This is a genomic window from Olleya sp. Ti.3.14 (assembly GCF_038154885.1).
GTDB lineage: Bacteria > Bacteroidota > Bacteroidia > Flavobacteriales > Flavobacteriaceae > Olleya.
Window position 1 is genome coordinate 230,687 of record NZ_JBAKAO010000002.1, and the last position, 57,671, is coordinate 288,357.

The 57,671-nt window shown below is 32.4% G+C and carries 46 protein-coding genes and 1 tRNA gene (2 of these 47 running past the window's edge); 22 read left to right on the forward strand and 25 right to left on the reverse strand.

What is annotated here, in order from left to right; all coding sequences use genetic code 11:
• Nucleotides 1-249 carry the 3' portion of a hypothetical protein gene (locus V6251_RS05235; protein WP_341587317.1) on the forward strand. 102 nt of this gene lie to the left of the window's left edge, so 249 of the gene's 351 nt are visible here — the last part of the coding sequence; the start codon falls outside the window, past its left edge; it ends in the stop codon at nt 247-249.
• A gap of 25 nt (nt 250-274) precedes the next feature.
• On the opposite strand, the gene V6251_RS05240 is transcribed toward V6251_RS05235, so the two are convergent.
• Together V6251_RS05240 and V6251_RS05245 are read right to left on the reverse strand one after the other, a co-directional pair.
• Entirely contained in the window at nt 275-766 is a 492-nt protein-coding gene (locus V6251_RS05240) for a c-type cytochrome (RefSeq protein WP_292943540.1), read from the reverse strand.
• Between the two features lie 97 nt (nt 767-863).
• Entirely contained in the window at nt 864-1,409 is a 546-nt protein-coding gene (locus tag V6251_RS05245; protein ID WP_341587318.1) for an alpha-ketoglutarate decarboxylase, read from the reverse strand.
• 116 nt (nt 1,410-1,525) lie between these two features.
• Between V6251_RS05245 and V6251_RS05250 the strand changes: the two genes are divergently transcribed.
• From V6251_RS05250 to odhB, 3 genes are read left to right on the forward strand one after another with little or no spacing between them, the layout of a single operon-like run.
• Nucleotides 1,526-4,282 carry a 2-oxoglutarate dehydrogenase E1 component gene (locus tag V6251_RS05250; RefSeq protein WP_341587319.1) on the forward strand — a complete coding sequence of 919 codons (2,757 nt, stop codon included), beginning with the start codon at nt 1,526-1,528 and terminating at the stop codon, nt 4,280-4,282.
• Nucleotides 4,283-4,299: 17 nt separating this feature from the next.
• Nucleotides 4,300-4,668, forward strand: coding sequence for a DUF3887 domain-containing protein (locus V6251_RS05255; protein WP_341587320.1), 369 nt, complete (start codon nt 4,300-4,302; stop codon nt 4,666-4,668).
• A gap of 31 nt (nt 4,669-4,699) precedes the next feature.
• Nucleotides 4,700-5,950, forward strand: coding sequence for a 2-oxoglutarate dehydrogenase complex dihydrolipoyllysine-residue succinyltransferase (gene odhB / locus V6251_RS05260; RefSeq protein ID WP_341587321.1), 1,251 nt, complete (start codon nt 4,700-4,702; stop codon nt 5,948-5,950).
• Between the two features lie 863 nt (nt 5,951-6,813).
• On the opposite strand, the gene V6251_RS05265 is transcribed toward odhB, so the two are convergent.
• The 6 genes from V6251_RS05265 to V6251_RS05290 form a co-directional block, all read right to left on the reverse strand.
• Nucleotides 6,814-7,455 carry a response regulator gene (locus V6251_RS05265; RefSeq protein WP_292943554.1) on the reverse strand — a complete coding sequence of 214 codons (642 nt, stop codon included), beginning with the start codon at nt 7,453-7,455 and terminating at the stop codon, nt 6,814-6,816.
• A 60-nt stretch (nt 7,456-7,515) separates the two neighbouring features.
• Nucleotides 7,516-7,968: a retropepsin-like aspartic protease gene (locus V6251_RS05270; protein ID WP_145005951.1), complete on the reverse strand. Its 453-nt coding sequence runs from the start codon at nt 7,966-7,968 to the stop codon at nt 7,516-7,518.
• Nucleotides 7,952-10,525, reverse strand: a complete 2,574-nt coding sequence (locus tag V6251_RS05275; RefSeq protein WP_341587322.1) for a CHAT domain-containing protein — start codon at nt 10,523-10,525, stop codon at nt 7,952-7,954. Before V6251_RS05275 ends, V6251_RS05270 begins: the two co-directional genes overlap by 17 nt.
• A gap of 30 nt (nt 10,526-10,555) precedes the next feature.
• The gene (locus V6251_RS05280; protein ID WP_341587323.1) at nt 10,556-12,508 is read right to left on the reverse strand and encodes a PKD domain-containing protein; all 1,953 of its coding nucleotides are present in this window, start codon (nt 12,506-12,508) and stop codon (nt 10,556-10,558) included.
• Between the two features lie 169 nt (nt 12,509-12,677).
• Nucleotides 12,678-13,661, reverse strand: a complete 984-nt coding sequence (locus tag V6251_RS05285) for a hypothetical protein (protein ID WP_341587324.1) — start codon at nt 13,659-13,661, stop codon at nt 12,678-12,680.
• A gap of 61 nt (nt 13,662-13,722) precedes the next feature.
• Entirely contained in the window at nt 13,723-14,052 is a 330-nt protein-coding gene (locus V6251_RS05290; RefSeq protein ID WP_341587325.1) for a hypothetical protein, read from the reverse strand.
• A gap of 312 nt (nt 14,053-14,364) precedes the next feature.
• Between V6251_RS05290 and V6251_RS05295 the strand changes: the two genes are divergently transcribed.
• From V6251_RS05295 to V6251_RS05340, 10 genes are all read left to right on the forward strand, one after another.
• Nucleotides 14,365-14,946, forward strand: a complete 582-nt coding sequence (locus V6251_RS05295; protein ID WP_341587326.1) for an RNA polymerase sigma factor — start codon at nt 14,365-14,367, stop codon at nt 14,944-14,946.
• A gap of 4 nt (nt 14,947-14,950) precedes the next feature.
• A complete protein-coding gene (locus V6251_RS05300) occupies nt 14,951-15,706 on the forward strand; it encodes a tetratricopeptide repeat protein (RefSeq protein WP_341587327.1) in 756 nt (251 codons plus the stop codon).
• Between the two features lie 78 nt (nt 15,707-15,784).
• Nucleotides 15,785-16,552, forward strand: coding sequence for a TatD family hydrolase (locus V6251_RS05305; RefSeq protein ID WP_341587328.1), 768 nt, complete (start codon nt 15,785-15,787; stop codon nt 16,550-16,552).
• A gap of 8 nt (nt 16,553-16,560) precedes the next feature.
• Nucleotides 16,561-17,592 (forward strand): asparaginase, encoded by a 1,032-nt coding sequence (locus V6251_RS05310; protein ID WP_341587329.1) that lies wholly within the window; start codon nt 16,561-16,563, stop codon nt 17,590-17,592.
• A 70-nt stretch (nt 17,593-17,662) separates the two neighbouring features.
• Nucleotides 17,663-17,750, forward strand: a tRNA-Ser gene (locus V6251_RS05315).
• A 144-nt stretch (nt 17,751-17,894) separates the two neighbouring features.
• Complete coding sequence (locus V6251_RS05320; RefSeq protein ID WP_028284231.1) at nt 17,895-18,674, forward strand: MotA/TolQ/ExbB proton channel family protein; 780 nt, start codon at nt 17,895-17,897, stop codon at nt 18,672-18,674.
• A gap of 34 nt (nt 18,675-18,708) precedes the next feature.
• On the forward strand, nt 18,709-19,152 hold the full coding sequence (locus V6251_RS05325) for a hypothetical protein (protein WP_292946751.1): 444 nt from the start codon (nt 18,709-18,711) through the stop codon (nt 19,150-19,152).
• A gap of 2 nt (nt 19,153-19,154) precedes the next feature.
• Nucleotides 19,155-19,763 (forward strand): ExbD/TolR family protein, encoded by a 609-nt coding sequence (locus V6251_RS05330; RefSeq protein ID WP_028284233.1) that lies wholly within the window; start codon nt 19,155-19,157, stop codon nt 19,761-19,763.
• Nucleotides 19,764-19,773: 10 nt separating this feature from the next.
• Nucleotides 19,774-20,244: an ExbD/TolR family protein gene (locus V6251_RS05335; protein ID WP_292946756.1), complete on the forward strand. Its 471-nt coding sequence runs from the start codon at nt 19,774-19,776 to the stop codon at nt 20,242-20,244.
• A 132-nt stretch (nt 20,245-20,376) separates the two neighbouring features.
• Nucleotides 20,377-21,069 carry a porin family protein gene (locus V6251_RS05340; RefSeq protein WP_341587330.1) on the forward strand — a complete coding sequence of 231 codons (693 nt, stop codon included), beginning with the start codon at nt 20,377-20,379 and terminating at the stop codon, nt 21,067-21,069.
• On the opposite strand, the gene V6251_RS05345 is transcribed toward V6251_RS05340, so the two are convergent.
• From V6251_RS05345 to V6251_RS05425, 17 genes are all read right to left on the reverse strand, one after another.
• The gene (locus V6251_RS05345; RefSeq protein ID WP_292946763.1) at nt 21,064-21,669 is read right to left on the reverse strand and encodes a hypothetical protein; all 606 of its coding nucleotides are present in this window, start codon (nt 21,667-21,669) and stop codon (nt 21,064-21,066) included. The two genes, V6251_RS05340 and V6251_RS05345, sit on opposite strands and share 6 nt — an antisense overlap.
• Before the next feature lie 84 nt (nt 21,670-21,753).
• Nucleotides 21,754-23,214: an RNA polymerase factor sigma-54 gene (gene rpoN, locus V6251_RS05350; RefSeq protein ID WP_145005993.1), complete on the reverse strand. Its 1,461-nt coding sequence runs from the start codon at nt 23,212-23,214 to the stop codon at nt 21,754-21,756.
• A gap of 123 nt (nt 23,215-23,337) precedes the next feature.
• Complete coding sequence (gene asnS, locus V6251_RS05355) at nt 23,338-24,768, reverse strand: asparagine--tRNA ligase (RefSeq protein WP_339807989.1); 1,431 nt, start codon at nt 24,766-24,768, stop codon at nt 23,338-23,340.
• 36 nt (nt 24,769-24,804) lie between these two features.
• Nucleotides 24,805-27,222 carry an efflux RND transporter permease subunit gene (locus V6251_RS05360; RefSeq protein ID WP_341587331.1) on the reverse strand — a complete coding sequence of 806 codons (2,418 nt, stop codon included), beginning with the start codon at nt 27,220-27,222 and terminating at the stop codon, nt 24,805-24,807.
• 62 nt (nt 27,223-27,284) lie between these two features.
• Nucleotides 27,285-28,571: a DUF5686 family protein gene (locus V6251_RS05365; RefSeq protein WP_341587332.1), complete on the reverse strand. Its 1,287-nt coding sequence runs from the start codon at nt 28,569-28,571 to the stop codon at nt 27,285-27,287.
• Nucleotides 28,558-29,292, reverse strand: coding sequence for a peroxiredoxin family protein (locus V6251_RS05370; RefSeq protein ID WP_341587333.1), 735 nt, complete (start codon nt 29,290-29,292; stop codon nt 28,558-28,560). The genes V6251_RS05365 and V6251_RS05370 overlap by 14 nt, the downstream gene beginning before the upstream one ends.
• Before the next feature lie 81 nt (nt 29,293-29,373).
• Nucleotides 29,374-29,931, reverse strand: a complete 558-nt coding sequence (frr, locus tag V6251_RS05375) for a ribosome recycling factor (RefSeq protein WP_145006003.1) — start codon at nt 29,929-29,931, stop codon at nt 29,374-29,376.
• Nucleotides 29,932-30,002: 71 nt separating this feature from the next.
• Nucleotides 30,003-30,710: a UMP kinase gene (pyrH, locus tag V6251_RS05380; protein ID WP_145006006.1), complete on the reverse strand. Its 708-nt coding sequence runs from the start codon at nt 30,708-30,710 to the stop codon at nt 30,003-30,005.
• A 412-nt stretch (nt 30,711-31,122) separates the two neighbouring features.
• Complete coding sequence (locus V6251_RS05385) at nt 31,123-31,554, reverse strand: DUF6705 family protein (protein ID WP_341587334.1); 432 nt, start codon at nt 31,552-31,554, stop codon at nt 31,123-31,125.
• A 116-nt stretch (nt 31,555-31,670) separates the two neighbouring features.
• Nucleotides 31,671-32,630, reverse strand: a complete 960-nt coding sequence (tsf, locus tag V6251_RS05390; protein ID WP_341587335.1) for a translation elongation factor Ts — start codon at nt 32,628-32,630, stop codon at nt 31,671-31,673.
• Nucleotides 32,631-32,717: 87 nt separating this feature from the next.
• A complete protein-coding gene (gene rpsB, locus V6251_RS05395) occupies nt 32,718-33,488 on the reverse strand; it encodes a 30S ribosomal protein S2 (protein ID WP_292946791.1) in 771 nt (256 codons plus the stop codon).
• Nucleotides 33,489-33,668: 180 nt separating this feature from the next.
• A complete protein-coding gene (gene rpsI / locus V6251_RS05400) occupies nt 33,669-34,055 on the reverse strand; it encodes a 30S ribosomal protein S9 (RefSeq protein WP_028289143.1) in 387 nt (128 codons plus the stop codon).
• Nucleotides 34,055-34,510, reverse strand: a complete 456-nt coding sequence (rplM, locus tag V6251_RS05405) for a 50S ribosomal protein L13 (protein WP_145006015.1) — start codon at nt 34,508-34,510, stop codon at nt 34,055-34,057. The genes rpsI and rplM overlap by 1 nt, the downstream gene beginning before the upstream one ends.
• Before the next feature lie 192 nt (nt 34,511-34,702).
• Nucleotides 34,703-37,621 (reverse strand): alpha-amylase family glycosyl hydrolase, encoded by a 2,919-nt coding sequence (locus V6251_RS05410; RefSeq protein WP_341587336.1) that lies wholly within the window; start codon nt 37,619-37,621, stop codon nt 34,703-34,705.
• Between the two features lie 75 nt (nt 37,622-37,696).
• Nucleotides 37,697-39,073, reverse strand: coding sequence for a SusE domain-containing protein (locus V6251_RS05415; RefSeq protein WP_341587337.1), 1,377 nt, complete (start codon nt 39,071-39,073; stop codon nt 37,697-37,699).
• Nucleotides 39,074-39,088: 15 nt separating this feature from the next.
• Nucleotides 39,089-40,630: a RagB/SusD family nutrient uptake outer membrane protein gene (locus V6251_RS05420; RefSeq protein WP_341587338.1), complete on the reverse strand. Its 1,542-nt coding sequence runs from the start codon at nt 40,628-40,630 to the stop codon at nt 39,089-39,091.
• A 12-nt stretch (nt 40,631-40,642) separates the two neighbouring features.
• Nucleotides 40,643-43,765, reverse strand: coding sequence for a SusC/RagA family TonB-linked outer membrane protein (locus V6251_RS05425; RefSeq protein ID WP_341587339.1), 3,123 nt, complete (start codon nt 43,763-43,765; stop codon nt 40,643-40,645).
• A 268-nt stretch (nt 43,766-44,033) separates the two neighbouring features.
• Between V6251_RS05425 and V6251_RS05430 the strand changes: the two genes are divergently transcribed.
• The 8 genes from V6251_RS05430 to V6251_RS05465 form a co-directional block, all read left to right on the forward strand.
• Nucleotides 44,034-45,074: a LacI family DNA-binding transcriptional regulator gene (locus tag V6251_RS05430; RefSeq protein ID WP_341587340.1), complete on the forward strand. Its 1,041-nt coding sequence runs from the start codon at nt 44,034-44,036 to the stop codon at nt 45,072-45,074.
• Between the two features lie 131 nt (nt 45,075-45,205).
• A complete protein-coding gene (locus tag V6251_RS05435) occupies nt 45,206-46,579 on the forward strand; it encodes an MFS transporter (protein WP_292946822.1) in 1,374 nt (457 codons plus the stop codon).
• A gap of 3 nt (nt 46,580-46,582) precedes the next feature.
• Nucleotides 46,583-47,239, forward strand: coding sequence for a beta-phosphoglucomutase (pgmB, locus tag V6251_RS05440; RefSeq protein ID WP_341587341.1), 657 nt, complete (start codon nt 46,583-46,585; stop codon nt 47,237-47,239).
• Between the two features lie 60 nt (nt 47,240-47,299).
• On the forward strand, nt 47,300-49,606 hold the full coding sequence (locus V6251_RS05445) for a glycoside hydrolase family 65 protein (protein ID WP_341587342.1): 2,307 nt from the start codon (nt 47,300-47,302) through the stop codon (nt 49,604-49,606).
• Nucleotides 49,607-49,626: 20 nt separating this feature from the next.
• Complete coding sequence (locus V6251_RS05450; protein WP_341587343.1) at nt 49,627-51,546, forward strand: glycoside hydrolase family 13 protein; 1,920 nt, start codon at nt 49,627-49,629, stop codon at nt 51,544-51,546.
• A 49-nt stretch (nt 51,547-51,595) separates the two neighbouring features.
• On the forward strand, nt 51,596-55,072 hold the full coding sequence (locus V6251_RS05455; protein ID WP_341587344.1) for a TIM-barrel domain-containing protein: 3,477 nt from the start codon (nt 51,596-51,598) through the stop codon (nt 55,070-55,072).
• A 7-nt stretch (nt 55,073-55,079) separates the two neighbouring features.
• A complete protein-coding gene (locus V6251_RS05460) occupies nt 55,080-56,753 on the forward strand; it encodes an alpha-amylase family glycosyl hydrolase (protein WP_341587345.1) in 1,674 nt (557 codons plus the stop codon).
• 8 nt (nt 56,754-56,761) lie between these two features.
• On the forward strand, nt 56,762-57,671 hold the 5' portion of the coding sequence (locus V6251_RS05465; RefSeq protein WP_341587346.1) for an alpha-amylase family glycosyl hydrolase. 512 nt of this gene lie beyond the right edge of the window; 910 of the gene's 1,422 nt are visible here — the first part of the coding sequence; the start codon lies at nt 56,762-56,764; its stop codon lies beyond the right edge, outside the window.

Here is a 57,671-nt window from a genome sequence, read left to right on the forward strand (position 1 = left end):
AATATTGATTTGGATTTTGATGAAGGCATCCTGCCAACAAGTTTAAAGCTAATTTTACATGAAACAGTATATAAGCTGATTCAAGAAAAATTTGCCGAATATTTAAATCTACTTTATATAATTGACGTGTCAGAAGACGCTATCAAAAAATTAGATGGTAGTGATACGTTGCAATTGTCGGACGAGGTTACTTTTTTAATCTTAAAAAGAGAATGGCAAAAAGTATGGTTTAGACATAAATATTCATAAAAGTTTAAACCATACTTTAATGTGTTTAAAGTGTTCTAAAGTATTCCAAAACAGCGCGTGCGTCAGCTTCTGTAAGTCCTTGATTAATCATAGGCGTATTGTTATATTCTTTTAATAAATCTTTAGCAATTGGATCGTTTTTTAGCATCTCTTCAGGATTTAAAATCATATTCATAACCCATTCTGGAGTACGTCTTTTTAAAATGTCTTTTGGTGCTGGACCAATAAATTTTTTATCAGATCTATGACATGCTGTGCACATTTTGTCGTAGACTTCTTTTCCTAGAGAAACCATTTTAGTATCTATTTGATCAGGTAAGGTTAGTGTTTTTATTGGACCTATTCCTTTGTTAGTTAGGTCTACAGTGCTTGATGCTGTGTTTTGTTCAGGATTTGATTCTACTTTAGACGAAGGTGGACGCTTATAGCTAAAATTGTCTTTAGCTTTTTTCTCATTGCCACCACAGCTTATTAACACAAAACCTAATACTACAATAATTAAATTTAATTTTGACATGACTTTATATGTTTAAATTTTATCAAAAATAAAATTTAATTAAAGCCTAAAAGGTGACTTAAGTCACCTTAAAATATAAAATAAATTGTATTTAAGTTTAAAAGAAGACTCTTACAAATGGAACAAAAGCATTTGCATAAACACTATCGTTTTCGTCATAAAGTAAATCATATCTTACTCCAAAAGTAACATTGTTAGTTCTATAACCAGCACCAACAAATAGAGCAGGTACCCAATAGTTCCGATCTGCATTGCTTGCAAAAACCCCTTCAAATTTTTGATTAACGTTAAGCTGTTCAAACTCGGCAGATAATTGGATTTCCTGTATTGGATTAAAAAGTCCCATAATACTTCCTCCTAAAATTGTTGATTTGTAAACGTTTTTATTCCTATTATAGGTTCCGTTTAATCCTACACCTAAAGCAAAAGTATTGTCAAATTGATAAATAGCACTAGGCGCTAAAGTTGCACTAAAAAAATTATTTCCAGTACTTAAACCTAAGCCTCCTCCAAAACGTACGTTTTTCCAAAATTCACTTTTTTGTTGTGGTAAATTATCCTGTGCATTACTAAAAGTGAGGAAAAAACATGAAAAGATTGATAAAACAATAATTTTATGTCGATTTAGAGTGCTGAATTTCATAATTGTTAATTTAGATTTTTTAGAATGTTATAAATATAATAAAAGCATCTTTATATTTAGTAAAAGTTGTATTTTTGATAAAATTTTGTTGAAGCGAACACGTCTTAAAGAAAATAATGGATAAATACTCCTTTTTAAACGCAGCACATACAGCATACTTTGCTGATTTATACGAACAATATACAATAAACCCTGACTCTGTTGAGCCTAGTTGGAGAGCCTTTTTTCAAGGTTACGACTTTGGATCTGAAAATTATGGACTTGAAGGCGAAATTGTGGAAGGTGTTTCTAGTCAAATACCAGAACATGTTCAAAAAGAATTTCAGGTCGTAAAATTAATAGATGGTTATCGTAACAGAGGGCATTTATTTACCAAAACCAATCCTGTTAGGGATCGTCGTAGATACGAGCCTACACTGGATTTGGAGAATTTTGGATTGTCTCAAACCGATTTAGACACCAAATTTAATGCTGGTGATATTTTAGGTATTGGAGCGCAAACGCTAAGAGAAATATTAAAACATTTAAACAGTATCTATTGTGATGCTATTGGTGTTGAATATATGTACATTAGAAAACCTGACGAAATTCAGTGGATTCAAAATAAATTAAATATCAACGATAATCAGCCTAATTTTTCTGGAGAGCAAAAAAAGCATATCCTTAAAAAATTAAATGAAGCGGTATCGTTTGAAAGCTTTTTGCATACTAAATATGTTGGACAAAAACGTTTTTCTCTAGAAGGAGGAGAGTCTTTAATTCCTGGTTTAGATGCTGTAATTGAAAAAGCTGCTGAGCTTGGTGTTCAAGAATTTGTAATGGGAATGGCACATAGAGGTCGTTTAAGTACATTAACAAATATATTTGGAAAATCTGCAAAAGATATCTTTAGTGAGTTTGATGGTAAAGATTACGAGCAGGAAGTATTTGATGGAGATGTTAAGTACCATTTAGGTTGGACAAGTAACCGTCAAACAGATAACGGTAAAAAAATAAATTTAAGTATTGCGCCTAACCCTTCACATTTAGAAACTGTCGGAGCAGTAGTAGAAGGTATTGTTAGAGCAAAACAAGACACATTATATAGTGACAACTTTAGTAAAGTACTACCAATAGTAGTCCATGGTGATGCAGCAATAGCAGGTCAAGGTTTAGTTTACGAAGTTGTGCAAATGGCACAATTAGATGGTTACAAAACTAACGGAACCATTCATGTTGTTGTAAATAATCAAGTTGGATTTACAACCAATTATCTAGATGCAAGATCAAGTACTTATTGTACAGATATTGGTAAAGTAACTTTGTCACCAGTATTACACGTTAATGCAGATGATGCTGAAGCAGTAGTGCACGCAATGTTGTTTGCATTAGATTTTAGAATGAATTTTAAAAGAGATGTCTTTATAGATTTATTAGGATATAGAAAATATGGTCATAATGAAGGTGATGAGCCTAGATTTACACAACCAAAATTATATAAAGCAATTGCTAAGCATGCTAATCCAAGAGACATTTATGCAGACAAATTAATTGCGCAAGGTATTATTGATAAGGATCACGTTAAACAATTAGAAAACGATTACAAATCTAGTTTAGAAGAAAAACTAGAGGATTCCCGTAAGGAAGACAAAACTATAATTACGCCTTTTATGGAGGAGCAATGGAAAGATTTTACTCAGGTAGATGAAACCATTATGATGCAATCTGTGGATACTACAACATCTTCAGATAAGTTAGCAGCAATTACTAAAGTAATCTCTAACTTACCAAAGGATAAAAAGTTTATCAGAAAAATAGAACGTTTAATTAATGATCGCCAAACTATGTTTGACGAAAACAGATTAGATTGGGCTATGGCAGAGCATTTAGCCTACGGAACATTATTAGACGAAGGTTACAGTGTGCGTATGTCTGGTCAGGATGTAGAGCGTGGAACATTCTCTCATAGACATGCTGTTGTCAAAGTAGAAGATAGCGAAGAAGAAATTTTATTATTAAACCAAGTAAGTGACAAACAAGGTCAATTTCATATTTTTAATTCATTATTATCAGAATATGGCGTTGTAGGTTTTGATTATGGATATGCTATGGCAAGTCCTAATACATTAACAATTTGGGAAGCACAATTTGGAGATTTTAGTAATGGTGCACAAATAATGCTGGATCAATATATATCTGCAGGAGAGGATAAATGGAAAACTCAAAACGGGTTAGTCATGTTATTACCTCATGGGTATGAAGGACAAGGTGCAGAGCACTCTTCAGCACGCATGGAGCGTTACCTACAGTTATGTGCTAAGGATAATATGTTTGTTGCAGATTGTACAACACCAGCAAACTTTTTTCACTTGCTAAGACGTCAAATGAAAACTAATTACCGTAAACCATTAATTGTATTTACACCAAAAAGTTTACTACGTCATCCAAAATGTGTTAGTACTGTAGACGAGTTTGCAAACGGAACATTCCAAACACTAATTGATGATACAGCTGTTCAGGCAGATAAAGTAAAAACATTAGTGTTATTAACTGGTAAATTCTATTACGATTTAGATGAGGAGCGTGAAAATTTAAAAAGAGAAGACGTTGCTTTAATTAGAATAGAGCAGCTATTTCCTTTACCAACAACACAAATTAGAGAAGTATTAGCCAAATACAAAAATGCAGAAGACATTGTTTGGGCACAAGAAGAACCAAGAAATATGGGAGCTTATGCGCATATGTTAATGCATCTAGACGAAGCTAAAACATTTAGATTAGCTTCAAGACGTCCTTATGGTGCACCAGCAGCAGGTAGTTCTGTACGTTCTAAAAAACGTCATAAAGAAGTTATAGATTTTGTATTTGATAAAACTAAAAATAATCAGCGATAAACTATAAATTTATAAACATGAAAAAGTTACTTTTAATACTAGCACTCTTGGTATCCTGTTTAGGAATAGCTCAAGAAAAAGATAACTATAAAAATGCAGTAACTAGTTTTCAAAACCATTATAACAATGGAGATGTTACTAGTATTTTTAACATGTTTGATAAAAATTTTAAACAAGTTTTAACCCTAGAAAAAACAAAAGCGTACTTTACAAAAGAGGTAAATATGGAAGCTTTAGGGAAAATTAAATCAATTGAATATAAAGACACAGTTCGTTCAGGAAACAATTATACAATTACTTTTGATAAAGGTGTTTATAATGGGTATTTCCTATTAGGAACGGATAATAAGTTTGAATTTATTCAATTAGATTTAGCAAAAAAATAAAAATAACACAACAATATAAAGTTACATTACGATGATTTTAGAAATGAAAGTGCCTTCTCCAGGCGAATCTATCACAGAGGTTGAAATAGCAGAATGGTTAGTTCAAGATGGTGATTATGTAGAAAAAGACCAAGCAATTGCTGAAGTAGATAGTGATAAAGCAACTTTAGAGTTGCCTGCAGAAGCAAGCGGAATTATTACGCTTAAAGCTGAAGAAGGAGATGCTGTCGCAGTTGGTCAAGTTGTATGTTTAATTGACACAAGTGCAGAAGCACCAGCAAGTAGCACTTTTGAAGGTGGTGATGAAGGCGGAAACACAAACGCTGAAAAAGATTTAGCTAAAGATCAAAAAGCAACACCTAATACTGATGCAGCTAAGGCTCCTAATCCAGCAACAAAAACGTATGCTTCTGGTACAGCAAGTCCAGCAGCTAAGAAAATATTAGCTGAAAAGGATTTGGATGCATCATCCATAGCTGGAACAGGAAAAGATGGACGTATCACTAAAGAAGATGCAGTTAAAGCTGTACCATCTATGGGAACTCCAACTGGAGGAGATCGTAGCTCGACTAACACTAAAATGTCAATGTTACGTCGTAAAGTGGCAGAGCGTTTAGTTGAAGCAAAAAATACAACAGCCATGTTAACTACGTTTAACGAAGTAAACATGTCTCCAATTTTTGCATTAAGAAACGAGTATAAAGAAACTTTTAAAGCTAAGCATGGTGTTGGCTTAGGATTTATGTCCTTTTTCTCATTAGCAGTTGTGCGTGCATTACAGATGTATCCTGCAGTTAACTCTATGATTGATGAAAAAGAAATGAAAACTTTTAACTTTGTAGATATAAGTATAGCTGTTTCTGGACCTAAAGGATTAATGGTTCCAGTAATTAGAAATGCCGAAAATTTATCTTTCAGAGGTGTTGAGTCTGAAGTTAAACGTTTAGCACTTAGAGCTAGAGATGGTCAAATTACTGTAGATGAAATGACAGGTGGAACGTTTACTATTACAAATGGAGGTGTATTTGGAAGTATGTTATCTACTCCTATAATTAACCCACCACAAAGTGGTATTTTAGGAATGCACAATATTATTGAGCGTCCTATAGCTGTTGATGGTAAAGTAGAAATACATCCTATGATGTACGTTGCTTTATCTTACGACCACAGAATAATTGATGGTAAAGAAAGTGTAGGTTTTTTAGTAGCTGTTAAAGAAGCATTAGAAAATCCAACAGAATTACTAATGAACAATGATGTTAAAAAAGCTTTAGAGCTTTAGTAAACATAATAGTTTTATAAAAAAAAAGGGAATAACTAAATGTTGTTCCTTTTTTTTTTACATCTATTTTTTTAAAAAAATAAAAATATTAAAAGCAATTATAATGACTGCTAGTATAATAATACAAGCAGCGATTATACGGTTTTGCTCTTGTGTTCTCTTTTCTAAATCCATAATTTTAATTAATTAAAAACTCTGCACCATTACAGCGCAGAGTTTTCTTTAAATAATTCTCCCTAAGAACTAATTAATAGCATTGTAAAGGTATAATGTACAAAGGACATATGAAATACGTAGAACTACGTATTTTTATTAAGGTCTAGCGTAAAAAAAAGCTCCAAAACAAAACATTGCTTTAGAGCTTTCTCAATTTCCCTAAAAATTGATTTAATAGCACTGCTAAGATAAAAGATATTAATAACGTGTGAAATACGTAGAACTACGTATTTTTATTTGAGTGAATTCCAAAAAAAAACTCCAAAACAAATTAATGTTTTAGAGCTTTCTCAGTTCTTCATAAATTGATTAATAGCAGTGCTAAGATATAAGTAATAATTGAGGTGTGAAATACGTAGAACTACGTATTTTTAATTAAGTAGATTGCATAAAAAAAGCTCTAAAACAATTAGTCGTTTTAGAGCTTCTACCAATTTTCCCTAAAAATTGATTTAATAGCACTGCTAAGATATAAGTAATAAATGACCTGTGAAATACGTAGAACTACGTATTTTTTTCAGACTTTATTATATTAAAAAAGCTTTAATTGAGATATCAATTAAAGCTGTAATTGTCCGTGTTTGTTATGAAAATTACTTGTTTTTAAAATAAAATGAAGTAAGCTAACAATTATTTTACGTAAAAGTCTATGTGTTTTTAATAAGGTCTTTATTCATATTAGCCCATAACATAAGCTCGTTATGCGATTTTTTTAAGTCTAATTTTTTTACAATATTACTTCTGTGCTTTTCAATGGTTCTAGTAGAGCTGGCTAATTCTTTTGAGATCTCGGCTGAGGTTAATTTATCAGACAGTAACTTAACCACCTTTAATTCGGTAGGTGTTAATATTTCTAATAAATTAGAACTAGAAAAACTAACTTTTGAATTTAAGTATGAGGCAATCTCTTCGCTAAAATAAGCTTCATTTTTTAATACATGCTTAATACAGGTTTCTATTTCTTCAACCGCAAATTCTTTTAATATATAACCATAAACATTACAAGCTCTAGCTCTATCAAATAAATGTTCTTCGTTATCAAATGTAATTAGAATAATTTTGGTATTTAATTCGTTTTTAAAGCAAGCTTCAGCTACTTCTAAACCTGTCATTTTTGGCATCCTAATGTCAAGTAAGGCTAAATCTGGTTTTAGTTTTACTATTAAGTTGTAGGCAGTTTGTCCATCTTCGGCACTTCCAATTATTTTAAATCCTCTAGAGGTAATAAAATCAGATAATCCTCTAAGCATTAAAGGATGGTCATCTGCTATTACTATTGATGCTTTCATATTATGTGAGGTCTTTTAAAGGTTGGATTTTGGTAATTAAAATTATAAAAAAATAAGCTGTTAGACTAATTTTTTTAAGTACAAATATTTTTTTTCGTAATCAATTATTCCTTTTACTTTTTTTAATACATCTGCTCCAATGATACCATCAACTGGTTGTGCGTTATGATTTATTAATGCTGTATTAACGTGACTTAAATCAAATAATACTAAAGCAGACTTTGCTATTTTAAGTCTTCCAATCTTGATGGTATTATTTTTAGATACTTGAGTAACCATACCTATTGCGCCAGCTCCTGCAGCTAAAATTTCAGAATCTTTAACCTTTTTTAAGCTAAATTTTTTAGCTGCCTCAAAACCAACACAGCTATTTGATGCACCAGTATCTAAAATAAATAAGCCTTTATAGCCATTTATGGACGCTTTAATTTCAAAATGATTAGTTTTTGTTAGTTTTAATTTGACTCTTATATAGTCTTTGGCAAATAAAAAATCTTTAAGCGTTTGGTCCATTTTTGCGTTTACGTATTATAATCCATAAAAGTAAAGCAATCCCTAAACCAATAAAAGCAAAAATGATATATTTTGAATTTACCGATGGTCTTTCTGGTGTCAAATGACCATAATAGATAAAGGTACTCCAGTAATAAGGTGATTTTTTTATGTTAGAAATGGATTGATCTTTTAAATAATCTAATTTAGCTAAACGATTAGCTATAAATGGAGAGTTTGATTGACTATAATTTTTGTAAAACGAAGCCATTAGTTGTGAGGTTGATAAATCATTGATTTTCCATAATGAAAACAATAAATTTTCAACACCTGCATATTGGAAACCTCTTGCTAAGTTCATGCTGCCTTCTCCTTTTTGTAATTTTCCAATACCAGTTTCGCAAGCACTAAGGACTACTAATTGATTTTTAAGATTAAGACTGTATAAGTCGTTTAAAAATAATTTTTGATCTATAAAATCTATGTTTGCAGGGATGGTAAATGTTCCGCTACTTGCGTGTGTAGATAAGTGTAATACGCCATAATTTTTAGCTTGTAGCATCGCATTGCTTTTAGTGGCATCTTGGTACATTAAAAACTTTGCATTTGTTTGTTTGTCAATACTTTTAGCTTCGTCTAAAGAGTAGGTTAGCTTTGCATCACTATTATCAAATACAGGAAACACACCCAAGACTTTATCGTCATATTTAAAATCTGATGCGTTTAAATAAAACAAAGCACTAGTATTGTACGCTAATACTTGGTTGTTGACAACAAATGGCATTTTAGAATAGTTTTTGCTGTCTGTGGATTGGGTTAGTAAACTTTCAAAAGGAATAAAATTTAAAAAGCCATCCGTAATTATTACTACATTTTTAAAAGCTAGAGTTTTGTCAAAATGTAATGCTTTGTATAGTTTAAAAGCAGCATTGGAAAATTGTGGAATGTTATTATTTATAACAGATGAGTTATCAAAATAATGGATATAGTCACTTATAGCTGTATTAAAAACAGCATCTCTTGTAATGTTATTTAAGCTTATGGCTGTTGCCGAAATTATAAACTGAAAAATATGATTTTCGCCATAAAAATACTCGACCAACACAGCATGATCTGTTTTTAATTTGTGTTGTAGTTTTGAGATTGAAATATCTACATCGTTAGGTTCAGGATACTTAGCATTAATTTTAGCTTTTAATTTTTTTAACGCAATACTAACTGATGTTAACTCTTGACTTAATTTATTAATCTGTTTTACATCTTGTTGATATTGGGCCTTAATTAAGGTATTTGTTAAAAGCTCTTGTTGTTGTAATAATGTTAACTCTTTTATTAATAAGGTGTCTGTTGGATGACGTTCTAACAGTGTTTTTTTTCCAATTATTTCTTTTAAAATCGAAGCTTTATTTTTTTCAGCGTATGCAAAAGCTTGTGTAACTAGGGTTGTGTCTTTAGTGTTTTGATAGGCCTTATAAAGTGCACTTATTATAGATTCACTGCGTTTACGATTGGCATGTAGATGGATGAGTTTAGACTCTTGTGAGGTTAAGTTATTAGTCAATAATGTTGAAACGTAAAAGCTTAAGTCATAACAGGCTAAAGTATTGTCAAGATTGGATTGTAGTAAAGCCAATAAATCAAAGATATCAATAAATGTGTTTTCAGGATAAAGAGTTTCTTTTTTTGGTAAGTTTTCTAGATTATAATTTGGTAATAACGCTTGTAAAGCCAGTTTTAGTTTTACCGAAGTGTTTTTAAAATCGTTTAATTTATAGTGTAATTGTGCCTCTTCAAAATTTAATTTTGCTATAGTTCTTGCGGTTAGTGTCCCCTTATTTATGTGTAAATATTTAGTTTCAAAATAGAATAATGCAGTTTTATAATCTTTGTTTTTTAGCGCTAAATGGTATTTACTATCGTTATCATACTTGTTTTTCAACGCCAATACATTAGGGTTCTTTTTTAATTCAGAATTATTTTGAATAGCACTTTTATTAATTACCTGTTGTAATGCTTGCTTTTGTATAGCTGAAGCTCCTTTTATATCTAAGCCATTTTTAGCTATATTAAGTGCTGCATTAAATTTGCCAAGAGTATAATAAAGATTAGCTAGGTTTATGGCACCACTAATTCTGTGTGGATTGTTTTTTTGTTTTTCAGCAAGAAAAATATAGTGTTTAATTGTGTTTTCTGCATTAGTATAATCACCAATTTTATGATAAAGTATACCTAAAGGTTTTAAGCAATACTCTGTAATATCATACACAAAGGTTTTATTTAATAGTTGTGTGTTGTAAACGTCCAATGCAGCCTCATAAGCAGTAATAGCTTGGGGTTGTTGGTTACTTTGATATAAATAATCTGCTTTATTGACTAACAAAAATAGATAGGCAAAATAATGGTCTTTTGTTTTTAATTTTGAAGAGAATTCAGCTTCGTTTTTAAGTAAATCGGAAAAGGTTTGAGTAGTTCTATTTTTGTTAAATGTTTCAGTAGCAACATAAATACTTTCTTCTAAATCTTGTGAAAAACTACTTCCGAAGACTAAAAATAGTAATATGACAAGGCTATATTTCATTATTAAAAGTATAAATCAAATTAATTCTATCTAAAATTTCCAGATAGCGTAAAACTGCATGTAATTATAATTTGTTTTAAAATTGAATAGATATCGTGCACCAATACTTGGACCAATTCTGGCAAATCCAGCAGTTGCTTCTACTAAAAAACCGGTTCTGAAGTTTGTAAATGTCTCTGTGTTCTGGGTAGCGGTTTGTGATGAATCTAGTAAAAATGGTGGTTGTATGTTTGTGTTTTCAAACTCTTCTATTAAAATGTTTTCTGTACTTTTTTGGCTAATGGATAGTGCGCCTTGTAAACCTGCTCCAAGACCAATGTAATTATTAATGTTATATCTTGCTAATACAGGGATTTCCCAATCTATGTTGTCATAGAATTTGGTGGTTGTTGTGCGCTGTATCCTGTCGTCTATTCCAGGTTCGCCAATAATGGTTTGAGTGACCAATCTATCACTATCAAAGCTATGAAAACTGTTTAAAAGCTCTACTTGCCAATACCATTTGTAGGATTTGTAAGGCGATACTGTGGCGCCAACAAAGTAACTTTTAGAATTATCTAAATCCGAGAATAGGTTGTAACCAGCTTTTGCACCAATAGATATACCTGGTAAAAAACGTGTTGTAGAATAGTTAGTTATTATTGGGGCGTTTTTGTCAAAAATTATAGCAGTACGTGATTTGGTTTTTTGCTTATGAAAATCCTTACCAAACTTAATGCGGTATTGTACAAAACCTTTTGTGGAGTCATAAACCTTTACGTTTTTTTGCTGGCTTCCTGGTAAATAAATGTTTTTAAAAGTAAATATGGCTTGCTTTTGTGTATAGCTTGTATCTAGGCAACTATATTGGACCTCGTATTTAGGACAAATTTTTACTTTTGGGTACATGTCCAAAACTTCAATAGTGGTTTTGTCAAACATATCTGGTATGTCTGTTTCTAGTCTAATTGTGGTTGCAGGACCTTCGCCATTATTTTGAAATCTAATTTTAAATTTAGGTTTTTTGTAACGTACTAATCTGTAGTTTAAAAAAGTAGCGTTTGAGGACATTTTGTTAGGATCATGAGAGGTTACAATTTCCATTTCCATGTCTTTTACATTATGGTCGTCATAATTATTATCTGGAATATAAACACCTCTAACCGAAATTATTGCGCTTGTATCCTTTAGCATTTCTGGTGTTGTTTTTAGGGTGTAAAATATATTACGCTCTTCATTTGGTTGCATGTTGCTAAAGCTTAACTGGCTTGAGTTTTTATAGTTGGCTTTAGCTTCGGCAAGTGTTAATGGTAGATTTTGTCTTTCAGTAGAATCTTGTGGGTTAAATGTTTTACGCAAGCTTTGAATTTCTGCGGAAGCGTAATAGGTTTTGTTTTCTGGTTTAGAGGTGTAAACTAGGTTGTCGTTATCTTGTGCAATCTCGCCATGATACGTTCTAGTATCTGTGATTTTAAAATTGTCGTCTCCATATTTTGCTTCGTTATAAAACAAATAGATTTTACCGTTTGTAGTGTAGTCTTTTGTGTTTTTGTATTTGTAAATTACTACTATTTCTTCTTCTGGAATAGGCTCACTGTTGCGTTGTAAATCTATTGCATCTTCCATTGACGCTTGCTCTGGGTAGGTGTCATCTGCAGTGTTAACTCTTATTTTTTTAGGTCTAGTGGTTGGTGGTTTGCCTGTGTCGTAATTATTGGTAGCCCAAAGTCTTACCTCATAGTCTCCTGATTTTTTGTAAACTTTAGTAGGATTATTTTCTTTGCTGTAAGTACCATCTCCAAACTCCCAATAATTTGTGTAAAACGCTTTAGGCGCACCAGCTATTTGATTTAGTTGTGGTGCATTTGGAGAGAATTGTACTTGTTTGCCTTCTATTTTATAATCTATGGTTGCAGTACGTCTAGTCGTATCTATTACTTTGTCTTGACTAAAAGTGATATTGGTTAGACTTAGGGTGAAAATAATAGCGATTATAGTTTTCATTTGTGGTGTGGTTTAGAGATTAAATTTAGTAATAAAAATATTGATATTAGCTTTTCAATCTATGAGTGGAGGTTTTAAGTAAAGCAACGGTATCTAACAATAGATGTTTAAACATAAAAAAAGTCAGAAAAATTAATTTCTGACTTTTAAGTTTAAGTAGGCTAATGGTTTATGGTAAACCATTTATTAAAGCTGTTAAGGTTGCTTCTGTTCCTGTTGTTGTGTCATCCATAGTAAACGTTATAATATCATTTGCTACAATTGTCACTGGTTTGATTGCATATCTCCAAACACCATTGTCTTCTGTTACAAAAATAACGTGACACTCTAAACCAATTGGTATTTGTCCATAATGTTCGCTAAATAAATTTAATGTTCCGTCGTAGGTATCTAAAGCAGCAAGTCCAGAATCTTCACCATCATAAGATAAATATACAGCGCTATTAGTAAAGTTGTAACCTATTGGAGCTTGTACCTGGATTAATGTTTTTGGTCTTGGGTCGCTATAAAAACGATCAACATTAGACCATCCAAAACCTTGTAACAATCCATAATACTCGCTACCCTCTACAAAAACACCACCTTGACCTGTTGCATTATCTACCTCGTCCCAAGTTAAATTATCTTCTGCATCAATCTCGCCTTCCCAAAGTGACATTAATGGATCTGCTCCACCTGTTAAGCTAGCAGGTATAATAAGTTGCAAACCACAGGTTGTGTCTAATGCGCTACCATTTTGTGTGGCTTCTATAAAAAATTCGCCTCCAGAAATTAATAAGGTTTTATCACCATTAGGTAGTGTTCCCATAGTAGGTTTGTTTGTAGTAAGCATATTTCCTTTTTCAAACAACTCTACATATTCTAGTTGTACTTGTCCAGTTACTGGATTACCACTTAAGGTTAGACAATTACCGTTAATATTAATTTGTACTCCATTGGCAGAGGTTAAAGTAATGTTTCCGTCGTCTGCATTAAAGGTGAAATTTTGAGTTAGATTAGCTAAGGCTGTATCTTTAATATTTTTAAATTCCTGAGCTGTTGCAATGTCAATAGCATTGTCAAAGTCATTGTCTCCATCATCTTTAGTCTCGCAACTAGTTAGTAATGTTAAGGTCATTAATACTGTTCCAAAAATTGTTTTTAAATTTTTCATGATTTTATAATTTAAAGGTTTATATAGTTATATAAATAGTGTGCCTATTTTGTTACCCTATTTAGTGTTCTTTTTTATTTCCGCTAGCAATTATTTTATGAGAAATTATATCTCCTTCTGCTACTAGACGTATCATTTGTTTTGCAGATGCTTCTGAGGTAGCATAACCTTTAGCGTATCCTTTTTGGCTTTTTACTTCCCAAAAGTATAGGCGACTTTCTGTTTTAAGCAGGTCACTTTTTAATACATAATAATTGGTAATTTTTCTTTCTAAAACAACTTCGTTTTGCCCAACTAAGTTTGATCGCTTTTTGGCTTCAAATAATGTTGTAGCAGTTCCAGAATATGTGCCATTAGTAGTTACAACTGTCCAGTCGTAAACTGTAATCAATTCATCTTTTAAAAGCTCAATGGATGTATTACTATTAAGTGGTTTATTTTGGTTAGTTGCATTTAGGTTAAAAAGCCTAACACTACGGTTGCTATAATTAAAATTGCTTTTTTACTCACGTTAATTTTGATGTTGCTAACGTGTTCCGGATTGTTTTGTAGTACGTTCATAATTTCTAAGTTTTAAATTGTTGTTTTTTAAGTTTGTGTGTGCTGTCTAATTTTGACTGTTACACCCTTATATCAAAACCATTTAAAATTTGTTACCCTTGTTTTGCTAAGTTTTTTTAAATTCGTTGGAAACAAAGGGTTTATGAGTCAAAAAAAAATACACGAAGACCAGAAGTATGTGGATGGATTGGTAAACAATAACTCCTTTATTATTCAGGCCATATATGATAAGTTTGCGCCTAAAGTGATTAATTATATCAAACAAAACAGTGGTGATGCAGATAGTGCTCAAGACATTATCCAAGACACCATACTAACTATATATAATCAAGGCAGTCAAAAAAACTTACAATTAACCTGTCCTTTTGATGCTTACTTTTTTTTATTATGTAAACGCAAATGGCTTAATGTTTTGAAAAAAAGAGATAATAAGGAGGTAACAATAAATGAGGAAGTGCTATCTAAAGATGACGACGCTTATCAGTTATCTTTTGAAACCTCTGTTTTTGAAAACAAACAGATATTATTTAATCAGATGTTTCAAAAATTAGGAGATGCCTGCAAGGATTTGCTAAAAGCTACATTTAAAATAAAATCTATGGAAGAAGTAGCCTTAAGTCTTAATGTAAGTTATGCTTACGCAAGAAAGAAAAAATCCTTATGTATAGGACAATTAACCAAGTTAGTTAAAGAGTCGCCAACGTTTAATCAACTTAATTATTAATGCTATGGAAGAACAAGATTATATCCTTTTTGAAAACTATTTGGCTGGCGACTTATCTGATCAACAATCCTTAGATTTTGAAAATAGATTAAATACCGATCAAGAGTTTAAGCAAGCCTTTACAATTTACAAACAATTGTCTGCTAATTTGGAACATGAGATTGGTAATAAAGACCAAATTGCAGATTTTAAAGCCAATTTAGATACTATTTCTCATAGGTATTTTGTCAAACAAGAGAATAAAGAAAATCCAATAGAGCGTAAAAGGACTTTTAATTTTTATAAACTAGCAATTGCAGCAAGTATAGCATTAGTAATGGGCTTTTTTGCGTACAATCAGTTCTCTGGAGGTGCCAATTACTCTGATTTTAACACACATGACACTGTAGATTTTGCTGTAAGAAGTACAGAAGGGAATGTGGGTTTATTAATAAAAACAACAAAAGCATTTAATAACAAAGACTATAAAAAAGCTAAAGTGTATTTGGAAGAATTATTGCAAGACAATCCTGATAACGTTGAGTACAATTTTTATTACGCTATTACAAATATAGAATTAGATAATTTTGCTAAAGCAGAAACAATATTAGGTGATATCTCACAAGGAAGCTCTGCCTATAACAATAAAGCAAAATGGTACTTAGCCTTAAGTAAATTGAAACAACAAAAAGAAGCAGAATGTATTAAGATATTAAAAACAATACCAGAAGATGCAGATGACTATGATCAAGCACATAAATTATTAAATAAAATAGAATAAAAACAGTCTTAAATATAAGGTCTTAAAATACTTAACTAAAAGTCATCATATCCATGATGACTTTTTTATTTTTGCGATATGATAATTACAGATACACATACACATTTATATAGCGAAGCTTTTGACAACGATAGGGCAGATATGATGCAACGTACCTTGGAAGCTGGCGTTTCTAGATTGTTTATTCCAGCAATTGATAGTACCTACACGACAAGTATGTTGCAACTAGAAAAAGACTATCCAGAACATGTCTTTTTAATGATGGGTTTACATCCAACGCATGTTAAAGATAATTATCTAGAAGAGTTGGCGCATGTATCAGAGATGTTAGATACACATAAATTTTACGCAGTAGGAGAGATTGGTATAGATTTATATTGGGATAAAAACACCTTAGCCATTCAGCAAGATGCTTTTAGAAAACAAATCGCATTAGCAAAACAACACAAACTACCCATTGTTATCCATTGTCGCGAAGCATTTGATGAGATTTTTGAAATTTTAGAAGACGAAAAATCAGACGATTTATTTGGGATTTTTCATTGTTTTACAGGAACATTACAGCAAGCACATCAAGCCATTTCTTATAACATGAAACTTGGTATTGGAGGCGTAGCAACTTTTAAAAACGGAAAGATCGATCAGTTTTTAAATCAAATAGATTTAAAACATATTGTATTAGAAACAGATTCACCTTATTTAGCTCCAAAACCATTTAGAGGTAAACGTAATGAAAGTAGCTACATAATAAAGGTCATTGAAAAGTTATCTGATATATATGAAGTGTCCGAACAAAAAATTGCTCAAATTACAACAGAGAACTCTAAAGCAGTTTTCGGTAGCTAAAAAAACTTATGACTAAAACTATTCCTAACATACTTCTTATTTACACAGGTGGAACCATTGGTATGATAAAAGATCCAGAAACAGGAGCATTACGTGCTTTTGATTTTGCTAACTTATTAGACCGTATTCCAGAGTTAAAATTACTAGAGTGTACCATAGAAACTTATTCCTTTGAAGAGCCAATAGACTCCAGTAATATGGAACCTAAATATTGGGTGCAAATAGCTGAGGTTATCCAGCAAAACTATCAGCTATTTGATGGATTTGTAGTACTACATGGTAGCGACACCATGAGTTATACTGCATCAGCCTTAAGTTTTATGTTGGAGCATCTTGCAAAACCAGTTATTTTTACAGGATCCCAATTGCCAATCGGTGATTTGCGCACAGATGCAAAAGAAAACCTAATAACATCAATTCAAATCGCTTCCTTACAATATTATAATAAACCTGTAATTAAAGAAGTAGGATTGTATTTTGAATATAAATTGTACAGAGCCAATCGTACCACTAAAATAAATGCAGAACACTTTGAGGCTTTTGCAAGTCTAAATTATCCGGATTTGGCAGAAAGTGGTGTGCACCTAAAAGTTAATAACGAGTATTTATTTAAACCTAACACTAGAAAAGATCTAGTGGTACATAAGGATTTAGACTCAAATATTGCATTAGTAAAACTGTTTCCAGGAATTTCAAGAAACCTTTTAGAAAGTATTTTTAAAACCGAAGGACTAAAAGGAGTGATATTGGAAACCTATGGCGCAGGAAACTGTACAACAAAAGACTGGTTTTTACAGTTATTAAAGGAGACCATAAATAAAGGTGTACCAATTATAAATGTAACGCAATGTTCCGGAGGAAGTGTCTTAATGGGACAATATGAAACTAGTGAAAAGTTAAAGCGAATAGGTTTAATTTCAGGAAAAGATATCACTACAGAAGCAGCATTGTGTAAATTAATGTATTTATTAGGAGAAAATATATCTCCTAACTTATTCAAAACCATATATGAAACGTCTTTACGTGGAGAAATGTCTTAAAATTAACCCTCAAAATTTTAACCTTAGGATATTTTTTTGTTATTTGCCCACCGTAATTAGTAATAATTACAGAGAGGTGGCCGAGTGGCTTAAGGCGCACGCTTGGAAAGCGTGTATGCGTTAATAGCGTATCGAGGGTTCGAATCCCTTCCTCTCTGCAAGATATTTAACTGTCTTGATAAATTATAGAGGAAGAAAAGTAGAATTGTATGATTTTACTTATCTCTTTTTGTAATTTTTATTTTTAATTACATTTTTTTTATATCTTTAACACTTTAACTAATAAAATTAAGAACAACAAAATGAAAAGATTATTTTCTATCCTAGCCATAGCGTGTATCATGGCATTCGGAACTGCAAATGCAACTACTAACGCAGCAATGACGACTGCAACTACTGTAGTACTTACACAAGATGAACCAGATGCTGCTGCTGCAACTGCAGACGAAAACTTAACGTTCCACCAAGAACTTAAAAAACGTTTTATTGAAGGTGGACCAGGATTCATGGGGATTGTATTATTATGTTTAATTCTTGGATTAGCAATTGCTATCGAGAGAATTATCTTTTTAAATTTATCTACAACTAACTCTAAAAAGTTAACACAAGATGTAGAAGATGCACTTCAATCAGGTGGATTAGAAGCTGCTAAAGAAGTTTGTCGTAACACAAAAGGACCTGTTGCCTCTATCTTTTACCAAGGTTTAGACAGAGCAGATGGAGACTTAGAGTCTGCTGAAAAAGCAGTTGTTGCTTACGGTGGAGTACAAATGGGACAATTAGAGAAAAACGTATCTTGGATTTCTTTATTTATCGCTTTAGCACCAATGTTAGGGTTCATGGGAACTGTAATTGGTATGATTCAAGCATTTGATAAAATTGAAGCTGCAGGAGATATGCAACCATCATTAGTAGCAGGAGGTATTAAAGTTGCCTTATTAACTACTGTATTTGGTCTTATTGTAGCAATTATATTACAAATTTTTTACAATTACATTATCGCTAAGATAGACAGTATTGTTAACGATATGGAAGACTCTTCTATTAACTTAATGGATATGTTATCTAAGTACAAAAAATAATTTACTCAATTACTAACTTTAAAAATTAAAGATTATGCACAAGATTTTAAAAATAGTTGCTTTAGTATTGAGTTTGGCTGGAATTGGTATATTAGTTAACATTATTGCAAAAGGAGATGAAGCGATTAAAGCTGCAGCTCTTGATGGAGATACTTCAATAGTTGACCCTATGGCAATTGTTGCTTATATCATTCTAGGATTAGTATTAGCTTTTGTAGTGTTTTTTGTATTTAAAAATTTATTTACAGGAGGAAAATCTCTTAAAAATACATTAATAGGATTGGGAGCATTCTTATTAGTATTGGTTATTGCTTATGCAGTATCTGGTGGAGATGTTAAAGAGTACTTCTATAATGGGATTGTAGCTACAGAAGGAGAATCTAAAATGGTAGGAGCAGGATTAGTAGCTTTTTATATACTAATTTTAGCAGCTGCTGGAGCAATGTTATTCTCAGGTATTAAAAAACTAATAAAATAATTATGGCAAAAAGATCAGCACCAGAAGTTAATGCAGGCTCTATGGCTGACATTGCCTTCTTATTATTAATATTCTTCTTAGTTACTACAACTATAGAAGTGGACTCTGGTATTAGTTCTAAACTACCACCAGATATTCCACCACCTGAAGTTAAAATTAAACAGAAAAACATTTTTACTGTTGAATTGAACAAAGACAACCAAATGTTGGTTGAAGAAGAATTAATGAAAATTAAAGACCTTAAAGCTGCAGCTATCAAGTTTATTGATAATGGAGCAGGAGAGGGAACTGAGGGAACTAAGTGTGATTACTGTAACGGAGCAAAGGATCCAGCCTCGTCTGATCATCCATCAAAAGCTATCGTTTCTATAACACATTCTAGAGCTACAGATTATGAAACATTTATCGTGGTTTATGATCAGTTAGTAAGTGCTTACACGGAGTTAAGAGAGCGTTTAGCACAAAGACTATATAACCGTTCTTTTAAAGAAATGGAAGCTAGTTATGATGACTCTAATTCACCTCAATTTAAAAGTGAAAAGCTTAAAGAGAAGATTGATAATATTAAGAATAAATATCCTAGAATTATCTCGAAAGCAGAACCTAAATAATTATTAAACTATGTCAAAATTTAAAAAAGGAGGCAGCAAAGAGTTGCCAGCTATATCTACAGCATCTTTACCAGATATTGTATTCATGCTATTATTCTTTTTTATGGTAGCAACCGTAATGAGAGACAACAGTTTGAAAATTAAAAACAATTTACCATCTGCTGCAGAGACTGAAAAATTAGGTCAAAAAAACTTAATAATGTTTATCTACGCTGGAAAGCCTAGTGATAGTTATAAAAATATGGGTGATGAAGCTAAGATCCAGTTAAACGATAAGTTTGCTGAACTTAAAGACATTGCACCTTTTATAGCTGCTGAAAGAGCTTCCAAGCGTGAAGCTGAAGTACCACAATTAATCGCTGCTTTAAAGGTTGATAAAGAAACTAACATGGGTTTAGTATCTGATATTGAGCAAGCATTGCGTAAAACTGGTCAATTAAAAATTAATTACACTACTAAAAAAGGTAGTGGACTTAAATAAGTATTACTCTTAATTTTATAGCAAAAGGTGTTTTGATTTTCAAAACACCTTTTGTTTTTTATAATAATTAATTTCTTTTATCTTAGATTAATAGATGTGATTATATCTGTTTAATTTCAATAAATGTATCAGATGAAATATTTAGTGCTTTTATTTATTATCCCTTTGTTCAGTACAATTAGTGTTGCTCAAGAGTCTACTTCTGTAAATACTGTAATAGATTCACTTTACAGAGAAGATCAGTTTTATTTAGGTGTAACTTATAACCTATTAAGTAATAAGCCAAGAGCTGTGTCTCAAAATGGTTTTTCAAGTGGTGTACATTTTGGTTTTATTAGGGATATGCCTATTAATAAAAGACGAAACAAGGCTATTGGTTTAGGGTTAGGACTGTCTGTTAATTCATATAATCAAAATTTGCTAATTTCCCAAGATAGCAAAACACTAGGTTTTACTGTGTTAAATGATGATACAGATTACACTAAAAATAAATTTAATACTTACGTTATTGAAATGCCCTTACAATATAGATGGAGGACGTCTACAGCAACTCAATATAGTTTTTGGAGGATTTATACAGGAGTTAAATTTGGCTATGTTTTAGCTAATAATACTAAGTTTGAAGGAAGTCCAGAAAATATTAATTTAAAAAATACAGATGTATTTAATACGTTGCAATATGGATTAACCTTTTGTGCAGGATATAATACTTGGAATTTTTATCTATACTATGGTCTAAACGATATTTTTGATACTGCAACTGTTAATGCAGAACCTATAGATATGACTGCTATTAAAGTAGGTCTAATGTTTTACATCTTATAACCAATATTGTAATAATATTAATTGAGGTGTAATACCAATAAATAAACCTATTATTAACTCTCTTGGTGTATGTGCTTTTAGGGATAATCTAGAGGATGCTACAGCTCCAGTTATTATTGCCATTAATGCTAACGAGCCATTTATATTTACACTAAAGTGAATAGCAAATGCTATAAAAAACATAAAAACGCCTCCTGTTGCAATTAAATGTATACTAGCCTTAAATTTTGCTAGAGCGAAAAGTAAACAAGTGATATTAGAAATTAATATTCCCACAAAAAAGAAGTATAACTCTGGTATTTGATCTAATGGGAATACGCGTAATATTAGCAAACCAATTATAAGGCAGTTAATTAGTAAAGGATAGACACGCTCTTTGGTTGTCTTTAAATATATTGTTTCAGTCTTACCTAAAGTTTTTAATAAAAAATATACTAATATGGGTAATGCTATAGATAGTATAGAAAGCGAAATTAACTTCGCATGAACAATTTCTTCTGGAATAAATCTTGGTGATTTTTTAAAATAGAAATGTACTGCCAATAATGGCATTATTACAGGATGAAATATAAATGACAAACTTTTGATTAGCCATTTCATAAAGTAATACGTTTTAATTTCTGTAAAAAACAGTGTTTATTAATAGTAGTGTAGGTCTAAGTTTTACTTGATAGATTTACGTAATTATATTTTTTTGCGTAATCTAGCAACAGGTATGTCCAATTGCTCTCTATATTTAGCAACAGTACGACGTGCAATAGGATAGCCTTTTTCTTTTAATATTTTAGCTAAAGCTTCATCTGTAAGCGGTTTCTTTTTGCTTTCTTCTTCAATAACAGTTTCTAATATTTTTTTAATCTCTCTAGTGGATACTTCTTCTCCTTGATCGTTAGTCATAGATTCAGAGAAAAATTCTTTTATCAATTTAGTTCCGTAAGGTGTATCTACGTATTTGCTATTAGCAACACGTGATACTGTTGATACATCCATTTCAATCTCATCTGCAATATCTTTTAATATCATTGGTTTTAGATTGCGCTCATCACCAGTTAAAAAATATTCTTTTTGGTAATGCATGATACTACTCATTGTTACAAATAACGTTTGTTGACGTTGTTTTATAGCATCTATAAACCACTTGGCTGCATCTAGTTTTTGTTTTATAAACATAACTGCATCCTTTTGGGACTTACTTTTATCTTTACTTTCTTTATAACCTTTCATCATGTTACTATATTCTCTAGAAACATGTAATTCTGGCGCATTACGACCATTTAAAGTAAGCTCTAACTCGCCATCAACAATTTTAATTGCAAAGTCTGGTACGACGTGTTCTACAATTCTGTTGTTTCCAGCATAGGATCCTCCTGGCTTTGGATTTAAGCGTTCAATTTCATGAATGGCATCTTTAAGTTGTAACTCTGTAATATCAAATTTTTGCATTAATTTTTTATAATGCTTTTTTGTAAATTGATCAAAAGCGTTATCTATAATATCTGCTGCTAATACAATATCAGGTTGTTTTTCTTTACGATGTAATTGGATGCTTAAACACTCTTGTAGGTTTCTGGCTCCTACACCAGCTGGATCTAATTGATGAACAATTCTAAGTACTTTTTTAACTTTATCTTCCTCTGTGTAGACGCTTTGTGTAAAAGCTAAATCATCAACAATATCGCTTAATTCTCTACGTATGTAACCACTTTCATCAACACTGCCAACTAAAAATTCGGCAATATCTCTTTCGTCATCTGATAGTCTATACGTGTTTAATTGATTGATTAAATGCTGTGTAAACGATGTTCCTGCTGCATATGGCACACTTTTTTCGTCATCATCTGCACTGTAATTATTGACACTTGTTCTATAATCTGGTATTTCGTCATCACTTAAATAATCATCAACGTTAATGTCACCAGTATCAATGGTTTCATTATCATTATAATCGTCTTGAGAGTTGTCAAAATCATCATCTAAATCGTCTGAATTGTCTTCTTTACCACCTTCCAAAGCAGGGTTTTCTTCCAACTCTTGCTTTAATCGTTGCTCAAATGCTTGCGTAGGCAATTGTATCAATTTCATTAATTGAATTTGTTGCGGAGACAACTTTTGCGATAATTTAAACTGTAGATATTGTTTAAGCATGATTTGTTTTAGAATAATGATAAAAATAAAAAAAACAATCTACATTATTGATTTTAGTAGATTGTTTTAGATATATTTTAAGTATAAAATTACTTTAGTGTTGCACTATAGTCATTTATGCTATTAAAATTCTGCATTTTGTGGTGTTCTAGGGAAAGGAATTACGTCTCTAATATTTGTCATACCTGTTGCAAACATTACTAAACGCTCGAAACCTAAACCAAAACCAGAGTGCACAGCTGTACCATACTTGCGTAAGTCTAGGTACCACCATAACTCTTCTTCTGGAATATCTAGAACAGCCATTTTTTCTTTAAGGACTTCTAAACGCTCTTCACGTTGTGATCCACCAACTATTTCTCCAATACCAGGAAATAAAATATCCATAGCACGTACTGTTTTTCCGTCTTCATTTAAACGCATGTAAAATGCTTTAATGTTTGCAGGATAATCAAATAATATTACTGGACATTTAAAGTGCTTTTCTACAAGAAAACGTTCGTGTTCTGATTGTAAATCTGCTCCCCATTCTTCAATGATATAGTTAAATTTCTTTTTCTTGTTAGGTTTAGAATTTCTTAAAATATCTATAGCTTCAGTATAGCTAACACGTTTAAAGTTGTTTTCTGTAACAAATTTTAATTTTTCAATTAAACTTAAATCACTTCTTTCAGCTTGTGGTTTTACTTTTTCTTCATCTAATAGACGTTGGTCTAAAAATTCTAAATCTTCTTTATTATGTTCTAAAACATAACTAATAACAGATTTCATAAAGTCCTCTGCTAAATCCATGTTACCAGCTAAATCCATAAAAGCAACTTCAGGCTCAATCATCCAGAACTCGGCAAGGTGACGAGAAGTGTTAGAGTTTTCTGCTCTAAACGTTGGTCCAAAAGTGTATACTTTACCTAAAGACATCGCATAGGTTTCGGCTTCTAATTGTCCCGAAACAGTTAGGTTTGTGTCTTTACCAAAAAAGTTTTTTGAGTGATCTATTGCTCCATCTTCTGTTAAAGGTGGATTTTTTTGATCTAAAGTGCTTACACGGAACATTTCTCCAGCTCCTTCTGCATCACTACCTGTTATGATTGGTGTGTGCATGTAGTAAAAACCATTGTCGTTAAAATACTTGTGTACAGCAAAAGATAAAGCCGAACGTAAACGCATTACAGCACTAAATGTATTAGTACGTGTACGTAAATGCGCGTTTTCTCTTAAAAACTCAAAGCTGTGTTTTTTAGGTTGAATTGGATATGTTTCTGGATCAGAATCTCCTAAAATTTCAATTTTAGTAACTGTTATTTCAACGTTTTGTCCTTTTCCTTGGCTCTCCACTAAATCTCCTGTAATTGCTACAGCAGCACCTGTTGTAATTCGTTTTAATAAGGCTTCGTCAGTTTTTTCAAAATCTACAACACATTGAATGTTTTGTAGTGTTGATCCATCATTTAAAGCCACAAATCTATTGGCTCTAAAGGTGCGTACCCAACCTTTTATATGTACTTCTTGTAATTTGGTCTCTTTAAGTAATGTAGCGACTGTATATGAATTCATTTTTAAAAAAATTTGATTAAAAATATACTTTTTATATTATTTTTCTTCTGAAATAAATGATTTTTCTTCCTCATCATCATCTTCAGAAGGTATGATATTTATTGTTGGTTCTTTTAGGACCTCTTTATTGGCAATGCTTCTTTCAAGAGACAATAATAAAGATGGTAATAATAGTAAGTTTGATAACATAGCAAATAAAAGCGTTACAGATACTAATGCACCTAAAGCAACTGTACCACCAAAGCTAGAAATTATAAATACAGAAAACCCGAAAAACAGTACTATTGATGTGTAAAACATACTTACACCTGTTTCTCTTAAAGCAGCATAAACCGACTTTTTAATTTTCCAATTATTGGCTTGTAATTCTTGTCTGTATTTTGCTAAAAAGTGTATCGTGTCATCTACAGATATACCAAAAGCAATACTAAAAACAAGTATTGTAGATGGTTTAATTGGTACGCCTAAATATCCCATTAATCCAGCAGTAACGACTAACGGTAAAAGATTTGGGATTAATGAAACGATTATCATCCTAAACGAACGGAACATATAGGCCATAAACAGTGATATTAATATCACAGCTAATGATAATGAAATTGCTAAATTTTTAACCAAATATTTTGTTCCTTTTTGAAACACTAATGCTTTACCAGTCATGGTAACATTATAACGTTCTTCCGGAAAAACATTATCTATTTTATCTTGAAGGTTTTCTTGGATACGTTCCATTTTATCGGTTCCAATATCCTTCATAAAGGTTGTTATTCTGGCATATTGACCTGTACTATCTACAAAGTTTTTAAGTAAGTCTACATTTGACGTAGAGTTTTTTGCGTACGATAATATAAAACTGTTTTCTTGACTAGTTGGTAACTGGTAATATTTTGGATTACCATTATAATACGCTTGTTTAGAGTATTTAACTAAGCCTACTACAGAGATTGGTTTTGAAAATTCAGGTGTTTCATTTATAAACTCCTCAATTTTATTCATACGTTTTAAGGTCGCTAACTTCATGACACCTTGTTTGCGTTTGGTGTCAATCATTATTTCTAATGGCATAATACCATCAAACTCTTCTTCAAAAAAGCGAATATCTTGAAAAAACTCTGCCTTTTTAGGCATGTCTTCAATTAGACTTCCAGATATTTTAATTTGAAAAATTCCTATTAAGCAAACCACTAATAATACGATAGATGTAATGTAAATAGTAATGCGTTTTTCTCTTACCATTTTTTCCATCCAATCCACAAAACCACCTATCCATTTTTTGTTTAAATGTTCTAAATGACGCTCTTTAGGGTAAGGTAAAAAGGTGTAAATAATTGGTATTATTAAAAGACAAAGTATAAAAATAGCAAGGATGCTTAGCGATGCGACAACACCAAACTCTTTTAATAGAGTGCTTTCTGTTAAAATAAAGGTTGCAAAACCAGACGCTGTTGTCACGTTGGTCATAAGTGTTGCATTACCAACTTTAGTAATAACACGTTGTAAACTTTTAACTTTGTTACCATGAGATTTAACCTCATGTTGGTATTTGTTAATTAAGAAAATACAATTAGGAATACCAATAACAATAATTAAAGGAGGTATTAAGGCTGTTAATACAGTGATTTCATAACCCAACATTCCTAAAATCCCAAGTGTCCACATAACACCTATACAGACTACGATAAGTGAAATAAAGGTGGCTCTAAACGATCTAAAGAATAAAAAGAATATTAAGGAGGTTACTAATAATGCAGCAAGAACAAATAAGTTAATCTCATCAACAATATTTTGAGCATTAAGCGTGCGAATGTATGGCATACCAGAAATACGAACATTCATTCCTTGACTAGTCTCAAAAGCTTTAACTTTTTTAACTAAATTATCCATCACAAAATCCTTTCTAGCAGGTGTGTTTACTATATCTTTTTTTAAATAGATAGCAGTACGTACCGTTTTAGTTTTTTTGTTGAATAAAAAATTATCGTAAAAAGGATATTGATTAAAAAGTTGGTCTTGTAGTTTTTCAATTTGTTCTATTGAAGCTACAGAGTCTTTAATAAAAGGCTCTAATGCAAATTTTTCGTTTTCTTGATCTTTAACTAATTTTTGAAGATCTTTTATTGAGACTACAGTTTCTACTTCTGGAGCTTCCCTAAAACTATCAGAAAGTGCATTCCAAGCATTTAATTTCTCTACAGTAAATAGTGTTGTGTCTTTAACACCAAGGACAATTAAGTTACCTTCTTCTCCAAAAACTTTTAAAAAATCGTTGTAAGTAATATTGACCTCATGGTCATCAGGTAATAAATTAGCTTCAGTATAAGTAAAGCGCATGTATTTCCATTGTGTACTAAAAAAAATAGTAACAAGTACAACACCTAATAGAATAGCTATTTTGTTGCGCAATATTAGTCTTGCTACAACGTCCCAAAAATTTGCTGAAAATAGTTTTAACATAATGCTTTAAAAAACGGAGCAAAGGTATGTAAAACCATTGTATTTACTAAGCTAAATTTGGTTTATAATGCAATATTAAAAGTGAATTTTACTGCAATATTATCTTCTTGGTTAGGTAAGTGGTATGCTCCATATCTATAAGTTGCACTTAATCCAAAACCAAATAGCAGTTTATTAATCTCAAAACCACTTTCAGTATAGCCATGTTCCAGAGTCTTAAACGTAACTTCTTTATGTCTGTTAATATTATTCATGTTACCAATAGCATAACGAGTAATTAAAACTAATTGTGGATTAAAACGCTTAGCAATTGCAAACGGTTTGATATAATGTTTTAAGACTACTGTTGTAAAACGATCCGAGAAAAACTCATTAAAATACATGGTTTCAAAACTATTAATTCCAGCGACTGAAAAACGTTGTAAAATAGTTTCTTTGGTTATATTATTCGGGTAAGCATGGTAAAGGTGAGTTAAAGGTGCGTCACCATGTGCTATTCCTGCAGATAAAGTTCCTATAGTATAGGAGTTTTTGCTGTGCTTAATTTTATGAATGGTTTTAAAGTCTAGTTTTGAAAAGTTGAAATCAGCATTCAAAACATCTTTAAAACTTTTTGTGTATTGCAGTGTAAATTTTGGGTAGCCTTCAATAGTTTTCTCTGCTCCATCGTCAGATTGTTGTGTGGTGTTAAATGGATTCCATTGTAACGCGACTTTTGCTGTAGTGGTTTCAAATCCGCTAAATTTATTGCCTTCTAAGTCATAGCTATAAGTGTAAGTAGGTCTTATGTTACTTATTGCTATTTCAGATTTTGAGTATAGTTTTGCGGTAATTTCGTGTTCTAAAGATATTGCAGATGTAATGTGTTTATGAAATAAATCTATGTTTAACAATCTAGGTTCAAAAAATGAAAAAGATCTACTATCTGTTAAAAAGTCAGAACTACCAGTTTCTTTTAAATCGTCAATGTAAGAAATGTTTATCCAGGTTTTTGATTTTTCGTTTACTCTAAAACCACCACCAATTTTATATTTAAAACTATCGTCTCTAAATCCATAAACTAAATAAGAATCTATTCTGTATTTTTCAGAAAACGAATCATTAGTAATTCCGCCTAAACCTGTTCTAAATCCTTCGTATTGATTAAATTTAATAAGATACCTCAGGTCAAAATTCCAAACTTTGGTAGGAAAAAAACCATTTCCTATTTGTTTTAACAGTTCACTAGATTTGGTAGTGTCACTAACTTTTAGGTTTTTCTCAGGTGTTTGTGCCCAAGAAAACGTCATGCAAATTAAGCACAACATTACTAACCAATACTTTTGTTTTTTTGTTTTAAAGTGCTGCATTAATAGCTTTAGTAAGTACAGATTTTATATTAGTTCTGTAACCAACTTCTTTGGTTACAATTTCACCTTTTTTATTAATTACGATAGTGGTCGGGAAGGTACCTACACCATATAAGGATATTATGTTATTGGCATTTGGTAAAATAGTAAATTTAAAGTCTTGGGTTTTTAAAAACTGCTCGATATTGTCTTTTCGATTAAAAGTAATTGCCAAAAATTTTACCTTTTTAGATTTAAAATTGTCTGCTAATTTATTTAATTCTGGCATTTCTTGGATACAAGGACCACAATTTGTAAACCAAAAATTTAATATTACAACTTGTCCTTTTAAATCTGATAATTTAAAGGTGTTGCCATCTAAATCTGTAGCTATAAAGTCATAAGCTTTTTCGCCTTTAGTAAAGTTAGCTTCAGGATTTTTAGCGATAGTATTGTTTATTGCTTTTAGTCTTTTAAATACTATTGACTTTAGTTTATTGTCGTTGTCAACAAAAAATAACGGTTTGTAGTCTGAGTTGGTCATTAGTTGCACCTGTGACATGGGTAATAACTTGCCTCTCTCGTTAAAAAGTAAAACATCAGGTGTTATGACTAACTCCATTGTTTTAACTTCTTCATCTGTTAGTCGATGTTGCTCTTTTGGTATAAAGGCATACTCTTGTGCTTGCAGGATACTAACACATAAAAACAAACATACACAAAGTGATTTTAAAAACTTCATAACTATATTTTATTAAAACCTCTTAACGGTATATTTTGATAAAAGTTATAAAAAAAGCGACTTTTAAGTCGCTTTTAAGATTTATACAGTCATAATCTCTGCTTCTTTAGCAGCTAGTATGTCATCAATTTTTTTAACGTATTTGTCTGTTAAAGCTTGTACATCTGCTTCTGCATTTTTTTGAAGGTCTTCAGACGCATCTTCAGTCTTCTTAATGTCGTTATTAGCATCCTTACGTGCGCTTCTAACACCTACTTTAGCATCTTCAGCTTCAGCTTTAGCTTGTTTTGCTAAATCACGTCTACGCTCTTCTGTTAAAGGTGGAACACTTATTATTATTAAATCACCATTATTCATTGGGTTAAAACCAAGATTAGCGATCATGATAGCCTTTTCAATTGCTTGTAGCATGTTTTTCTCCCAAGGTTGTACTGTTATTGTACGACCATCTGGAGTGTTAACATTGGCAACTTGACTTAACGGAGTTTGTGATCCATAATAGTCTACCATTACGCTACCTAACATTGCAGGACTAGCTTTTCCGGCTCTAATATTTACAAATTGTTTTTCAAGATGCTTAATGGCTTTATCCATTGCTTCTTTTGTGCTATCTACTATAAATGTAATGTCTTCGTTCATGCTTGTAATAATTTAATACTGAATGACTTTCAAAAAGCGAGCCAATTTTAAACGTAATATAATAATCTATTTTATAAACTTACTTGTGTTCCTATGTTTTCTCCAGAAACTACCTTCATTAAATTACCTTTTGTATTCATATCAAATACTATAATTGGTAAATCATTTTCTTGGCTTAAAGTAAAAGCTGTAGTATCCATAACTTTAAGACCTTTACGTAATACATCGTCAAAAGTAATATGGTCAAACTTTATTGCTGTACTATCCTTTTCTGGGTCTGTATTGTATATACCATCTACACGCGTCCCTTTTAGGATTACGTCAGCTTCAATCTCGATAGCTCTTAAAACTGCTGCAGAGTCTGTTGTAAAGTAAGGATTACCTGTTCCACCTCCAAAAATAACCACACGACCTTTATTAAGATGGCTCATTGCTTTTCTTCTAATAAAAGGCTCTGCAACTTCGTTTATTTTGATAGCTGTTTGTAGTCTAGTTTTTATACCAGCGTCTTCTAATGCTTGTTGTAATGCTAAACCATTAATAACAGTTGCTAACATACCCATATGATCTCCTTGTACACGATCCATACCATTCATGGCACCTGCAACACCTCTAAAAATGTTACCACCACCAATAACTATAGCAACTTCTACACCTTTTTCTGTAACTGCTTTAATCTCTTCTGCGTATTCTGATAATCGTTCTGGATCAATACCATATTGACGGTTTCCCATTAGGGCTTCACCAGATAATTTTAGGAGTATGCGTTTGTATTTCATGTGTTTATTTATTGTTTTTCATGGGTCACATGTTACTTCCATTTAATCATTCGCTTGCGTTAGAGCGTTTTTTATGGAAGTTTCATAAGTCGTTCTGAAAGTTTAGCAAAGCTACATAAATTTTTTATTTCTGAAATTGCTATTAATACACAAATGTTCGCTTTTTTACTAAGTTGATTAATTAATTATAAAAAAACCACTGACTCTAAAATAGAGTAGTGGTTTTGTGTTATAATAATATTAAATTTTATTCCTTAATCAAAAAGTAAAAGCCTGCTGGTATGATAGGTTCTGGTGATGCTGGCTCACCTGGATCTAAAGTTATAAGAAAGCCACGCTTAAATATTTGTATAGCTTGTTGTCCGTTTACAGTAGCTTCTCTTACATCTAAATTACTTACGCAACCATTTGGTTAGCTCATACTTAAGTTCATTCTAAAGGTCTCTGTTGTATAGTCTTCAAAAGGTGATGTATTTAACATAAAGTAATTGCCATTAATGCTATATTTAAAAACAATAGTTATTGTTGTGTCTGTAAGGTTGGGTAAGGTGTTTACTAGCTCTATATTATTTTCTTTATATTGAAATTCGCCAATTAAAAGATCTTCAAAATAATTTCCTGTATTTGCCATGATTTTTTTTTCAAATACAATTTTTAGATAGGTTGTACCATCATTAAACACCCAAGTACCAACAAAGGGATCAAGTATGTTATTAGTGTCTTTATAATAGGCGTTTTCTATTTCTTCGGCTGTTGCATCTTCTATGCTTATTATAGGTTGTTGTGCTTTACAAGACAAGCTTATAAAAACAAGGAATATTATTGTAAAAAGTGTGTTTTTCATTTAAAATAATTTACACTACAATTTAAACAAAAAACCACTAACTCTAAAATAGAGTAGTGGTTTTAAATATGTGTAATTATTTTAAATTTTCGCTTACGCGGAAATAAAAAATGTTTTTATCCTAAAGATACACGTTTGAAAGCTGTTACAGATACGTTTTGAGATGCTACGTAATCCGCTACAGTCATTTTTTCGTCTTTAATAAACTTTTGATCTAGTAAACATTGTTCTTGATCTAAAGTAGTATTGTCAGATACAAAACGATCCATTTTACCTGGTAAAATTTTGTCCCAGATTTGTTCTGGTTTTCCTTCAGCTTTTAATTCTGCTTTAGCATCTTCTTCTGCTTTAGCCATAACTTCTGGAGTTAATTGAGACATTGAGATGTATTGAGGTACATTTTTAAGTGTTTTACCTAAACGACCTAACTCGATGTTGTCTTTTTCGATAACAGCAATTCTAGCTTCAGTTTCTGATGCTACAAATGCAGGATCAAAATCTTTGTAAGATAATGAAGACGCTCCCATTGAAGCAACTTGCATTGCTACATCTTTACCAACCGTTTCGTTTGCTTCAGATAAACCAACTAATGCACCAATTTTATTGATATGAACATAAGAACCTACGTAAGGCGCTTCTAATTTTTCAAATGCAGTAATTTCTAATTTCTCTCCAACAACTCCTGTTTGTTCTACTAATTTTTCAGTAACTGTCATACCACCAAAGTCTGCAGCTAAGAAATCTTCTTTAGTATCAAAGTTGATTGCGATATCTGCAAATTGTGCAGCTAATGCTAAAAATGATTCGTTTTTACCAACAAAATCAGTTTCACAACCTAATACGATTGCAACACCAACAGTGTTGTCATCGTTAATTTTGATTGCTGCAGCACCTTCAGAAGAATCTCTGTCAGCTCTTTTTTCTGCTACTTTTTGACCTTTTTTACGTAAAACGTCAATTGCTTTGTCAAAATCACCACCTGCTTCAACTAATGCTTTTTTACAGTCCATCATTCCGGCTCCTGTAGCTTTTCTTAGTTCGTTTACTTGTGCTGCTGAAATTTTTACTTCGCTCATAATAAGTATAATTTAAAAAAAGTCGTTTAATTAGTTTTCAACAAAGAAAAGAATTAAACGACTTATTTGTGTTTTGAAATTGTTATTTTATTCTTCTTCGTCTTTAGCTGCTTTAGCTTTTTTAGGTGCTGCTTTTTTATCTACTTTAGCTGCATCTTTGTCTGCTTTTTCAGCTTTACGCTCGTTTAAACCTGCTGTAATAGCATCTGTAACGTGCGTTAAGATTTTATCAATTGATTTAGAAGCATCATCATTTGCTGGTATAACATAATCTACTTGACGTGGATCAGAGTTAGTATCTACCATTGCAAAAATTGGAATGTTTAATTTTTGAGCTTCTTTAATTGCAATATGTTCACGCTTAATGTCAACAACAAATAAAGCTCCTGGTAAACGTGTCATGTCAACGATAGATCCTAAGTTTTTTTCTAACTTAGCTCTTAAACGGTCAACTTGTAAACGTTCTTTTTTAGATAACGTTAAAAACGTACCATCTTTTTTCATTCTATCAATAGTAGCCATCTTTTTGATTGCTTTACGGATTGTAACAAAGTTTGTTAACATTCCACCAGGCCATCTTTCAGTAATGAAAGGCATGTTAATGCTACCTGCTTTTTCAGCTACGATATCTTTTGCTTGCTTTTTTGTTGCAACAAATAAAATTTTACGACCTGAAGCTGCAATTTTTGCTAATGCTTCTCCAGCTTCTTCAATTTTAGCTGCTGTTTTATATAAATTTATAATATGGATACCGTTACGCTCCATATATACGTAAGGCGCCATGTTAGGATCCCACTTACGTGTAAGGTGACCAAAGTGTACACCTGCTTCAAGTAATTCTTTTACTTCTACTGCCATTTTGTAATAGTTTACGTTCTGTTGAATTAGCAATAATTAAGTGGTCTTGAAAAAATAATATTCAATAGCCTTAACTATTTAGATGCTAAACTAAATCCTGCGCTTTTGTTTTAAAGAGACTAGGACAACAATAACTGTTTGATTTTTTGTTTTGTGTTGAAAATAAATTCAACAAAGGTATTAACGTTTAGAGAATTGGAATTTCTTACGCGCTTTTTTCTGTCCGAATTTTTTACGCTCAACCATTCTTGGGTCTCTTGTTAATAATCCTTCAGGCTTTAAGATTAATCTGTTTTCAGCATCTAATTCGCACATTGCGCGAGAGATTGCTAAACGTACAGCTTCAGCTTGACCTGTGATACCTCCTCCAAATACATTTACTTTAATATCAAAGTTACCTTCATTATCTGTTAAAGCTAATGGTTGGTTTACTTTGTACTGTAAAGTTGCTGTATCGAAGTAGTCTTTAAGATCTTTTTTGTTGATCGTAATGTTACCTTTTCCTTCAGATAGGTAAACACGAGCAACTGCGGTCTTACGACGACCAATTTTGTGAATTACTTCCATTACTTGAATTCGTTTAAGTTAATTACTGTTGGCTTTTGTGCTTCATGTGAGTGAGCTGCACCAACAACAACATTTAAATTACGGAATAATGTTGCACCTAATTTGTTTTTAGGTAACATTCCTTTTACTGATTTTTCTACTAACCTTGCTGGATCTTTTCCAAACATTTCTGTAGCAGTTAAACTTCTTTGACCACCTGGATAACCTGTGTGACGAATGTACGTTTTGTCATTCCATTTGTTTCCAGTTAAGTTGATTTTTTCTGAATTGATAACAATTACGTTATCTCCACAATCAACGTGTGGTGTGAAGCTAGGCTTATGTTTTCCTCTTAAAAGTTTTGCAACTTTAGAAGCTAAACGACCTAATGATTGACCTTCAGCATCTACTAAAACCCACTGCTTATCTACAGTTGCTTTGTTTGCTGAAATCGTTTTGTAGCTTAATGTGTCCACGTTATTAATTATTTTTTATTAAACATTCCTCTCTCAAAAAGAGTTTGCAAATTTACGATTATATATTTGATTACCAAATACTGATAGCACTTATTTTTAATAAGTTTGTTCATATCTTTTTGAGTATCAAAATGCACTATAAAAAAGCTTCAAGATTTAGTTGAAGCTTTTTATGTGTTTTTAAGTGTTGATTTAAGATTTTATTAGTTTGGTTATTTTAGTTTGTCCGTTAGTGTCTTCTAATTGTATAATATATAATCCGTTAACTAAACTGTCAATATTAAATTGATGTCCTGCATCAAATGTTCCTTTGTATTCAATTAACTGTTTTCCTGACACGTCTAAGATTTTAACTCCTGTTATTTTAGTTGTTAGTTTAAAAGAGGTTTTTGCAGGATTAGGATATAATTTAAAGTTATCTGCAATTTGAAATTGGTCTGTGCTTAGGCTTTGTGGAACTGCATTACCATATATTCTAAACTCTCCTGCTGGAATTGTAATTGGTGTTGCAGTGTTAGTTACATTAATAAAGGTACTATTGTTTTGATCCATTAAGTCATACCATGTACCTGTATATGGAAAATCTGGCGTCACGTTTTGTGATGTTACATCAAAGTTTGCTAATATAACTACGTTTTTTAATTCGGTTGAAGGTAAAGCATTGTCAAATATGTAAATTCTAGGTGTTAAAGTATCTACATTTGGGTTACTACTGTCATTAATTATATAATCTCCTTCAAAGACAGCTTCGTTTACCTTTAAGTCGTTAATCCTAGACCAATCATTATATACTTGACTTCTATTAATATCAGTAAGCCATCCATTTGTCCATTGTGGTTGTGGTTTTGTATCTAGTTTACAATTACCATCAATAGCATCTGCTTCAGTATTTACAGTCCCATTATTACATGTGTAAATGGAGTTGTTCATAGCTAGTTCTCCAAAATGCCAAATCATTTTAGGTCCAGGTATGGTTAATGATACTGCACCTAAAGCAGACATTCTTTTAATAGCTATATTTAAATTAGTAACATTATGGCTAGCATTAGTGCTGTTTCCAAATTGGATATTTTTATACATTAGTCTTTCTTCGTCATGACTTTCTGGATAGCCTACTAATCTTGGTGCATCATAATTACGACTGTTGTCTTTATGACCCATTCTGCTAATATCGGTTCCTGAAGCATAACCCATTGTTAATTGGTTATAAGGATCTGTCATTTTACCCCAAAGCATGATACCTTTACCTTCATCTACTCTATAATCAGCCCATTCCTTTTCTTCTGCAGCGCTTCCGCCAAATCCTAAATGTTCAAATATAACGTAGTGGTCTTCATCCAAACTCCATGAGTAATCTGCATATTCTTTTAAAATTGCAACTCTATCGGCTTGGTAAGCGTTGGTTTGCGTTTCTCCTGAAGAGGCATTTTGAGTAAACCCTTTGGTCAAATCCCATCTAAATCCATCAATTTTGTATTCTTCAATCCATTGTTTTACAACTCTTTTTGAATATACTTTTGTGAAAGAGTTTGAGTGGTCAAAATCTGAACCAACACTGTAACTATGTGTTGCGACTTGATTAAAATATGGATTTTCGCTACTTGGTTCTCCCCAACCATCACCATCTGCATCATCCATCCACATGCGTACCATAGGGTTACGTCCAAACGCATGGTTTAGTGCAAGGTCTAATATTACAGCAATTCCGTTTTGATGACAAATATCGATAAGCTCTTTAAGTTTGTCTTCTGTACCATAATATTTATCTAATGCCATATGAAAAGAGGTATTATATCCCCAACTTTCATTGCCTTCAAATTCCATAATTGGCATTAATTGAATAGCATTAATGTTTAGATTTTTAAAATAATCTATTCTATCTATTATATCCTGAAAATTTCTATTAGCATCAAAATCTCTAACTAAGACTTCATAAATTACTAAATCCTCTTTTTTAGGTTTTTCAAAATCTGTAACTACCCATGGATAATCTGTTTGACCAGTTTGTAAAACAGTAACCTCTCTATCTTGTCCAATAGGGTAGGTAGGGATATTTGGATAAGTAGTTGCTGGAATGTAAGGATCATCAAAAGGAGATAATACTAATGTTGAATAAGGATCTGCAACCTTAACTAATTTAGGCGAATTTGTTATTGGTGTTTTGTCCACTACCCAATATTGATAAGTTTCTATTTGGCCTGGAGTTAACCCTGTTAATGTTATCCAATATTTATTATTTCTAGTGGGATCTCTTTTCATAGCGTAGCTGTTGTCAGGCTGCCAATTGTTAAAGCTTCCTGCTACGTATACAAAGTCTTTACCTTGTGCATATAATACTAAAGTTGCTTGTGTAGGATCTGCAGGATCATAAGTGATTCCGTCTTGATAGTTAGTTGGCATGATAGCAAAAGTACTACCTGGATCTACTACTACAGAAAATGATTTTGTTTTAGTTTGCCCACCAACAGTTACGTCTAATGTATAGTTTTTGTTTATTGTAATAGCAGTGTCTTGGAAGTTATACACAGACACGCCATTTTGAGTGTCAATAGTTGTTCCGTCTGCACTTAAAACGTAATTAGCATTACCACCAGTATTATTAGCAGAAATGTCAAAGTTACTTCCAGTATCTATAATTGTTGTTGAATTGTCTTCTGGAGTCGTTAATATTACTTGAAATGAACCAACATCTTCAAGTATATCTTGAGATTTTTTGTCTCCTGAAGCGTCTTTAGCTTTTAAAAGAAATCCAATACGTCCAATTCCTGTTCTGTTATAAAAGTCTTGTGGTATAAATGAAATAGAGTAGGTGTCACTTCCTGAATTATAAGTCAATAGGTTTGGCGTTGTTGTGTTTGAAGAGTCTGTCCAATCTCCATTATTTGGTGCGTCTTGCTGATTAGTTAAGTTTAAATCATATGACCAAGACCATAAATACAGTTCATTATTAACAACATTCCAAGTTGCTTCATTAATACTACTACCGTTAAAAGTTAGTGTTAGCAATTGGTCTTCTTCAATTACAGAAGGAGTAACATTGTAAGTTACATTTTGTTGCTGCGCCAATGTAATTTGACATAGCAAAAAAATAAAAAAAATAATTTTTTTCATAGCGAAGTTAGTTTTAAAAAAAGAGGCAGCTTACCAAATTGGATGCTGCCTCTTATTTAATAATCAAATTAATTATTATTTAGTTATAAATACATATGTTGGAGCACCAGGATCTGTAAAATCTAGTTTAATATCATAAACTCCAGCAGTTACAACTATGTTATTATCGTTATCAGTATCTAATACACCGTCTGATGTTGCATCTCCATAATTAATTAAAGACCAATCTTCACTTAAACGTATTTTAATTTCGCCATCAATTAACGTCACGTTTTCTGCTAACCATTGTGTGTCTGTTAAAGGCGTAAAAGTAGCATCAGGACCTGCGTTACCCCAATCATTATAACCAGAACCTACAACTCCCCATAAATCTGTTGGTACTAAGGTGTAAGAAAAATCGTTTAGATTTATAGTCATTAAATAGAATCCAGCAGTTACAGCAATATTATTGTCGCTATCAGTATCTAAAACACCATCAAGTGTTGCATCACCATAGTTTGGTAATCCCCAATCTTGGTTAAATCTAACCTTCATTTCACCATCTATTAATCTTACACCTACTTTAAATGTATCTGTAGTGTAATCATAATGGAATTTAGCATCAGGTCCAGCATTTCCCCAATCATTGTAAGCAGAGCCAACAATTCCGTAAGAGAACGTTTCAATAGTATAATCTAAGGTAGAGGTGTTATATACAATTTTGTAATCGCCAGCTGTAACAGCAATGTTATTATCGTTGTCTGTGTCTAAAACACCATCTAAAGTTGCATCTCCATAATTAGGTAGTGACCAATCATTACTTTGTCTAATTTTAATCTCTCCATCTTTTAAATTAACATAAGCAACTAAAACGTCAGGATCAGAAGTTGTGTAAAATGGTAAGTCTGGACCAGCATTTCCCCAATCGTTAGCTGCAGATCCTACAACTCCCCAAATAGATGGTTCTATTCCAGATCCACCACCACCATTAGTAACAGGCGGTAAATAAACGTTTAATACTTGTGGAAAAGACATTAATTCTGTCCCATTACCAGTATCACCAACATAAGCTCTTAATCTAAAAGTTATGCTTCCAGCATTTTGTTCTGGTGTTGCAGGATCGTTATTTAAACCTGCTTCTTCAGCAATAGATAACATGTCTCCTATAGTCACAGCTAGCTCGTTGGCACTTGTTGTTTCTACTACAACCATATCTGTGAAATCTCCAGTTAATGAACGTTGTAGTTCGTAACTGGTGTTGGTAGCTACATTAAAGTTAGCATCATCCCATGTAAATCTTTCTGCGATGTTACCAGACGCTTGAGATGTTAAAACATATTGTTCTAAAAACGAATTTGAAAAGGTGAAATCACCTGTTGGAGCTGCTGTGAAAACTAAATCATCGTCTTCTTGACAAGAGTTAAAGCCTATCATAGCAATAACTACAAGTAATAAAATTTTAAAATTTTTCATTGTTATTTTATTTAGTTAGTAACCTGTATTTTGTTGTAAATTAGGATTTGCTTCTAAAGCTGTTTGCGGTATTGGGAATACTTTGTATGTGTCAGGAATTGAAGATCCATTTACAGTTCCACCTTTCCAAGGCCATAGGTAGCTTCCACCTGTGAATTTTCCAAAGCGAATAAGGTCTGTTCTTCTGTGTCCTTCTAGGTTTAATTCTCTACCTCTTTCATCAATGATAAAATCTAAGTTTAAATCTCCCATTGAAATAGCTGTTGCATTTGAACGTGTTCTTACTAAATTAACATAATTTAGTGCGTCTGTCATACTTGCTCCAGCTGCACCACGAAGCGCACATTCTGCATACATAAGGTAAGCGTCTGCTAAGCGGTATAAAGGAAAATCTGTACCAGAAAAACTTGTAGGAGTATATTCCGAATTAAATGTTGTGTTTCTAAATTTTGTTGAAGGATAACCATCTGTCCATACAGTGTAGTCATTCATTTCATAGTTGTGACCTTCAGTCCAAAATAAATCAGCTCTATCATCTGTAGATGTGTCTAAATCTCCAAATAATCCATACCAAGCTTTAGTGGCTCTGTGTCCTTGCCAACCTTCTGTTGCTCCAAATTCTGAAATAGTTATTGTGTCTGGACTTAAGCTTCCGTTTACAATATAAGTTGTGTTTCCAAAACTTTGGCTTAAAATTGGATCTGCGATTAGTGGATAAATAATTTCTGTAGACATATCATTGTCTCCTGAGAAATTTTCAACAAAATTATCTGTTAAGGTATAACCACCTTCAGTAATAACTTTATTTACATAAATATATGCTTGATCATATCTTGGTATACCTGTGTAAACCTCAGCATTTAAATAAAGTTTTGCTAATAACATGTCTACAACGTAGGTGTTTGCCCTTCCGTAACCGTTAAAGGTTCCTATTAATGGTTCAATTTCTAAAAGTTCAGACTCTACGAAATTAAATAGTTCTTCTCTTGAAGATTCAGGTAAAAGTCCTGATTGACCAAAGTTTTCATCAGTAGCTAATACACCTTTTCCAAATACATCGATTACGTAAAAGTAAGCTAGCGCTCTTAAAAATCTTACCTCAGATACAACTGACTCGCCAGCATCAGTACTAGCGCTACTTAATACATTAAGTAAGTTGTTACATTGTGGAATTGTATAGTAAGCTCTGTTATATAAATATCTAAAAAATTTATTATTACTTGTCCATTCTGAGGTTGTTGTAAGTTGATCTAATCCATCATCTCCCCAACGATTTTTCATTCCGTCTGCAGTAAAGTCTTGTAAATTTACAATTCCTCTTAAAAAAGGAGATTCTCCAGGATCATCACTTATATCTGAACTACCAGGTCCACTTGGACCTGACAATGCAAATGAGGCATATAGTCTAGATAAAATACCTTCTACAGCATTTGGATCATTTTCTAATAATTGTTCCAAAGTTAATTCTACTTTAGGCGCTGTGTCAAGGTCATCAACACAAGACGATAGTGTTGTAAATAACGCTAGCCCTAAAACTGTTAATATTATTTTTTTCATGTTCATAGTTTTTTAAAAATCAATATTCACACCCATACTAATTGTTGTAGGTCTTGGATAGAAAGCACCATCAATACCACCATTATTTTCTGGATCTTGACCTTCGTAATTAGTGATAATAAATGGATTGTTAACAGATCCATATATTCTCATACTTGTGTTTTTAATAAAATTACTATCAAAGTTATAACCTACAACAATGTTTTGACATCTTAAAAATGATGCATCTTGTAGGAAGTAATCTGAAAATTGTGTATTACCAATAACTTCATCAAATACAGGATTGGCTGCACCATCATAAAAGTTTAAAACATTTGTAATACTTGTGTTGTTGTTTGGCTCTGCACTACCTGTATGACCATATCTTAATTCATTAAAGTCATAAAGTTTTCCGTCTAACTGTCCTCTAAAACTAGCTGATAAATCCCAGTTTTTGTAATTAACATTTAAACCAAAACCAAACGTCCAATTAGGTGCTAAAGCCTCAAAGTATTTGTCATCTTCAGTTATTTGATTGTCACCGTTTAAATCTACAAAAGCACCAGGAATTGGATTTCCAGAAGCATCGTATACTTGTTTAAAAACACCTGCTAAACCTGGCTCTTCACCTAATTTATTAAAAAACAAATTAGAACCTGTCCCTAAAAGACCACCACCTATTCTTAAAGTATTTATTCCTCCTAAATCTGTAACTTCTGTTGTAGCGTAGCTAATGTTTCCGTTAAATGATAGGTTGAAATCTTCATTTTGGATAGGGTTTAAGTTTAAGTTAAGTTCAAAACCTTCACTCTCTGTAGACCCTACATTTTTAATAAAAGAATCTGTTAATCCTTGTCCTGGCGGAATTAAAGCATCTGTTAATAAGTCTGTTGTTTCTCTTTTAAAGATATCAAAAGAACCACTAATTATGCTGTTTTTAAAGAAGTTGAAGTCTAAACCTAGATTGTAAGTAGACGTTTTTTCCCAAGTTAAACCTGTTTGAAATGGTAATGCCGAATATAAATTAGCACCTGGAAGGTATTGACTGTTTTGAGATCCTACTGCAAAAAGTGGACTAGTAGGATAGTATGTCCCAACTGCACCTGCAATGTTTTGTTGTCCAGTCTTACCATAACCTAATCTTAATTTTAGGTCGTTTACAAACTTAACATCCTTTAAAAAGTTTTCTTGCTTTATTTTCCAAGCTAAAGCTGCTGCTGGAAAAAATCCCCATGCTTCTTCTGCCCAAACATCATCGGTTACAAAAAATGACGAACCATCTGCTCTTAAAGATACAGTTACTAAATACTTGTCAAGTATATTGAAGTTAGAACGTCCAAAAAACGATTGTAAATTTTGATCATTATAATATCTGTTATTAGGATTTTCTAGATTAAAATCTACTTCTCTAAAACCAGTGTCCACGTTGTTACGAAAACGATCACTATTACCATCAGTTTTAAAGTTTTGGTAAGAATAACCTAATTGTACATCATATCTTGTTATAAAGCTTTCTTCGATTTCTTTAGCGTATTGTAAATACGAATCAAAAGTAGAGTTAGTAATGTGTTGTCTCTCTCTATAGCTAACACCTGGATTAAAAACTACTGCATCATCATTTGTAGTATCAATACCAAATGCAGAAATTGCATTATTGTCAAAGCTTTCTTTTATTTTAGAACGTGATGCGTCTAATCCAACATTTACAACCGCTTTTAATTCTGGTAAAAAAGGCATGGTATAATCAAATTCTACATTTCCTAAAAATCTGTAAGCTCTTTCAGGTCTTTCTCTTTGCTCTAAAAGTGATAATGGGTTTGATTGTCCATCAATTAATAATCTTGTACCATCTAAAGCTGTATTAGTATAGTATCCTCCAAAAATCGAATTATTATCATACACAGGTTTTGTTGGGTCAAAAACAATTGCACCTCCTAATGCTCCACCTGCATCTGTAGCATTTTTATCTACAAAAGTTAATTTAGCATTGGCATCAATTTTTAAATTATCATTTAATAATTTTGGAGATAATTTAAAGGCAGCACTATAACGTTTATAATCGTCTGTTCTTACAACACCTTCTAAATCACTATAACCAACAGAAGCTCTAAAAGGTAATACACCTCCAAGGTTAGCTCTAACACTAAAGTTGGTATTACTAGAAATAGCAGTTCTTAAAATGGCATCTCTCCAATTAGTGTCATAAACAGCTCTGTTTTCTGTTCCTGTAATATTTCCATCCGTATCGTAAATATTTACCTGGATAATGCTAGAAGGTTCAGTGGTTGAAACTTCTCCAACTGGTACTCCTAATTCTGATTGGTACGTTGGATGATATTGTTTAATAAAACGAACGTATTCTTCGCTATTCATCATATCTAAACCTTCACCTGCACTATCAACTGACACATTAGTGGAAAATGTATATTTTGCTTCGCCAGAAGTTCCTTTTTTAGTTGTAATAATAATAACTCCATTAGATGCTCTAGATCCATAAATAGCAGTAGCAGAAGCATCTTTTAATATAGAAAAGCTTTCTACATCATTTGGGTTAATTAATGATAAAGGGTTTGAAACTCCAGCTGGATTTTGACCTCCAAGAGCAACACCATCAATTACAATTAATGGACTGTTATCCGCAAATAAAGAGGCACCACCACGTATTCTAATAGTTGGAGCAGAGTCTGGTGATCCACCACTATCGGTAATTCTTACACCTGCTGCTTTACCACGTAGCAGTTGATCCGTAGACGTTATGGCTCCTTTATTAAAATCTTCAGACGTAACAACATCTACAGATCCTGTTAGGTCTTCTTTTTTAACACTACCATATCCTATAATAACGACTTCGTCTAATTGCGAAGCGTCCTCTACTAGACCTACATTAATATTAGATTGTCCATTGTAAGTAATTTCTTGAGTTAAATAGCCTATATAAGAAAAGACTAATACATCTCCATTATTAACCTCTAATGTATAATTACCATCAAAATCCGTAGCTGTTCCTCTGGATGTGTCCTTAATTATAACATTAACCGTAGGTATTGGTAAGGCTGTAGCTTGTTCTGTAACTGTCCCTGTAACTGTACTTTGTGCAAGTATAATCGTTGGTAAAAACAGTAAAGCTAATAGAAGCCTTTTAAAAATTGTTTTCATACAATAATATTAAGTTAGTTTAAATTTTAAATGTATATTTTTACTTCTCGATGATAAATCTATGTAAATTTTATGTTAATATTTTGTCACCTCTTGTATATCAAGCAACGAAAACGTTTTCGTGTTGACAACTTTTTAAGTATTTAAGATAAATGACCACTAAATATTGAATTATCGTCATTTTTTAATGGATATTTGACTTAATCCAATAAGTTTAACCCCTTATATTTGATAAATCTAAATCAAGCATTCTATTTTTAATACACTTATGAAAAAAAAAATAACCTTAAAGCAAATAGCAAGAGAATTAGATGTATCAATATCGACAGTGTCCAAAGCACTTAGAAATAGTATAGAGATTAGTGAGGATACACGACAAAAAGTACAGGCATTTGCTAAGTTTTATAATTACAGACCAAACAACATTGCATTAAGTTTAAAAAACAGAAAGACTAAAACTATTGGTATTATTATTCCAGAAATTGTACATCACTTTTTCTCTAAAGTTATTAGTGGTATTGAGGCAGTTGCTAATAAACGAGGTTATAATGTTATTGTAGGGTTGTCAAACGAGTCCTTTGCTAAAGAGGTCATTAACATGGAAATGCTTGCTAATGGTAGTATAGATGGTTTTATACTGTCTATTGCTAAAGAAACCTTACAACAGCAAGATTATCATCATTTTACTGAAACTATCAGTCAAGGTATGCCAATTGTAATGTTTGATCGTGTTGTAAACGAAATAAAATGTGATAAGGTAATAGTTGATGACACTGAAGGAGCAAAATTAGCAGTTAATAAATTAATTGCATGTGGTTGTAAAAACATAGCGATTGTAACCACTAAAGATTATGTAAGTGTAGGTAAATTAAGGACTCAAGGCTATTTAGAAGCTTTAGAAGATCATAAAATAGATCCAAAAGCTAGTCTAATATTAAAGGTTCATGATCAATTGTTGTCCGAAGATCATTTGGATTCTTTAGAAATTGAAATTGAAAACTTATTTAAAAATAATAAAAAAATTGATGGTGTTTTTGCTGTAAACGAGCTGTATGCTATTACAACAATGAAGGTTGCTAGAAAGTTAGGCTTAACCATTCCGGACGATTTGCAAATTGTTGGTTTTACAGATGGTGTATTGTCTAAACACGCTGTTCCTGCTTTAACTACAGTCAGTCAACATGGTAAGAAAATAGGCGAAAAAGCAGCCGAATTATTGATAAATAATTTAGAAAGAGAAGACGAAGAAGACATCTACGAAACCGTAGTTATTGAAACCGAATTAATTGAACGCGCATCCACAAAATAAAAATTTAACATTGCTCATTTAAAATCTTTTATATCTTTACGCCAATCAAAACATATATTTTTACTTCTCAGGTAATATAGTTTTGATAAGTAAAAGCTTATCAAAATAGTAATAATTTAAACTTACTATTTATGAAAAAGCGTACCCTTGGCTTTTGGGAAATCTGGAACATGAGTTTCGGTTTCTTAGGAATTCAATTTGGTTTTGCACTACAAGGAGGCTTTATGTCTCGAATATTTCAAACATTAGGAGCAAGTAAAGATGAAATCCCATTATTATGGATTGCAGCACCTTTAACTGGTTTATTGGTTCAGCCAATAATTGGTTACATGAGTGATCGTACTTGGAGTGTCAAATGGGGAAGACGTAGACCGTTTTTCTTAATTGGAGCTATCTTAAGTTCGTTAGCATTATTTTTTGTGCCTTATTCTCCAGCACTTTGGGTAGCAGCAGGATTTTTATGGATTCTGGATGCTTCAATAAATGTGTCTATGGAACCCTTTAGGGCTTTAGTGGCAGATAAATTACCTGACTCTCAAAGGTCTTATGGATTTGTTGTACAAACCTTAATTATAGGTATTGGTACTTGGGTTGCTAGTAATTTACCTTGGATGGTGTCGCAATTTGGAGTTAGCGATTCTGCAGACTCTGGTGTAATTACGGACTCAGTTAAAATAGCTTTTGCAATTGGTGCATTCGTGTTTTTACTAAGTATTCTTTATACTGTATTTACTACAACAGAATATCCTCCAGAAGACATGGAAGAGTTTGAGCGTGAGAAAGCTAAAAAAAACAACTTCATTCCTGATATTTTAAATAATATTGGAAATATGCCTTTAACCATGAAAAAATTAGGAGTCATCCAATTCTTTTCTTGGTTTGCCTTTTTCACCATGTGGAGTTTAGCCAATCCAGCACTTACAGAGCACGTATTTAATACACCAGCTCCAATAGAAAGTGCTTTTGATATGGCAGATACTGTGCAAAAAGCTGCATTTGATACACAAAATACAGCGTTTCAAAAATCATCAAATTTAGTAGGTTCAGCAATGGGTGTGTATGGGTTATCCTCTATGGCTTTTGCTTTATTATTAGTACTATATACAGCCAAAAGGCGCATTAACCGAAAGTTAGTACATATGGTATCACTAATGTTAGGTGGTGTAGGATTTTTGTTAATGAATTATGCTTCACCAGAACACCTAAAGTATTGCTTTATACTTATTGGTTTTGCTTGGGGAAGTATTTTATCAATGCCTTATGCCATGTTATCTAGTTCTGTAGATCCAAAAAAAATGGGTGTAATTATGGGAATCTTCAACATGTTTATTGTAATCCCACAAATTATCGCAGCACTTGGAGGTATTAATTTTATATCAAGTTTATTAGGAGAAGAAACTATAAATGCTATGACAGTTGCAGGAATTAGTTTAATAATTGCAGGTCTTTGCAACTTATTAATTACCAACAAAAATGCAATTTCATATCAAGCAGAAGAAATTTAAAAGATGAATAAAAAAGGATTCATATTCGATTTAGATGGTGTCATTGTAGACACTGCAAAATATCACTTTTTAGCATGGCAAAACCTTGCAAAAAGTATTGATATAGATTTTACACACGAGCAAAACGAACAACTTAAAGGTGTTAGCCGAGTAAAATCATTAGAAAAAATATTAGAATGGGGAAATAAAACCATTTCAGAAGAGCTATTTACCTCGTTAATGGGTAAAAAAAATGAAGAATATCTAAGCTTCATTTCAAAAATGACAGATGAAGAAATTTTACCAGATGTACCAAGAGTATTAGATTATTTAATAGAAAAGGAACAGCCAATTTCGTTGGGTTCTGCTAGTAAAAATGCACGACCAATTTTAGAAAAAGTCCATTTACTTTCAAAGTTTGATGCTATTGTGGATGGTAACGATGTTAGCAAAGCAAAACCAGATCCAGAAGTGTTTTTAATTGCAGCACAACATTTAAATATGAAACCAGAAGATTGTATTGTTTTTGAAGACTCCGTAGCTGGTGTTCAAGCTGCAAATACTGCAAATATGATATCTATTGGTATTGGCGAAAAAGACGTATTACATGAAGCAGATTACATTTTTTCAGATTTTACTGAAATTGAAAATAGCTTTATAGAAGAATTAATAAATAGATAAAAAATGTTGAAAGTCACGCTTATTTTATTCAAAGTGATTTTCATCAAAAAAATATAAAAAATGAATCAAGATTATATACAACCAGACAATTGGTCTATAATTGAAGAAGGCTTTGATAAAGAAAGAGTAAAGTCGTCAGAAAGTTTATTTAGCATCGGAAATGGTGCAATGGGTCAACGTGCTAATTTTGAAGAACAATACACAGGTCCAACCTTTCAAGGAAGCTACATTGCTGGTGTTTACTATCCAGATAAAACAAGAGTTGGTTGGTGGAAAAATGGCTATCCAGAGTATTTTGCTAAAGTATTAAATGCACCAAATTGGATAGGTATTAATATAGAAATTAATGGCGAACAATTAGATTTAAACACGTGTGTTTCTGTATCTAATTTTAGACGAGAGCTTAACATGCAAGAAGGTTGGTTGTCTAGATCGTTTACTGCAACGCTTCAAAATAAATTAGAAATTGAAGTGAAAGTGCTTCGTTTTTTAAGTTTAGATTTAGATGAAGTTGGAGCTATAAATTATCAAGTAACACCTTTAAATGGAGAAGCGACTATTAAGTTTCAACCGTATTTAGATTCAGGTATTACAAATGAAGATACCAATTGGGACGACCAATTTTGGGATACTTTAAACGTAAGTACAGAAAACGAGCAAGCATTTATTGAAGCAAAAACAATGAAAACTGGTTTTCATACTTGTACATTTATGCAGTCTTCGGTTTTTGTAAATACTTCAAAACAAGAGCAAACACCAGAAATAGATAAACAGGAAAACGCTATTTCATTTACATATACAGTTTCTGTAAATACAGGTGAAACAGCAAGCATCCAAAAGTTTGGTGGTTATACAGTAGATAGAAATCACGATAAAAATCAGTTAGTTTCAGCAGCTAAAAAAGCATTAGATACTGCTTCAAATTTAGGATTCAAAGCACTTTTAAATAACCAAAAAGAGGCTTGGTCAAAAATCTGGGAAATGTCAGACATTACAATCGATGGTGACGTAAAAGCCCAACAAGGTATTCGTTTTAATATTTTCCAATTAAACCAAACCTATTTAGGAAAAGATTCTACCTTAAACATTGGTCCAAAAGGTTTTACAGGAGAAAAGTATGGTGGAAGTACCTATTGGGATACGGAAGCCTATTGCATTCCTTTTTATATGGCTACCAAAGATCAAAAAGTAGCACGAAGCTTACTGCAATACCGTTACAATCATTTAGAAAAAGCGATTGAAAATGCAGAGAAATTAGGTTTCAATAATGGAGCAGCATTGTACCCAATGGTAACCATGAATGGTGAAGAGTGCCATAACGAATGGGAAATTACCTTTGAAGAAATCCACAGAAATGGAGCTATTGCTTTTGCTATTTTTAACTACTATCGTTACACAGGTGATTACAGTTATATTCCGGAAATGGGATTAGAAGTCCTTATTGGTATTGCTAGATTCTGGCAACAACGTGCTACGTTTTCTACAGATAAAAACAAGTATGTTATTTTAGGTGTTACTGGTCCTAATGAATATGAAAACAACATCAATAATAACTTTTACACCAACTATTTAGCAAAGTGGTGTATTGATTATGCTTTAGAAAATATCGAGAAAGTTAAAGAAGGTCATCACGACGATTACTTACGCATTTCGGGCAAAACAAAAATCACCCACGAAGAGTTACATGCTTGGAAAAAAGTAGCAGATAATATGTTTTTTCCTTATTCTGAAAAGCACCAAGTGTACTTACAACAAGATGGCTTTTTAGATAAAGAATTAATTACGGTTGCCGATTTACCAAAAGCTGATAGACCAATAAACCAAAAATGGAGTTGGGACAGAATCTTACGTTCGCCTTACATCAAGCAAGCAGATACTTTACAAGGGTTCTATTTCTTCGAAGATCAATTTTCAACCGAAGAATTAAAACGTCATTTCGATTTTTACGAACCATTTACAGTACATGAAAGCTCGCTTTCTCCTTGTGTACACAGTATTCAAGCTGCTAAATTAGACCAAATGGAACAAGCGTATACCTTCTATTTACGTACCTCTCGTTTAGATTTAGACGATTATAATAAAGAGGTAGAAGAAGGCTTGCACATTACCAGTATGGCTGGAACTTGGATGAGTATTGTTGAAGGTTTTGGTGGTATGCGTGTTAAAAACGATACGCTACATTTTGAACCTCGTATTCCTAAACAATGGGATGCCTATTCATTTAAAGTAAACTTTAGAGATCAAATTTTAAAAGTGAATGTGTCGCAAGCGGAAACAACTTTCGAGTTAGAAGGAAATACAGATTTAAACATTCAAGTAAATGATAATTTAGTAACAGTATCGCCAAATAACTTGGTGAAAATTTAAAACTAAACACACTAATTAAAATGAAAAAATTAATACATCTAGCATTAATAATTTTAATTAGTGTTAGTTTTTCTTGTCAGAAGAAAACTGAAAAAGTAACAACTTCTGAAGTTGTAACCGAAGTTAAAAACGACATTGAGCGTATAGAACCTCCACATTGGTGGACAGGTTTTAATAATACTCAAGTACAATTATTGGTGAAGCATCCAAACATTTCGGAAGCAACACCTAATATAAATTATGCAGGCGTTTCCATTGAAAAAGTGCATAAAGCAGATAGTCCTAATTATCTGTTTGTAGATCTTAATATTTCAGAAAGTGCTAAAGCAGGAAAATTCAATATTCATTTTAAATTTAATGAAGAAAAGGAACTGGTTCAAACTTACGAAATTAAAGGTCGTTTAAAAGAAGCTTCTGATTATCAAGGTTTTGACAGTGCAGATGCTATTTACTTAATCACTCCAGATCGTTTTGCAAATGGAGATACTTCTAATGATATAAACGAAAGTTTAAAGGAAAAAACCATCAATAGAAAATACGATTATGCACGTCATGGTGGTGATTTACGAGGCATTATTCAGCATTTGGATTATATTCAAGAAATGGGTTTTACTCAAATTTGGTCTTGTCCTTTATTAACTAATGATATGGAAAGGTCTTCGTATCATGGTTACGCAATGACCGATTTTTACCAAGTAGATCCACGTTACGGAAACTTAGAAGAGTATAAAGAATTATCTGTAAAAGCCAAAGATAAAAGCATCGGCTTAATCATGGATCAAGTGGCTAATCATTGCGGAAGTGCACATTGGTGGATGCAAGATTTACCGTTTAAAGATTGGGTGAACCAACAAGACAGTTTTGAGAATAATAAACCATTAAATAACTCCAATCACAGACGTACAAGTAATCAAGATTTGTATGCTGCTAAACGCGATAAAAAAGAAATGGCCGAAGGTTGGTTTGTACCAACAATGCCAGATTTAAATCAGCGTAATACGTTTATGGCAAACTATATTATTCAGAATAGTATTTGGTGGGTAGAAACATTAAACCTTAGCGGAATTCGCCAAGACACCTATCCTTATCCAGATAAAAATTTCATGTCTAATTGGGCAGGAGCAATCATGAATGAGTATCCTAACTTTAGTATTGTAGGCGAAGAATGGAGTACCAATCCGTTACTAATTGCCTATTGGCAAGAAGGTCATGACAATAAAGATGGTTACGATTCTAATTTAAGATCGACCATGGATTTTGCTATGCAAAAAAATACGGTAGATGCTTTAAATGAAGATGAAAAATGGGACACTGGTTTGGTGAAAATATACGAAGGTTTAGCAAACGATTTTGCCTATGCATCACCAAAAGACATTATGGTCTTTCCAGACAATCATGATATGAGTCGCATTTTCACACAATTAAAAGGAGATGTGCCAAATACCAAAATGGCTTTAAGTTATCTATTAACCTTACCTAGAATTCCGCAATTGTATTACGGAACAGAAATCTTAATGAACGATTTTGAAAAACCTGGCGATCATGGTTTGATACGTACTGATTTCCCAGGAGGATGGGAAGGTGACACTGTTAATGCATTTACAAGTGAAGGATTAACCGAAGCACAAAAAGACATGCAGTTATTCCTTAAAAAAGTATTGAATTATAGAAAGTCAAGTGATGCCATCCACAATGGAAAAACCATTCATTTTGCTCCATTTATGGGAACATACTTTTTATTTAGAGTTATTGAAGGCGAAACCGTTGTACATATCATTAATAAAAATAATGAACCAATTAGTTTAGATTTAAAACGTTTTGAAGAAGTTGGTTTACAAGGCAAAACATTAAAAAATATAGTAACTAATGAAACTTTTGTTTGGGAAGATGAAATTATCTTAAACGAAAGAGGAAGTTTATTATTAAGCACAAAAATATAATTGTTTGTCATTCCGCACTTGATGCGGAATCTACTTTTAAAGATTAAACATGAAAAATTTATTATACATACTATCCTTCTTACTATTTCAATTCACCTTTGCACAGGTTACTATTGTAGTTGAAGAACTTCCAAAAGATACTCCACAAGATGCTTCTATATTTATTTCAGGAGATTTTGAAGGTTGGTCTGGAGGACATAAAGACTACCAATTACAACAAATAAATGGACAGTATCAAATAAAACTTCCTAAAACAGAACAACGTATTTTATTCAAGTTTACCTTAGGGAATTGGGAGACTTCAGAAAGTACCAATACAGGTGAAAAAATAGATAATCGTATCTATAAGTTTATAGAATCTAACGACACAATACATGTAAAAATCGCTGGTTGGAGCCATTTGTTTGAAACGAAGGAAGTTTCTACAGCTTCAAAAAATGTCTCCATTATTTCAGAAACTTTCAATATACCACAACTTAACAGAAAACGTCGTGTTTGGATCTATTTACCTCCAGATTATAACACATCAAAACAAGATTATCCTGTAGTGTATATGCATGATGGTCAAAATATTTTTGATGCTAAAACCTCTGGTTATGGTGAGTGGAATGTAGACGAAACTTTAGATAAATTATTTAAAGACAACCTAAAACTTATTGTGGTTGGTGTAGATAATGGTACTTCTAAACGTTTAGATGAATATTCTCCATGGGTAAACAACAAATATGGTGGAGGCGAAGGAGAAGCCTATGTCAATTTTATTGTAAACACATTAAAACCTTATATAGACACTAACTATAACACTAAAAAGGATAGAAATAATACAGCTATTTTTGGAAGCTCAATGGGAGGTTTAATTTCGCATTATGCTGCTTTAAAACACCCAACAGTTTTTGGTAAAGTAGGTGTGTATTCACCAGCATTTTGGTTTGCTCCAGAAGTAAATGAGTTTACTAAAAAGCATGCTAATCTTCAAAATACAAAAATGTACTTTTTAGCAGGTGGAAAAGAAGGTGAAAACGCAGGTTATAATGAGATTAGCCAAACCGTTACAGACATGAATAGTATCATTTCTATTTTAAAAAATAATGGTTTTCCTGAAAAAAATATACAATCTAAAGTCGTTCCTGAAGGAAAACATAATGAAGCGCTATGGGAAAACAATTTTGAGGAGGCTATTACTTGGCTGTTTGCAGATGCAATTCAAAAAAGAGAATTTAAATCTGTTGCATTTGAAAACAATCAATTACATATTCAGGTTTCCGATGGAAGCTATTCCATGCATTTTTACCATCCCGAAATTATCGAGACTACATTCTTGCCAACAGGAGAAGTATTTAATGAAAAATCACACGCAGTTGTTTTAGATAAAGCACTTTCTGATGTAAAATTTAATGAAACAGCTTCAGAGATTCGTTTTCAATCTGAAAAATTAAAAGTAAAAATCACCAAAGTACCTTTTCATATTTCGTATTGGAAAGATGGAGAGGAAGTGACTTCGGTAAAAAATGGCTATCAAAAAACGGATGCATTTGAAACTATTCATTTTAATTTAAAATCAGATGAAGTTTTATATGGTGGAGGCGCAAGAGCTCTAGGGATGAACCGAAGAGGAAACCGTTTAGAGTTGTACAATAAAGCACATTATGGGTATGAAGATAGAAGTGAGTTAATGAATTACACCATGCCAATTGTGGTGTCTTCTAACAAGTATCTTATTCATTTTGATAATGCACCCATTGGCTTTTTAGATTTAGATAGTAAAGGAGATAATACACTAACGTACGAAACGATTTCTGGTAGAAAAACCTATCAAGTGGTGGTTGGCGATTCTTGGTTAGATCTTACTAAAAACTATACTCAGCTTACAGGAACACAACCCATGCCACCACGTTGGGCTTTGGGTAATTTTTCAAGCCGATTTGGTTACCATTCTCAAGAAGAAGTAACTGCTACTGTAGAAAAGTTTAGAGAAGAGAATATTCCATTAGATGCTATAATTATCGATATTTTTTGGTTCGGAAAAACCGTCCAAGGTACCATGGGAAACCTAGCGTTTGATCGCGATTCTTTTCCAAACCCGAAACAAATGATAAAAGAATTAAAAGACAATAATGTTAAAACTGTTCTGGTAACAGAACCTTTTGTATTAACGACTTCTAATCGTTGGGACGAAGCGGTAAAAGCAGATGTTTTAGCTAAGGATTCTTTAGGAAACCCATTTACTTTCGATTTTTATTTTGGTAATACTGGTCTGATTGATATTTATAATCCGAAAGGCAAAAAATGGTTTCAAAACATTTACAAAGACTTGGCTAATTTAGGTGTTTCTGGTGTTTGGGGAGATTTAGGAGAGCCAGAAGTACATCCCAAAGGTTTACTTCATGCTACAGGAACAGCGGATGAAGTGCATAATATATATGGTCATCATTGGGCAGAATCTGTGCAAGAAATGTACACGCAAAACTTTCCAAACACAAGACCATTTATTTTAATGCGTGCAGGTAGTTCTGGATCCCAACGTTTTGGAATGATTCCTTGGTCTGGAGATGTAAACAGAACTTGGGGAGGATTACAATCTCAGCCAGAAATTGCACTGCAAATGGGATTACAAGGTTTGGCTTTTATGCATAGCGATTTAGGTGGTTTTGCTGGTAATAATTTAGATGACGAATTGTATACGCGATGGTTGCAATATGGCGTTTTTCAGCCAATTTACAGACCACATGCACAAGAAGAAGTGCCTGCAGAACCTGTTTTTAGAAGCGATAAAGCGAAAGCCTTAGCTAAAGCGTCTATCGAATTACGTTACAAATTATTGCCTTATAACTACAATTTAGTTTTCGAAAACAACCAAACAGGCGCACCATTAATGCGAGCCTTATTTTTTGAAGAGGAAGATAATTCGAAGTTGCAAACTATGGCATCGACTTACCTTTGGGGAAATGACTTTTTAGTCACGCCAATTGTAAATCCGCAACAAAAGGAAGTTGAAGTTTACTTTCCTAAAAGTAGTAATTGGTTCGATTTTTATACCAATAAAAAAGTAGAAGGCGGACAAACACTTTCGGTTAAAACAGAAGAAAATTACATTTCAACGTATGTTCGTGGTGGCGCTTTTATTCCAACAGCAAAGCCAATGCAAAGTACTGCAGAATATAATGGTAATAATGTAGACTTACATTATTATTTTGATGCTTCTGTCACTAATAGTAAAAGAACCTTATACAATGATGATGGAGCAACTAAAAATGCTTTTGAAAAAGGAAGCTATGAAATTCTAGAATTTGAAGCAGAAACCACTGCAAAGCTTTTAGAATTTGAGTTTGAAGCAGAAACAGGTGCTAATTACAAAACAACTACTAAAAACATAGATGTTGTAATTCATAATTTCCCAAAAGCACCTAAGCGTATTAAAAACAATAGGAAAAAAGTAGATTTCAGCTATAATGAAACGACTAAAACATTACGTTTTAATCTACAATGGGAAACGACTAAAAACCTTGAAACACAAATAAAATACTAAGTATAACATGAAAAAGAGCATACTTTTAATCGCATTATCTATTCTTGTTTTCGGTTGTAAAACTGATAAAAAAGCAAATCAAGATATCGCAGATAACATCAAAAAAGAAGAGGTTAAAACGCCTTTTGTTTGGGAAGCTGCAAATGTCTATTTTTTATTAACCGATCGTTTTAATAATGGTGATAAAACAAATGATGTTAATTATAACCGAACTAAAGAAACTGCTGTTTTACGAGGTTTTGAAGGTGGCGATTTACAAGGAATCACGCAAAAAATAGAAGACGGATATTTTACAAATTTAGGAATCAATGCCATTTGGATGTCACCAATTGTAGAGCAAATTCATGGCGCAACCGATGAAGGTACCGGAAACACCTATGGATATCATGGCTATTGGACTAAAGATTGGACTAATGTCGATGCCAATTTAGGAACCAAAGAAGATCTACAAAATCTAGTTGATGCTGCACATAAAAAAGGCATTCGTGTGTTGCTAGATGCGGTTATTAATCACACAGGTCCTGTTACAGATCAAGATCCTGTTTGGCCAAGTGATTGGGTTAGAACAGATCCACAATGTCAATACGATAATTACGAAAACACCGTTACTTGTACCTTAGTTAAAAACCTTCCGGACATTAAAACCGAAAGTAATGAAGCGGTAAATTTACCACCACAATTAGTAGAAAAATGGAAAGCTGAAGGTCGTTATGACCAAGAAGTTGCAGAACTAGATGCCTTTTTTAAAGCCACAGGTCATCCTCGTGCACCTCGTTTTTACATCATGAAATGGTTGAGTGATTACATTACAGATTTTGGTATTGATGGTTATAGAGTGGACACTGTTAAACATACAGAAGCTTTTGTTTGGCAAGAGTTTAAGGACGTTTGTGATAACGCTTTCGCGGAATTTAAGCAGCAAAACCCAAACAAAGTTTTAGATGATAATGACTTTTACATGGTTGGAGAAGTGTATAACTACGGAATTTCTTCAGGAAAAGCATTCGACTTTGGAGATAAAAAAGTCAACTATTTTGATGCTGCTTTTAATAGCCTAATCAATTTTGAATTTAAATGGAATTCAGCACAGCAAACCTACGAAGAACAATTTAAAAAATACGATAGTCTTTTACATACCAATCTTAAAGGTTATGGTGTTTTAAACTATTTAACGTCTCATGACGATGGACAACCTTTTGATAAAAATAGAGAGAAAACCTACGAAACTGCAACACGATTATTACTGTCTCCTGGAGCGTCGCAAGTATATTATGGAGACGAATTTGCAAGAGATTTAACTATAGAAGGCACTGTTGGAGATGCAACTTTAAGAAGTTTCATGAATTGGAATGAAATAGCACAGCAACAAGACTTGTTAATCCACTGGCAAAAATTAGGACAATTTAGACGTAATCATCCTTCGGTTGGAGCAGGAAAACATACCATGCTAAGTAATACACCTTACCTTTTTAGTAGAAGTTATGCCAAAGGCGATTTTAAAGATGACGTCATTATTGGTGTCGATATTCCTAAAGGAAAACATACTATTGATGTGTCTTCAGTTTTTAACGAAGCCTCACAAATCAAAGACTTCTATTCAGGAGAAATTCTAGAAGTTACAAACGGAAAAATTACAATTGAAACAGAATCTAACATCCTATTATTAGAAAATATTAAATAAAAATTCACATGAAAAAACTAATCTTATCCCTTGCAATACTTAGTGTTTTTGCTTGTAAAGAAGAGAAAAAACAAGAGGGAATTAAAGTTGTTACAGAAGAAAAAGTAGCAATACAACCTATTTCTGCTTCCGATTTAGAAACTGCTGTTATTTATGAAGCTAACATAAGACAATATTCACCTGAAGGGACTTTTAAAGCTTTCACAAAAGACATTCCGCAGTTAAAACAATTAGGTGTAAAAGTAATTTGGTTAATGCCTGTGTTTCCTATTTCAGAAACTAAACGTAAAGCTACAGGAGGAGAAGATAGTAAGTTTGCAACCGATTTTCCAGAAGGAGAACAAGACAAATATTTAGGTAGTTATTATGCGGTTTCCGATTTTACTAAAATCAATCCAGAATTTGGGACGATTGAAGATTTTAGAACATTATTAGCAACTGCTCATGATAACGGAATTTATGTGATTTTAGATTGGGTACCAAATCATACAGGTTGGGATCATACTTGGTTAAAAACTAATCCAGAATATTATACACAAAATGATAAAGGAGAAGTAGTACATCCTGTAGATACAGATTGGACAGACGTTGCCGATTTAAACTACGACAACCAAGAGATGCGTAAAGCAATGATTAAAGACATGAGTTATTGGTTGACAAATGAAGGTGTTGACGGATTTAGATGTGATGTTGCAGGATCTGTAGCAACCAACTTTTGGGAACAAGCGATACCAGAATTACGAGCTAAAAAAGACATCTTTATGTTAGCTGAAGCTTGGGAACCAGAATTATTAAAAGATGGTTTATTTGATATGGCTTACGGTTGGGATAGGCATCATGCCATGAATGCAATTGCAAAAGGAGAAAAGGATGCAACCGAATTTACTAATGCTTTACAAACCGATTTTGACCGTTACG

Bases quoted from the DNA above. Each gene is read 5' to 3' on its own strand.
- V6251_RS05240 (WP_292943540.1), bottom strand. From the start codon at position 766: ATGTCAAAATTAAATTTAATTATTGTAGTATTAGGTTTTGTGTTAATA.
- V6251_RS05245 (WP_341587318.1), bottom strand. From the start codon at position 1,409: ATGAAATTCAGCACTCTAAATCGACATAAAATTATTGTTTTATCAATC.
- V6251_RS05250 (WP_341587319.1), top strand. From the start codon at position 1,526: ATGGATAAATACTCCTTTTTAAACGCAGCACATACAGCATACTTTGCT.
- V6251_RS05255 (WP_341587320.1), top strand. From the start codon at position 4,300: ATGAAAAAGTTACTTTTAATACTAGCACTCTTGGTATCCTGTTTAGGA.
- odhB (WP_341587321.1), top strand. From the start codon at position 4,700: ATGATTTTAGAAATGAAAGTGCCTTCTCCAGGCGAATCTATCACAGAG.
- V6251_RS05265 (WP_292943554.1), bottom strand. From the start codon at position 7,455: ATGAAAGCATCAATAGTAATAGCAGATGACCATCCTTTAATGCTTAGA.
- V6251_RS05270 (WP_145005951.1), bottom strand. From the start codon at position 7,968: ATGGACCAAACGCTTAAAGATTTTTTATTTGCCAAAGACTATATAAGA.
- V6251_RS05275 (WP_341587322.1), bottom strand. From the start codon at position 10,525: ATGAAATATAGCCTTGTCATATTACTATTTTTAGTCTTCGGAAGTAGT.
- V6251_RS05280 (WP_341587323.1), bottom strand. From the start codon at position 12,508: ATGAAAACTATAATCGCTATTATTTTCACCCTAAGTCTAACCAATATC.
- V6251_RS05285 (WP_341587324.1), bottom strand. From the start codon at position 13,661: ATGAAAAATTTAAAAACAATTTTTGGAACAGTATTAATGACCTTAACA.
- V6251_RS05295 (WP_341587326.1), top strand. From the start codon at position 14,365: ATGAGTCAAAAAAAAATACACGAAGACCAGAAGTATGTGGATGGATTG.
- V6251_RS05300 (WP_341587327.1), top strand. From the start codon at position 14,951: ATGGAAGAACAAGATTATATCCTTTTTGAAAACTATTTGGCTGGCGAC.
- V6251_RS05305 (WP_341587328.1), top strand. From the start codon at position 15,785: ATGATAATTACAGATACACATACACATTTATATAGCGAAGCTTTTGAC.
- V6251_RS05310 (WP_341587329.1), top strand. From the start codon at position 16,561: ATGACTAAAACTATTCCTAACATACTTCTTATTTACACAGGTGGAACC.
- V6251_RS05320 (WP_028284231.1), top strand. From the start codon at position 17,895: ATGAAAAGATTATTTTCTATCCTAGCCATAGCGTGTATCATGGCATTC.
- V6251_RS05325 (WP_292946751.1), top strand. From the start codon at position 18,709: ATGCACAAGATTTTAAAAATAGTTGCTTTAGTATTGAGTTTGGCTGGA.
- V6251_RS05330 (WP_028284233.1), top strand. From the start codon at position 19,155: ATGGCAAAAAGATCAGCACCAGAAGTTAATGCAGGCTCTATGGCTGAC.
- V6251_RS05335 (WP_292946756.1), top strand. From the start codon at position 19,774: ATGTCAAAATTTAAAAAAGGAGGCAGCAAAGAGTTGCCAGCTATATCT.
- V6251_RS05340 (WP_341587330.1), top strand. From the start codon at position 20,377: ATGAAATATTTAGTGCTTTTATTTATTATCCCTTTGTTCAGTACAATT.
- V6251_RS05345 (WP_292946763.1), bottom strand. From the start codon at position 21,669: ATGAAATGGCTAATCAAAAGTTTGTCATTTATATTTCATCCTGTAATA.
- rpoN (WP_145005993.1), bottom strand. From the start codon at position 23,214: ATGCTTAAACAATATCTACAGTTTAAATTATCGCAAAAGTTGTCTCCG.
- asnS (WP_339807989.1), bottom strand. From the start codon at position 24,768: ATGAATTCATATACAGTCGCTACATTACTTAAAGAGACCAAATTACAA.
- V6251_RS05360 (WP_341587331.1), bottom strand. From the start codon at position 27,222: ATGTTAAAACTATTTTCAGCAAATTTTTGGGACGTTGTAGCAAGACTA.
- V6251_RS05365 (WP_341587332.1), bottom strand. From the start codon at position 28,571: ATGCAGCACTTTAAAACAAAAAAACAAAAGTATTGGTTAGTAATGTTG.
- V6251_RS05370 (WP_341587333.1), bottom strand. From the start codon at position 29,292: ATGAAGTTTTTAAAATCACTTTGTGTATGTTTGTTTTTATGTGTTAGT.
- frr (WP_145006003.1), bottom strand. From the start codon at position 29,931: ATGAACGAAGACATTACATTTATAGTAGATAGCACAAAAGAAGCAATG.
- pyrH (WP_145006006.1), bottom strand. From the start codon at position 30,710: ATGAAATACAAACGCATACTCCTAAAATTATCTGGTGAAGCCCTAATG.
- V6251_RS05385 (WP_341587334.1), bottom strand. From the start codon at position 31,554: ATGAAAAACACACTTTTTACAATAATATTCCTTGTTTTTATAAGCTTG.
- tsf (WP_341587335.1), bottom strand. From the start codon at position 32,630: ATGAGCGAAGTAAAAATTTCAGCAGCACAAGTAAACGAACTAAGAAAA.
- rpsB (WP_292946791.1), bottom strand. From the start codon at position 33,488: ATGGCAGTAGAAGTAAAAGAATTACTTGAAGCAGGTGTACACTTTGGT.
- rpsI (WP_028289143.1), bottom strand. From the start codon at position 34,055: ATGGAAGTAATTCACAAAATTGGTCGTCGTAAGACCGCAGTTGCTCGT.
- V6251_RS05410 (WP_341587336.1), bottom strand. From the start codon at position 37,621: ATGAAAAAAATTATTTTTTTTATTTTTTTGCTATGTCAAATTACATTG.
- V6251_RS05415 (WP_341587337.1), bottom strand. From the start codon at position 39,073: ATGAAAAATTTTAAAATTTTATTACTTGTAGTTATTGCTATGATAGGC.
- V6251_RS05420 (WP_341587338.1), bottom strand. From the start codon at position 40,630: ATGAAAAAAATAATATTAACAGTTTTAGGGCTAGCGTTATTTACAACA.
- V6251_RS05425 (WP_341587339.1), bottom strand. From the start codon at position 43,765: ATGAAAACAATTTTTAAAAGGCTTCTATTAGCTTTACTGTTTTTACCA.
- V6251_RS05430 (WP_341587340.1), top strand. From the start codon at position 44,034: ATGAAAAAAAAAATAACCTTAAAGCAAATAGCAAGAGAATTAGATGTA.
- V6251_RS05435 (WP_292946822.1), top strand. From the start codon at position 45,206: ATGAAAAAGCGTACCCTTGGCTTTTGGGAAATCTGGAACATGAGTTTC.
- pgmB (WP_341587341.1), top strand. From the start codon at position 46,583: ATGAATAAAAAAGGATTCATATTCGATTTAGATGGTGTCATTGTAGAC.
- V6251_RS05445 (WP_341587342.1), top strand. From the start codon at position 47,300: ATGAATCAAGATTATATACAACCAGACAATTGGTCTATAATTGAAGAA.
- V6251_RS05450 (WP_341587343.1), top strand. From the start codon at position 49,627: ATGAAAAAATTAATACATCTAGCATTAATAATTTTAATTAGTGTTAGT.
- V6251_RS05455 (WP_341587344.1), top strand. From the start codon at position 51,596: ATGAAAAATTTATTATACATACTATCCTTCTTACTATTTCAATTCACC.
- V6251_RS05460 (WP_341587345.1), top strand. From the start codon at position 55,080: ATGAAAAAGAGCATACTTTTAATCGCATTATCTATTCTTGTTTTCGGT.